General features: G+C 69.6%; 58 protein-coding genes (1 of these 58 only partly in view). 35 read left to right on the forward strand and 23 right to left on the reverse strand.

Annotation, left to right across the window (positions count from 1 at the left end; translation table 11 throughout):
• Positions 1-237 precede the first annotated feature (237 nt).
• Genes dapB through AC1RSK_RS13845 form a run of 3 tightly spaced genes read left to right on the forward strand, consistent with a single transcriptional unit; the run spans position 238 to position 3,671 of the window.
• Entirely contained in the window at positions 238-1,023 is a 786-nt protein-coding gene (dapB, locus tag AC1RSK_RS13835; RefSeq protein ID WP_492908144.1) for a 4-hydroxy-tetrahydrodipicolinate reductase, read from the forward strand.
• Positions 1,024-1,029: 6 nt separating this feature from the next.
• The gene (locus AC1RSK_RS13840; protein ID WP_492908145.1) at positions 1,030-3,075 is read left to right on the forward strand and encodes a prolyl oligopeptidase family serine peptidase; all 2,046 of its coding nucleotides are present in this window, start codon (positions 1,030-1,032) and stop codon (positions 3,073-3,075) included.
• Complete coding sequence (locus AC1RSK_RS13845; protein ID WP_492908146.1) at positions 3,075-3,671, forward strand: FMN-binding negative transcriptional regulator; 597 nt, start codon at positions 3,075-3,077, stop codon at positions 3,669-3,671. The genes AC1RSK_RS13840 and AC1RSK_RS13845 overlap by 1 nt, the downstream gene beginning before the upstream one ends.
• A gap of 95 nt (positions 3,672-3,766) precedes the next feature.
• Here the strand turns inward: AC1RSK_RS13845 and AC1RSK_RS13850 are convergent, their stop codons facing one another.
• The 3 genes from AC1RSK_RS13850 to AC1RSK_RS13860 are packed head-to-tail and all read right to left on the reverse strand — an operon-like array spanning position 3,767 to position 5,934.
• Positions 3,767-4,624 carry a metallophosphoesterase family protein gene (locus AC1RSK_RS13850; protein WP_492908147.1) on the reverse strand — a complete coding sequence of 286 codons (858 nt, stop codon included), beginning with the start codon at positions 4,622-4,624 and terminating at the stop codon, positions 3,767-3,769.
• Positions 4,621-5,565, reverse strand: coding sequence for a diacylglycerol/lipid kinase family protein (locus AC1RSK_RS13855; RefSeq protein ID WP_492908148.1), 945 nt, complete (start codon positions 5,563-5,565; stop codon positions 4,621-4,623). Before AC1RSK_RS13855 ends, AC1RSK_RS13850 begins: the two co-directional genes overlap by 4 nt.
• A 3-nt stretch (positions 5,566-5,568) precedes the next feature.
• Positions 5,569-5,934, reverse strand: coding sequence for a hypothetical protein (locus AC1RSK_RS13860; RefSeq protein ID WP_492908149.1), 366 nt, complete (start codon positions 5,932-5,934; stop codon positions 5,569-5,571).
• A 162-nt stretch (positions 5,935-6,096) separates the two neighbouring features.
• Between AC1RSK_RS13860 and AC1RSK_RS13865 the strand changes: the two genes are divergently transcribed.
• The 3 genes from AC1RSK_RS13865 (at position 6,097) to AC1RSK_RS13875 (ending at position 7,609) form a co-directional block, all read left to right on the forward strand.
• Positions 6,097-6,339, forward strand: a complete 243-nt coding sequence (locus tag AC1RSK_RS13865; RefSeq protein ID WP_492908150.1) for a hypothetical protein — start codon at positions 6,097-6,099, stop codon at positions 6,337-6,339.
• A gap of 49 nt (positions 6,340-6,388) precedes the next feature.
• Entirely contained in the window at positions 6,389-6,823 is a 435-nt protein-coding gene (locus tag AC1RSK_RS13870) for an OmpA family protein (RefSeq protein WP_492908151.1), read from the forward strand.
• 522 nt (positions 6,824-7,345) lie between these two features.
• Positions 7,346-7,609 (forward strand): hypothetical protein, encoded by a 264-nt coding sequence (locus tag AC1RSK_RS13875; RefSeq protein WP_492908152.1) that lies wholly within the window; start codon positions 7,346-7,348, stop codon positions 7,607-7,609.
• Between the two features lie 70 nt (positions 7,610-7,679).
• On the opposite strand, the gene phyR is transcribed toward AC1RSK_RS13875, so the two are convergent.
• Positions 7,680-8,477: an anti-anti sigma factor/receiver protein PhyR gene (gene phyR / locus AC1RSK_RS13880; protein WP_492908153.1), complete on the reverse strand. Its 798-nt coding sequence runs from the start codon at positions 8,475-8,477 to the stop codon at positions 7,680-7,682.
• Between the two features lie 331 nt (positions 8,478-8,808).
• Between phyR and nepR the strand changes: the two genes are divergently transcribed.
• From nepR to AC1RSK_RS13900, 4 genes are all read left to right on the forward strand, one after another.
• On the forward strand, positions 8,809-9,003 hold the full coding sequence (nepR, locus tag AC1RSK_RS13885; RefSeq protein ID WP_492908358.1) for an anti-sigma T factor NepR: 195 nt from the start codon (positions 8,809-8,811) through the stop codon (positions 9,001-9,003).
• A gap of 2 nt (positions 9,004-9,005) precedes the next feature.
• Positions 9,006-9,614: a sigma-70 family RNA polymerase sigma factor gene (locus AC1RSK_RS13890; protein ID WP_492908154.1), complete on the forward strand. Its 609-nt coding sequence runs from the start codon at positions 9,006-9,008 to the stop codon at positions 9,612-9,614.
• Positions 9,611-11,368, forward strand: coding sequence for a sensor histidine kinase (locus AC1RSK_RS13895; RefSeq protein WP_492908155.1), 1,758 nt, complete (start codon positions 9,611-9,613; stop codon positions 11,366-11,368). The genes AC1RSK_RS13890 and AC1RSK_RS13895 overlap by 4 nt, the downstream gene beginning before the upstream one ends.
• Positions 11,369-11,475: 107 nt before the next feature.
• Positions 11,476-11,631, forward strand: coding sequence for an entericidin A/B family lipoprotein (locus AC1RSK_RS13900; protein ID WP_492908156.1), 156 nt, complete (start codon positions 11,476-11,478; stop codon positions 11,629-11,631).
• 230 nt (positions 11,632-11,861) lie between these two features.
• Here AC1RSK_RS13900 and AC1RSK_RS13905 read toward each other — a convergent pair whose 3' ends face one another.
• Positions 11,862-13,145, reverse strand: coding sequence for a cytochrome P450 (locus AC1RSK_RS13905; protein ID WP_492908157.1), 1,284 nt, complete (start codon positions 13,143-13,145; stop codon positions 11,862-11,864).
• Positions 13,146-13,293: 148 nt separating this feature from the next.
• Between AC1RSK_RS13905 and AC1RSK_RS13910 the strand changes: the two genes are divergently transcribed.
• The 3 genes from AC1RSK_RS13910 to AC1RSK_RS13920 all read left to right on the forward strand — a co-directional run bounded on the left by AC1RSK_RS13910 (position 13,294) and on the right by AC1RSK_RS13920 (position 16,060).
• Positions 13,294-14,697, forward strand: coding sequence for an aminotransferase class V-fold PLP-dependent enzyme (locus AC1RSK_RS13910; protein ID WP_492908158.1), 1,404 nt, complete (start codon positions 13,294-13,296; stop codon positions 14,695-14,697).
• A 202-nt stretch (positions 14,698-14,899) separates the two neighbouring features.
• The gene (locus AC1RSK_RS13915; RefSeq protein WP_492908159.1) at positions 14,900-15,505 is read left to right on the forward strand and encodes a peptidylprolyl isomerase; all 606 of its coding nucleotides are present in this window, start codon (positions 14,900-14,902) and stop codon (positions 15,503-15,505) included.
• 108 nt (positions 15,506-15,613) lie between these two features.
• Positions 15,614-16,060, forward strand: coding sequence for a YciI family protein (locus AC1RSK_RS13920; RefSeq protein WP_492908160.1), 447 nt, complete (start codon positions 15,614-15,616; stop codon positions 16,058-16,060).
• Between the two features lie 182 nt (positions 16,061-16,242).
• Here the strand turns inward: AC1RSK_RS13920 and cysQ are convergent, their stop codons facing one another.
• Genes cysQ through AC1RSK_RS13935 form a run of 3 tightly spaced genes read right to left on the reverse strand, consistent with a single transcriptional unit; the run spans position 16,243 to position 18,132 of the window.
• Entirely contained in the window at positions 16,243-17,013 is a 771-nt protein-coding gene (gene cysQ, locus AC1RSK_RS13925; protein ID WP_492908161.1) for a 3'(2'),5'-bisphosphate nucleotidase CysQ, read from the reverse strand.
• Entirely contained in the window at positions 17,010-17,201 is a 192-nt protein-coding gene (locus tag AC1RSK_RS13930; protein WP_492908162.1) for a DUF3553 domain-containing protein, read from the reverse strand. The genes cysQ and AC1RSK_RS13930 overlap by 4 nt, the downstream gene beginning before the upstream one ends.
• Before the next feature lie 34 nt (positions 17,202-17,235).
• Positions 17,236-18,132, reverse strand: a complete 897-nt coding sequence (locus AC1RSK_RS13935; protein ID WP_492908164.1) for a LysR family transcriptional regulator — start codon at positions 18,130-18,132, stop codon at positions 17,236-17,238.
• An 85-nt stretch (positions 18,133-18,217) separates the two neighbouring features.
• On the opposite strand from AC1RSK_RS13935, the gene AC1RSK_RS13940 reads away from it, so the two are divergent.
• From AC1RSK_RS13940 to AC1RSK_RS13960, 5 genes are all read left to right on the forward strand, one after another.
• Positions 18,218-19,261 carry an NAD-dependent epimerase/dehydratase family protein gene (locus AC1RSK_RS13940; protein WP_492908165.1) on the forward strand — a complete coding sequence of 348 codons (1,044 nt, stop codon included), beginning with the start codon at positions 18,218-18,220 and terminating at the stop codon, positions 19,259-19,261.
• A 154-nt stretch (positions 19,262-19,415) separates the two neighbouring features.
• Positions 19,416-20,093, forward strand: coding sequence for a histidine phosphotransferase ChpT (gene chpT, locus AC1RSK_RS13945; RefSeq protein ID WP_492908166.1), 678 nt, complete (start codon positions 19,416-19,418; stop codon positions 20,091-20,093).
• A 123-nt stretch (positions 20,094-20,216) separates the two neighbouring features.
• Entirely contained in the window at positions 20,217-20,582 is a 366-nt protein-coding gene (locus AC1RSK_RS13950; RefSeq protein WP_492908167.1) for a response regulator, read from the forward strand.
• Entirely contained in the window at positions 20,579-21,409 is an 831-nt protein-coding gene (locus AC1RSK_RS13955) for a CheR family methyltransferase (protein WP_492908168.1), read from the forward strand. The genes AC1RSK_RS13950 and AC1RSK_RS13955 overlap by 4 nt, the downstream gene beginning before the upstream one ends.
• 48 nt (positions 21,410-21,457) lie before the next feature.
• On the forward strand, positions 21,458-22,159 hold the full coding sequence (locus AC1RSK_RS13960; RefSeq protein ID WP_492908169.1) for a hypothetical protein: 702 nt from the start codon (positions 21,458-21,460) through the stop codon (positions 22,157-22,159).
• A 5-nt stretch (positions 22,160-22,164) separates the two neighbouring features.
• Here AC1RSK_RS13960 and AC1RSK_RS13965 read toward each other — a convergent pair whose 3' ends face one another.
• Both AC1RSK_RS13965 and AC1RSK_RS13970 read right to left on the reverse strand, forming a co-directional pair.
• A complete protein-coding gene (locus tag AC1RSK_RS13965) occupies positions 22,165-24,114 on the reverse strand; it encodes a S9 family peptidase (protein WP_492908170.1) in 1,950 nt (649 codons plus the stop codon).
• A gap of 22 nt (positions 24,115-24,136) precedes the next feature.
• Entirely contained in the window at positions 24,137-25,963 is a 1,827-nt protein-coding gene (locus tag AC1RSK_RS13970) for an ABC transporter ATP-binding protein (RefSeq protein ID WP_492908171.1), read from the reverse strand.
• 230 nt (positions 25,964-26,193) lie between these two features.
• Between AC1RSK_RS13970 and AC1RSK_RS13975 the strand changes: the two genes are divergently transcribed.
• From AC1RSK_RS13975 to AC1RSK_RS13990, 4 genes are all read left to right on the forward strand, one after another.
• On the forward strand, positions 26,194-26,325 hold the full coding sequence (locus AC1RSK_RS13975; RefSeq protein WP_492908172.1) for a hypothetical protein: 132 nt from the start codon (positions 26,194-26,196) through the stop codon (positions 26,323-26,325).
• Positions 26,326-26,463: 138 nt separating this feature from the next.
• Positions 26,464-27,414, forward strand: coding sequence for a division plane positioning ATPase MipZ (locus AC1RSK_RS13980; RefSeq protein WP_492908173.1), 951 nt, complete (start codon positions 26,464-26,466; stop codon positions 27,412-27,414).
• A gap of 43 nt (positions 27,415-27,457) precedes the next feature.
• Positions 27,458-29,527: an NAD(+) synthase gene (locus AC1RSK_RS13985; RefSeq protein ID WP_492908174.1), complete on the forward strand. Its 2,070-nt coding sequence runs from the start codon at positions 27,458-27,460 to the stop codon at positions 29,525-29,527.
• A gap of 290 nt (positions 29,528-29,817) precedes the next feature.
• Positions 29,818-31,020, forward strand: coding sequence for an OmpA family protein (locus AC1RSK_RS13990; protein WP_492908175.1), 1,203 nt, complete (start codon positions 29,818-29,820; stop codon positions 31,018-31,020).
• Between the two features lie 287 nt (positions 31,021-31,307).
• Here the strand turns inward: AC1RSK_RS13990 and AC1RSK_RS13995 are convergent, their stop codons facing one another.
• The gene (locus AC1RSK_RS13995; protein ID WP_492908176.1) at positions 31,308-33,020 is read right to left on the reverse strand and encodes a hypothetical protein; all 1,713 of its coding nucleotides are present in this window, start codon (positions 33,018-33,020) and stop codon (positions 31,308-31,310) included.
• A 202-nt stretch (positions 33,021-33,222) separates the two neighbouring features.
• On the opposite strand from AC1RSK_RS13995, the gene chvI reads away from it, so the two are divergent.
• The 5 genes from chvI to AC1RSK_RS14020 all read left to right on the forward strand — a co-directional run bounded on the left by chvI (position 33,223) and on the right by AC1RSK_RS14020 (position 36,715).
• Positions 33,223-33,933 carry a two-component response regulator ChvI gene (chvI, locus tag AC1RSK_RS14000; protein ID WP_492908177.1) on the forward strand — a complete coding sequence of 237 codons (711 nt, stop codon included), beginning with the start codon at positions 33,223-33,225 and terminating at the stop codon, positions 33,931-33,933.
• Positions 33,902-35,539, forward strand: coding sequence for a two-component sensor histidine kinase ChvG (chvG, locus tag AC1RSK_RS14005; RefSeq protein WP_492908178.1), 1,638 nt, complete (start codon positions 33,902-33,904; stop codon positions 35,537-35,539). Before chvI ends, chvG begins: the two co-directional genes overlap by 32 nt.
• On the forward strand, positions 35,536-35,970 hold the full coding sequence (locus AC1RSK_RS14010; RefSeq protein WP_492908179.1) for an HPr kinase/phosphorylase: 435 nt from the start codon (positions 35,536-35,538) through the stop codon (positions 35,968-35,970). The genes chvG and AC1RSK_RS14010 overlap by 4 nt, the downstream gene beginning before the upstream one ends.
• A 71-nt stretch (positions 35,971-36,041) precedes the next feature.
• Complete coding sequence (locus AC1RSK_RS14015) at positions 36,042-36,446, forward strand: PTS sugar transporter subunit IIA (RefSeq protein ID WP_271067181.1); 405 nt, start codon at positions 36,042-36,044, stop codon at positions 36,444-36,446.
• Positions 36,443-36,715: an HPr family phosphocarrier protein gene (locus tag AC1RSK_RS14020; RefSeq protein ID WP_492908180.1), complete on the forward strand. Its 273-nt coding sequence runs from the start codon at positions 36,443-36,445 to the stop codon at positions 36,713-36,715. The genes AC1RSK_RS14015 and AC1RSK_RS14020 overlap by 4 nt, the downstream gene beginning before the upstream one ends.
• A 49-nt stretch (positions 36,716-36,764) precedes the next feature.
• Here AC1RSK_RS14020 and AC1RSK_RS14025 read toward each other — a convergent pair whose 3' ends face one another.
• The 7 genes from AC1RSK_RS14025 to ccmA form a co-directional block, all read right to left on the reverse strand.
• Complete coding sequence (locus AC1RSK_RS14025) at positions 36,765-37,010, reverse strand: hypothetical protein (RefSeq protein WP_492908181.1); 246 nt, start codon at positions 37,008-37,010, stop codon at positions 36,765-36,767.
• A 35-nt stretch (positions 37,011-37,045) separates the two neighbouring features.
• Positions 37,046-37,570, reverse strand: coding sequence for a DsbE family thiol:disulfide interchange protein (locus AC1RSK_RS14030; RefSeq protein ID WP_492908182.1), 525 nt, complete (start codon positions 37,568-37,570; stop codon positions 37,046-37,048).
• Entirely contained in the window at positions 37,567-37,725 is a 159-nt protein-coding gene (gene ccmD / locus AC1RSK_RS14035; protein ID WP_492908183.1) for a heme exporter protein CcmD, read from the reverse strand. Before ccmD ends, AC1RSK_RS14030 begins: the two co-directional genes overlap by 4 nt.
• 2 nt (positions 37,726-37,727) lie before the next feature.
• Complete coding sequence (ccmC, locus tag AC1RSK_RS14040) at positions 37,728-38,450, reverse strand: heme ABC transporter permease CcmC (RefSeq protein WP_492908184.1); 723 nt, start codon at positions 38,448-38,450, stop codon at positions 37,728-37,730.
• Between the two features lie 49 nt (positions 38,451-38,499).
• On the reverse strand, positions 38,500-39,270 hold the full coding sequence (locus AC1RSK_RS14045; RefSeq protein WP_492908185.1) for a Spy/CpxP family protein refolding chaperone: 771 nt from the start codon (positions 39,268-39,270) through the stop codon (positions 38,500-38,502).
• Between the two features lie 97 nt (positions 39,271-39,367).
• Positions 39,368-40,033: a heme exporter protein CcmB gene (ccmB, locus tag AC1RSK_RS14050; RefSeq protein WP_492908186.1), complete on the reverse strand. Its 666-nt coding sequence runs from the start codon at positions 40,031-40,033 to the stop codon at positions 39,368-39,370.
• Complete coding sequence (gene ccmA, locus AC1RSK_RS14055) at positions 40,030-40,635, reverse strand: heme ABC exporter ATP-binding protein CcmA (protein WP_492908187.1); 606 nt, start codon at positions 40,633-40,635, stop codon at positions 40,030-40,032. The genes ccmB and ccmA overlap by 4 nt, the downstream gene beginning before the upstream one ends.
• Before the next feature lie 199 nt (positions 40,636-40,834).
• On the opposite strand from ccmA, the gene acnA reads away from it, so the two are divergent.
• Positions 40,835-43,531 carry an aconitate hydratase AcnA gene (gene acnA / locus AC1RSK_RS14060; RefSeq protein ID WP_492908188.1) on the forward strand — a complete coding sequence of 899 codons (2,697 nt, stop codon included), beginning with the start codon at positions 40,835-40,837 and terminating at the stop codon, positions 43,529-43,531.
• A gap of 118 nt (positions 43,532-43,649) precedes the next feature.
• Entirely contained in the window at positions 43,650-44,360 is a 711-nt protein-coding gene (locus AC1RSK_RS14065; RefSeq protein ID WP_492908189.1) for a DUF1223 domain-containing protein, read from the forward strand.
• A gap of 108 nt (positions 44,361-44,468) precedes the next feature.
• Here the strand turns inward: AC1RSK_RS14065 and AC1RSK_RS14070 are convergent, their stop codons facing one another.
• Positions 44,469-45,218 (reverse strand): SDR family NAD(P)-dependent oxidoreductase, encoded by a 750-nt coding sequence (locus tag AC1RSK_RS14070; RefSeq protein WP_492908190.1) that lies wholly within the window; start codon positions 45,216-45,218, stop codon positions 44,469-44,471.
• Between the two features lie 339 nt (positions 45,219-45,557).
• Here AC1RSK_RS14070 and AC1RSK_RS14075 point away from each other — a divergent pair, with 339 nt between their 5' ends.
• The gene (locus tag AC1RSK_RS14075) at positions 45,558-45,893 is read left to right on the forward strand and encodes a DUF2794 domain-containing protein (RefSeq protein ID WP_492908191.1); all 336 of its coding nucleotides are present in this window, start codon (positions 45,558-45,560) and stop codon (positions 45,891-45,893) included.
• Positions 45,894-45,948: 55 nt separating this feature from the next.
• On the opposite strand, the gene AC1RSK_RS14080 is transcribed toward AC1RSK_RS14075, so the two are convergent.
• The 3 genes from AC1RSK_RS14080 to AC1RSK_RS14090 form a co-directional block, all read right to left on the reverse strand.
• On the reverse strand, positions 45,949-46,704 hold the full coding sequence (locus AC1RSK_RS14080; RefSeq protein WP_492908192.1) for a Bax inhibitor-1/YccA family protein: 756 nt from the start codon (positions 46,702-46,704) through the stop codon (positions 45,949-45,951).
• A gap of 122 nt (positions 46,705-46,826) precedes the next feature.
• Entirely contained in the window at positions 46,827-49,415 is a 2,589-nt protein-coding gene (locus AC1RSK_RS14085; RefSeq protein ID WP_492908193.1) for an ABC transporter permease, read from the reverse strand.
• A complete protein-coding gene (locus AC1RSK_RS14090; protein WP_492908194.1) occupies positions 49,412-50,098 on the reverse strand; it encodes an ABC transporter ATP-binding protein in 687 nt (228 codons plus the stop codon). The genes AC1RSK_RS14085 and AC1RSK_RS14090 overlap by 4 nt, the downstream gene beginning before the upstream one ends.
• A gap of 74 nt (positions 50,099-50,172) precedes the next feature.
• Here AC1RSK_RS14090 and AC1RSK_RS14095 point away from each other — a divergent pair, with 74 nt between their 5' ends.
• Genes AC1RSK_RS14095 through thpR form a run of 3 tightly spaced genes read left to right on the forward strand, consistent with a single transcriptional unit; the run spans position 50,173 to position 52,478 of the window.
• Positions 50,173-50,823, forward strand: a complete 651-nt coding sequence (locus AC1RSK_RS14095) for an arylesterase (protein ID WP_492908195.1) — start codon at positions 50,173-50,175, stop codon at positions 50,821-50,823.
• Positions 50,824-50,868: 45 nt separating this feature from the next.
• Positions 50,869-51,909 (forward strand): aldo/keto reductase, encoded by a 1,041-nt coding sequence (locus AC1RSK_RS14100; RefSeq protein ID WP_492908196.1) that lies wholly within the window; start codon positions 50,869-50,871, stop codon positions 51,907-51,909.
• Positions 51,910-51,941: 32 nt separating this feature from the next.
• Complete coding sequence (gene thpR / locus AC1RSK_RS14105) at positions 51,942-52,478, forward strand: RNA 2',3'-cyclic phosphodiesterase (protein ID WP_492908197.1); 537 nt, start codon at positions 51,942-51,944, stop codon at positions 52,476-52,478.
• A gap of 31 nt (positions 52,479-52,509) precedes the next feature.
• Here the strand turns inward: thpR and AC1RSK_RS14110 are convergent, their stop codons facing one another.
• Positions 52,510-52,890 (reverse strand): DUF2237 family protein, encoded by a 381-nt coding sequence (locus AC1RSK_RS14110; RefSeq protein WP_492908198.1) that lies wholly within the window; start codon positions 52,888-52,890, stop codon positions 52,510-52,512.
• Between the two features lie 134 nt (positions 52,891-53,024).
• Here AC1RSK_RS14110 and AC1RSK_RS14115 point away from each other — a divergent pair, with 134 nt between their 5' ends.
• Both AC1RSK_RS14115 and AC1RSK_RS14120 read left to right on the forward strand, forming a co-directional pair.
• Positions 53,025-53,903, forward strand: a complete 879-nt coding sequence (locus tag AC1RSK_RS14115; protein ID WP_492908199.1) for an HpcH/HpaI aldolase/citrate lyase family protein — start codon at positions 53,025-53,027, stop codon at positions 53,901-53,903.
• A protein-coding gene (locus AC1RSK_RS14120; RefSeq protein ID WP_492908200.1) for a hypothetical protein crosses the window boundary here: on the forward strand, positions 53,900-54,435 show its 5' portion. It continues 247 nt past the right edge of the window; only the first 536 of its 783 coding nucleotides appear in the window; its start codon is at positions 53,900-53,902; its stop codon lies beyond the right edge, outside the window. The genes AC1RSK_RS14115 and AC1RSK_RS14120 overlap by 4 nt, the downstream gene beginning before the upstream one ends.

A 54,435-nucleotide genomic window follows, 5' to 3' on the forward strand; every position in this document is an offset into this window, starting at 1 on the left:
CCCCCCCCCCCCCCCCCCCCCCCCCCCCCCCCCCGCGCCGGCGGTGGGGTTGATCATGAACGCAGCTGTCAAAGCCGCGCCAGAACCTGCCCTATCCTGACAATCCGGCGCTGCCCCCTCCACCACGCGCATCCGCGCGCGGTCCCCCTCCCCCGTCGCTTCGCGCCGGAGGAGGAACTGTGTGTTGATTTCCCGCCCGCCTGTGCTTTGTTCCCCTCCCATTCCAAGGAGCCGCCCGTGACCGCATCCCCCGTCCGTCTCGCCATCGCCGGGGCGCTGGGCCGCATGGGGCAGGCGCTGGAGCGCACGGCGCAGGGGCGCGAGGACGTCGTCGTCACCGCCCGCTTCGATCGCCCGGACGCCGAAGGGGCCGGGCTGGTCAGCCAGGCGCAGGCGCTGGGCGCCGCCGAGGTGGTCATCGACTTCACCGTGCCGGAGGCCTCGGTCGCCCTGGCCGAAGCCGCCGCCGGGCGCGGCGGGGTGGCGTTGGTCATCGGCTCGACGGGACTGTCGCCGGACCAGATCCGGCGGATCGATGCGGCGGCGACGCGGATTCCCATCGTGCGGTCGGGCAACTACAGCCTGGGGGTCAACATGCTGCTGGGGCTGGTGGCCCAGGCGGCCAGGGCGCTGCCGGACGATTTCGACATCGAGGTCTTCGAGGCTCACCACCGGCGCAAGGTCGATGCCCCGTCAGGCACGGCCCTGATGCTCGGCGAAGCGGCCGCGACGGGGCGGGGCGTTACCCTGGCCGAGGCCCGGCTGGCGCCACACGACGGCATCACCGGTGCGCGCAGGGCGGGCGGCATCGGCTTTTCGGTCGTGCGCGGCGGCGGCATCATCGGCGACCACAGCGTCATCTTCGCCGGCGAGGAGGAGGTGCTGACCCTCTCCCACAGCGCCAGCGACCGGGGTCTGTTCGCGCGGGGGGCCATCGCCGCGGCGGCCTGGGTGGCGGGCAAGCCGCCCGGGCTCTACGACATGCAGGATGTATTGGGGCTCAAGGGCCCCGCTGGAGAGTAACCGTCCATGAAGACGCTGACCTTGCTGCTGGCCGCCTCGGCCTGCCTGATCGCCGCGCCCGTCTCGGCTCAGATTCCAGGCTCGCCGACCCTGACGGCGCAGGACCTGTTCGGCCTGGAGCAGGCCACCGACCCGCAGGTGCGGCCGGGCGGCAAGCAGGTGGTCTATGTGCGGGCCAGCAACGACATCAATTCCGACCGTGCCCGCCGCGCGATCTGGATCGTCGATGTCGCTACCCGGGCCCAGCAGCCGCTGGTGACCGGAACCGGCAACGCCATGAGCCCGCGCTGGTCGCCGGACGGCAAACGCCTGGCCTACGTCTCGACGGCCGAGGGTTCGGCCCAGCTGTTCGTCCGCTGGATGGACACCGGGGCGACGGCGAGGATCGCGACCCTGCCGGAAGGACCCGACAGCATCGCCTGGTCGCCCGACGGCAAATCCATCGCCTTCCTGATGTTCACCGGGGCCAATGGCCTGACCCTGACCAGCGGTACGGCGCCCAAGAAGCCCGAGGGGGCGACCTGGGCCGAGCCGCTGAAGATCATCGAGGGCCTGCGCTACAAGACCGACTCAGAGGGTTTTCTGAAGCCCGGAGCCGGCCAGGTCTATGTCGTCTCGGCCGACGGCGGGGCGCCGCGCCAGCTGACCAGCGGCGCCTTCGACAACCAGGGGCCGCTGAGCTGGAGCAGGGATGGCTCGAAGATCCTGTTCTCCAGCGCCCGCGAGGCCGGCTGGGAGCACGATCCCTCGCTGGTCGATCTCTATGAGCTGACCGTGGCCACCGGCGCGGTGAAGCGGCTGACAACCCGCGTCGGCCCCGACTTCGCCCCCGCCCTGTCGCCGGACGGCAGGCTGATCGCCTACCTGGGCTTCGACGACAAGCGCTGGGCCTACCACGACACCCATCTCTATGTGGCCAATGCCGACGGCAGCAATCCGCGCCGGCTGGCCAGCGATCTGGATCGGTCGATCGACGACTTCCGCTGGGCGGCCGACGGCAAGAGCATCACCTTCCAGTACGTCGACCAGGCCGTCACCCGGCTGGGCCGGGTCGACCTGGCCGGCAAGGTCTCGCCGATGGCCCTCACCCTTGGCGGCGGCGGGCTGGACCGGCCCTACAGCGGCGGCGCCTTCGACATGAACGGCGGGGTTATCGCCTACACCCGCGCCACGACCTCGCGACCGGCCGACCTCTATATCCAGAGCGGCGGCGGCGCCTCGGTGCAGGCCACGCGGCTGAACGAGGACCTGCTGGGGGCCAAGACGCTGGGCAAGGTCGAGGCGCTGGAGGTCAAATCCAGCCTCGACGGGCGGCCCGTGGGGGCCTGGCTGGTCTATCCGCCGAACTACGACCCGGCCAGGAAGTACCCGCTGATCCTGGAGATCCACGGCGGGCCGAACACCTCCTACGGCCCCTACTTCGCCACCGACATGCAGCTCTACGCGGCGGCCGGCTACATCGTGCTCTACACCAACCCGCGCGGCTCGACCTCGTATGGCGAGGAGTTCGCCAACCTGATCGACAAGAAGTACCCGGGTCCCGACTACGACGACCTGATCAGCGCCGTCGACGCCGCCATCGCCGGCGGCCATGTCGACGACCGCAATCTGTTCGTCACCGGCGGCTCGGGCGGCGGGGTGTTGACCGCCTGGATCATCGGCAAGACCGACCGCTTCCGCGCCGCCGCCACCCAGAAGCCGGTGATCAACTGGACGACCGAGGCGCTGACCAGCGACATCCCGCTGGTCACGGCCGGCTACTGGTTCTCCAAGATGCCGTGGGAGGACCAGAAGGCCTATTGGGACCGCTCGCCCCTCAGCCTGGTGGGCAATGTGAAAACCCCGACCCTGGTGGTGGTCGGCGAGAACGACTACCGCACGCCGGTGTCGGAAGCGGCCCAGTATTACCAGGCCCTGCAGCTGAGGAAGGTGCCGAGCGCCTTCGTCATCGTGCCGGGCGCCAGCCACGGCGGCATCGCCGCGCGGCCCTCACAGTCAGGAGCCAAGGCCGGGGCGATCATCGCCTGGTTCGAGAAGTACCGGGTCAAATAGTGCACCCCTCGCCGCTGTTCCTGGAAACCGAAGAGGCGGCGCTGGCGGCCCGGGTGGCGGCCGCGCCGTTCGCCCTGATCTGCGCCAGCGACGGCGGCCGGCCGCTGGCCGCCCATGCGCCGGTCCTGCTGGAGGATCGGCGGCTGCGCTTCCACCTGTCGCGGGCCAATCCGGTGGCCAGAGCGCTCGTGGACGGGTCGCCGGTGCTGGCGGTGATCACCGGTCCGCACGCCTACATCAGCCCCGACTGGTATGGCCAGGATGACCAGGTGCCGACCTGGAACTACCTGTCGGTAGAGCTGGAAGGCCCGGCGCGGATTCTGTCGTCTGAGGACGCCGCCGTCCTGCTGGACGACCTGTCCGACCGTTTCGAGGGCGATCTCGCGCCCAAGCCGGTCTGGAAACGGGGCAAGATGAGCGAGGGTCGGTTCGACACCCTGCTGAAGATGATCGTCGCCTACGAGGTGACGGTCGAGCGGTTCGAGGGCATCACCAAGCTGGGCCAGAACAAGCCGCCGGAGGCGCGGGCCGCGGTGGCGGAGGCGTTGGAGGCGTTGGGTGAGACTGAGATTTCGGCGTTGATGCGTCAGCTTTAGCCCTTCTCCCGCTTGTCGGGAGAAGGTGGCCGCGAAGCGGTCGGATGAGGGCAGCACCGGCTCATTGAGATTTGAGAGGGTTCTGGCGCACAGCCCTAGCGTTCCGCTCTGCCCTCATCCGACCCCCTTCGGGGGCCACCTTCTCCCGACAAGCGGGAGAAGGATTCGGAGGTGCGCCGGTCCACGCGCCAGGTGCGGTAGGGCTCGTACCTGACTCCCTGCCAGGTCATGGCGGTGACGGTGATGCACTCCGCCTCGATTTCCAGGCAGTTGAAGCTGGGCGCCACGCCGCGTTCGCGGATCGACAGGGTGCCGGCGCCGACGGCGTAGGTGCGCTGGTCGCCGAACGGGTAGGCGTGGACGAAGGGGGTGTGGATGTGGCCGGTGAGGACCAGGTCCGCCCCGGCGGCGGTGAAGGCCTCGGCCGCCGTCGGCCCGCCCCAGACGTTGCCGGTCATCGGGCCGCCGACCACCTCGACCAGCGGATGGTGGCAGGCGACCAGCTTGAGCGCGCCGGCCGCGCCGGTGCGAAGCCGGCCGATGGCCTTGCGGACCTGGGCCATGCTGATCTGGCCCTTCGACCAGTTGGCGCGGGGCTGCACGCCGCGAGCGGTGTTGACCCCGGCGTAGCTGAGGCCTGGGGTCGGCGGCGGGGCCTTAATGTCGCCCAGCCAGCGGTCGAAGCGGGTCCAGGGCATCAGCATCCGGTAGGGGATGTTGAAATAGGGGACGTCATGGTTGCCGGCGGTGACCACCGCCCGCACCGGCAGGGCGTCGATCCAGGCGCGGGCGGCCTCGAACTCACGGGGCTGGCCTTCACGTGTCAGGTCGCCGGTGAGGATGGCCAGGTCGACCGGATGGTCGGCCAGCCAGCGGGCGGCGCCGGCCACCGCCGCCTGGTTCTCGCCGCCGAAATGGATGTCGGAGGCGTGGAAGAGCCGCAATGCGCTCATGCGGCCGCCTTTGGAACCAGGGTCCGGGGCACGAGGGCGCGGAAGGCGTTGGGCTTGAAGCGGACCAGGGCGGTGCGGCCCAGGCGCACGGACTCGCCGTCGAGGATGGCCGGGATCGGACCGCCGGCCCAGCTGTAGGCCTGGCGGACCAGGGTGACGTTGACCGAGGGATCGGCCCGCCACTGGCCGGCGGCGGCGGCCAGGGCCAGGCGGAAGACGTCGACCGCGCCGGTCGGGTCGAGGGCGGCGGCCTCCAGGCCGCTGGCGTCGCTGTCGACGGCCTTGGAGACCAGCGGGCACATGAAGGTCAGGGCCTCGGCCTTCTCGCGCGGGGCGCCGTCGAGGGAGAACCGCAGGCGGCCGCTGAAGGCCTGCTGGGCGGCGCGGCGGGCGCGCTGGATCGCCAGCCAGAGCTTGCCGTGGCGGGCCGCCTCCCGGGCCCGGGCCCAGAGGGCGGGCGAGCCGAGGATGGCGGCGACGTAGAAGCTGTGCCGCTCCACCGTGCCGCCGGAGATGCGCCGCTCCTCGCCGTCGGTCAGGATGGCTTCCAGCGCCTCGGGCCAGGTCGTCTGGCCATAGATGGCGAAGGGCAGCATGTTCATGGTGCCGCCCGGCAGCGGCGCGACCAGGGGCCCGCCGGGGCCGGCGGCCTCGGCCACGGCCCGGGCGGTGCCGTCGCCGGCGATGACGATGATCAGGTCCGGCTTGGCGGCCAGGGCGGCGGCGATGATCTCATGCAGCCTGCCGGCCTCGCAGCGATGGACATTCACCTCCAGATCATAGGCGGCGAGCAGGGCCGAGGCCTCCTCGCAGACGCCCGGACCGACGCTGCCCGACAGGGGGTTGGCGATCACCTCGACCTTGCGGATGCCTGCAACCTTGCGAAGGGCCGGCTTCTCGGGCGCCGGCTTGCGCCGGGCCGGCGTCTTGCCCCCCGCCACCCGTCAGCTCGCCGGCTGTTTGGCGGGTTCGCTGGACATGCGGCCCTGGACTTCACGCAGGCCCTCGCCGGCGGCGTCGGCGCTCTTCTTCAGGGTCGGCCCGGCCTCGCGGGCGGCGGTGGAGACGCCGGCGTCCATCAGGGCCCCGCCGTCGCGGAACGAGCCCTCCTTGGCGGCCAGCACCAGCGAGGTCCCGCCGATCAGGGCGACGGCGACCAGGCCCATGACCAGGAAGGGCGAGCGGCGATGACGGGCGCGCTCTTCCTTGCGGCCGCGCTCATAGGCGGCGCGCAGCTCGGCGTCGCTATGGCCATGCGTCGCCGCGTGGTGGGGGGCATGGGCGGGGGCTTTGCGTTGGAACAGGTTCATGGCGCTCTCCGGTACGATGGGGCTTTCAGGAGCAGAACGGAAGCGAAAGCCGGGAAGTTCCGGCCGGTTCCATCACGGGAACCCCAGGCGGTGTAACGGCGTTGGGTAACAAACGGGGCGCGCCATGGGGCGAACCCCGGCGCTTGCCTTAAAGAGAGTCCCTTGCGTCCATCGTCAGTCCTGGTCGTCAGCGCGAGCCTTCTGGCCCTGACCGCCTGCGCCAGCGTGCCGGCGCCCCCGCCACCGCCGGCCGGGGAGCGGATGGCCGCGCAGCCCCGTCCCCAAAGCGGCGCCAAGGACGGCGTGAACCGGCGCCAATACTTCGACGAGAAGCGCGGCCGGTACTATTATTTCGACGTCAAGCGCGGGGCCTATTTCTGGGAAAACGGCCAGCCGCGCAGCTGACAGGGTTTCAAGGGCCCCCAGCCTGATGCTTGGGGGCATGGAGGGGTAGATGATGTTTCGCAACCTGATGATCCTGGGCGTCGCGGCCTTGGCGCTGACCGCCTGCAAGACCACGCCGAAGACGGAGGTCGCCCGCTTCACGCCCTGTGAGGACGTCAACGTCGCCATCTATTTCGAGCCGGCCTCGGCCGCCATCAGCAGCGAGGGCAAGGCGGTGCTGCGCGGCGCCGCCGCCCAGGCCAAGGGCTGCACCATCGACCGGGTCGACGTCACCGGCCTGGCCGACTCGGTCGGCTCGCCCGAGGCCAACATGAAGCTGTCCGAGAAACGGGCGGCGATGGTCACCAAGACGCTGAACGGCTTTGGCCTGAAGGACGTCCGCGTCACCGCCGAAGGCGCCAGCGGCGCCCTGACGCCGACCGGGGCGGCCGCGCCGCTGCGGCGCCGGGCGGAGGTGATCCTGCGGCTGTCGCCAAGCACCTAAGCGAAGCGCCCTTCTCCCGCTTGTCGGGAGAAGGTGGGCCCGTAGGGCTCGGATGAGGGCAGCACCGGCCTTGGATGGGCTGCCCTTCTTCGCATGTAACGACGGCGCCGAACGACGCCAGAACGCGCTCGACTCCCCTAGGCCGGCGCTGCCCTCATCCGGCCGCTACGCGGCCACCTTCTCCCGACAAGCGGGAGAAGGGCGCGCCGATGGCGCGCACGAAAAAAGAGCGGACCCTTTTTGGATCCGCCCTTTTCTTAGTCTTGCATCATCGAGAATTGGGGTGCGGAGACGGCTGGCTGACTGTGGTCAGCCTCAAGTCGGGGGGGGCGTCGCCGCCTCCGCAAAGGGAAAACGGCAATCGCGGAAAACCGTTCCCGCCTCAGGTGATTTTTTTCGAAGTTTTTTTGTCGGCCCGCCGACGGTCGTTTCTGGCCAGCGGAACGCCGTTGTTTCACAAGCGTTTTCCCCCGCGAGGGCGTCGATGCGTCGGCGCATTTTTCCGACCGGAAGGAGCCGAGCATGGCCGAAGTGATCCACGACGCCGATGGCGATCACACCCATATCGAAGTGACCGAGGTCCGGCAGGGCCGGTGGGGCCGGCATGCGTTCTGGGTGCTGGTGGCCTCGACGCTGCTGGCGGTCATCGTGCTGTTCTCCGCCTGGGCGATGCGCTCGGGCGACCTGACCGCCGCCCAGAAGACCCAGGTTCCGCCGACCCGCGAGAACGTCCAGGGCCAGGCCTCGCCGCCGGCCGATCCGGGGCCGACCGCGCCGCCGTCCTAGATCCGGGGCTCAAGCCACGAAAAAGGGGCCGCCCGCGAGGACGGCCCCTTCTTCATGTCTGCGATCCGTCTCAGGCGGCGATCTTCTGCCTGCCCGGATGGAAGAACAGCGCCTGGCCGATCGCCGCCTTCACCGTTTCCGGCTGGAAGGGCTTGGTGATCAGGAAGGTCGGTTCCGGGCGCTCGCCGGTCAGCAGGCGCTCGGGGAAGGCGGTGATGAAGATCACCGGCACATTCATCTTGCCGAGGATATCCTTGACCGCGTCGATGCCGGAGCTGCCGTCGGCCAGCTGGATGTCGGCCAGCACCAGGCCCGGCTGCTTCTTGGCGATGGCTTCCAGCGCCTCGCTGCGGGTGGCGGCGATATCGATGACATTGTGACCAAGCTCGCGGACCAGGGCCTCGATGTCGGCGGCGATGACCGGCTCGTCCTCGATGATGAGGACGTCGGTGGCCAGCTCGGCGTCGATGTCAGCCTGGGCCTGGGCGATCAGCCGCTCGACCTCCGGATAGCCGGTGTCGAGGATCTGGGCCGCCTCGGAGGGCGTGAAGCCCTCCAGCGCCGTCAGCAGGAAGGCCTGTCGCGAGCGGGGGGCGATGCGCATCAGCCGGTCGGCGGGGGCGTGGCCGGCGTCGCCTTCGGGATTGCGGTCTTCCAGCTGGGCCCCGGAGGTGCCCCAGATGGCGTGGAAGACATGATAGAGGGCGACGCGCGGCGACAGCTGCTCGGGCAGCGTCAGCTCCCCGGCGGCCAAGGCCTCGAGCGCCACCCGCACATACTGGTCACCGGTCTGCTGGCTGCCGGTGAGGGCGCGCGCATAGCGGCGAACATAGGGCAGATGCGGCGCCAGTCGGGCGAGAAGACTCATGACCCCTCCGTCTCATATTGGTCTTCGAAAAACATCGGGCGCACAGACAGGCGCGCCAAGACGCGTCCGCAATGAACCTGAGCTTCAAACGGCCGGAACGCAACGATGGTTCCACGCGTTGGAACTTTGGTTCATCATATCGGCCGGGAACTTCTCCGAGCCCCGGACCCCATGTGGGGTCCGCGTCATATACATTAGAGCATGTCCGGGCGGCCGAACCGCATACACTTCGGCCTGACATGCTCTGTGGTGGAACCTGAGGGGGTGGACTGCGTTGAAGCGGGACAGAACCAGCAAGTACGGGGAAGAGGCGTCTTCGGACGCCGACGGCATGATTGATCAGCAGCAAACACCGCCCGGCCGCCGAGCCGCCTCCGAGGGCCTCGACGAAGCCCGCCTGCGCCAGCGCGCCATCGGCGTGAAGCTGCGTCAGATGTTCGATGAGGTGGTCAACGAGCCGGTCCCCGACGAATTCCTCGATATCCTGCGCCGCGCCGATAGCGGCGCCAAGCCCGGGGAGCGCTAGAATTGAGCGCCATCGAGGAACTGGCGAGCCTGACCGGGGCCGCCCGCGACAATGTCTTCCAGAAAGAACTGGTGACCTTGATCCCCCACCTGCGCGCCTTCGCCCGCACCCTGACCGGGGATGCCACCCAGGCCGACGACCTGGCCCAGGACGCCCTGATCAAGGCCTGGGACGCCCGCGCCTCCTTCCAGCTGGGCACCAACATGAAGGCCTGGACCTTCATGATCCTGCGCAACCAGTTCTACAGCGACAAGCGCCGCTCCTGGCGCTCGACGCAGCTGGACCAGGAGGCCGCCGAGCGCACCCTGATGGCGGTGGACGATCCCGAATCGCCCGTCGCCCTGGACGAGCTGCGGCAAGCGATGAACATCCTGCCGGCCGAACAGCGGGAAGCGCTGATCCTGGTCGGGGCCGGCGGCTTCGCCTACGAGGAAGCGGCCGAGATCTGCGGCTGCGCGGTCGGCACGGTGAAGAGCCGGGTCAGCCGGGCGCGCAAGGCGGTGCAGGGCATCCTCGAATCCGGGGCCTACGGGCGCGACGGCCGCGCCGCCGGCGAGGCCATGGGCTCCATCCTGGGTGAGGCCGAACGCCTGAGCGCCGCCGGACGGTGAGGCAGTTCTTTCGTGGACGGCTCGGGCCGATAGAGCCCGGGGAAGCGGTCGTCCCACCGCCCGTCCACCCGTCGCCCCCCTACGGGTCTTCGGGCAGCGCCCGCACCATCCGCGCGCGCCTGGCCGGGGCCCTGGCCCTGGCCCTGATCCCCGTGCTGCTGCTGGGGGCGGTGCAGTCGGCCCTGTCGTTCCGCCGCGAGGCCGCCCAGCAGCGCAGGGATCTGCAGAGCGCCGCGGAGCGCAGCGTGGCCAACGCCAAGATTCGCATGGACGCTTCGGCGATTCTTCTGGAGACCCTGGCGCCCGACGTCGTCGGCCTCGACTGCGCCCGGCGGCTGAGCGGCTTGACCCACCGCCTGGACGGCTACGCCAACCTGATCCGCTTCGACGCCACCGGCCGGGTCGCCTGTTCGGCCGGCGCCACGCCGCCCGACCCGGAGCGCCGCGACCGGCCCTGGTTCCGCCAGCTGTTCACCGGCAAGACCAGCACCATGACCCTCGACCCGGGCGTGCCCTACGCCGGCGAACCGGTGCTGCTGGCCTCGGTGCGCGCAGGTCCCCAGGCCGACGGGGTGCTGACCGCCGTCATCCCGTTGAGCAGTCTGCAGCCGGAGACAAAGGAACGGGCCCTGCCCAAAGGCTCCGCCGTGGCCCTGGTCGACGATACGGGCAGCATCATCTCGGCCTCGGACCCCAAGGCCTTCCCGAAGATTCCCAAGGCCTGGATCGACCAGGCGCGCGGGCCGGACGGCGCCCTGATCACCGCCCAGGGCGCGTCCGACGGCGAGCGCGTCTACGCCATCGCCCCGCTGGTCGGCGACGGCCTCTATGTGGTGCTGTCGGCGCCGTCGCGCGGCATCTTCTCCAGCGCCTGGCTGGACCCGCTGTCGGGGCTGGTGTTCCCGCTGCTGGCCTTCAGCGTGGCGCTGCTGGCGGTGTTCTGGGCCGCCGACCAGTCGGTGGTGCGCTGGATCGTCTATCTGCAGCGGATCGCCGACATCTACGCCCGCGGCCGCTTCACCGTCCGGCCGCTGCAGGCCGAGGCGGCGCCGCCGGAGATCCGCCAGCTGGCCGAGACCCTGGACGAGATGGCCGCCGCCATCGTCGCCCGCGACACCACCCTGCAGGACAACCTGACCCAGAAGGACGACCTGCTGCGGGAGATCCACCACCGGGTGAAGAACAATCTGCAGGTCATCTCCTCCCTGCTGTCGATGCAGGAGCGGGCCCTCACCGACCCCGGGGCCCGGCAGGCGATCAGCGACACCCGCCAGCGGATCACCGCCCTGGCCCTGATCTACCGCGCCCTCTACCAGGGCAACGACCTGCGCCACGCCGACCTGCGGCCGTTCCTGGAGGAGCTGACCGCCCAGTTGATGATGACCGAGACGGCGCAGGGGACGGTCAAGGTCGAGGTGCGGGCCGATCCGCTGATCATCGATCCTGACAAGCTGGCGCCGGTGGCGCTGTTCGCCGTCGAGGCCATCACCAACGCCCAGAAGCACGGCCTGGCCGACCATGGCGGGGCGCTGACGGTGGTGTTCAAGGTCGAGGGGCCGGACGCCACCCTGAGCATCGCCGACGACGGCGGCGGCCTGCGGCCCCCGCTGGAGACGCTGGAGGCCAAGGGGGTGGGACGCACCCTGATGACGGCCTTCTCGCGCCAGCTGCGCGGGCGGACGGAGATGTCGATCAACCCGGCCGGCGGACTGACCGTGACCCTGGTGTTCCCGACGCCGGAGTCGGTGGATTAGTTCAAACGGATGATGGCCCGGGCGGAACCCCGCCCTGTCCCTGACGTTTCTTCTCCGCAAGTTCACCAGCCCTGCGTTCCGGGGCGACCCCACAGGAGAAGTCCGTAATGCGTAAGCTGATCGTTCTGGCCGCCATGACCGCCACGCTGGCCGCCGCCGCGGTGACCACCACCGCCTGCAACACCGTCAAGGGCGCCGGCGAAGACGTCTCGGCCGCCGGCGACGCCGTGTCCGACACCGCCGAGAAGGCGAAGCCCAACTGAGCAGGCGAGTAGCCTGAATGAAGACGGCCCCGGAGCGATCCGGGGCCGTTTTTCGTTCTCCCTCCCCTTTATGGGGAGGGACAGGCGGCGAAGCCGCCAGGGTGGGGTACTGGGAGGCGTCTCCGGACGGCAGGGATTGGCGGCATCCGACTTCCCCACCCTGCGAGGCTACGCCTCGCTGTCCCTCCCCATAAAGGGGAGGGAGGGTGCGAACCCTTCTCCGCCGGCGGTCAGCTCATCTCGTACTTGATCGGCAACGTCTTCGGCCCACCCACGAAGTTGGCCTGCGCCAGTTTCGGTTCGCCGTTCAGCTCCAGGCTCTTCAGCCGCGGCAGCAGTTCCTCGAACAGGATGCGCATTTCCATCTTCGCCAGGTGCTGGCCCAGGCACAGGTGCGCGCCATAGCCGAACGCCAGGTGCTTGCCTTCCTTGCGGTCGACCTTGAAGGCGTCGGGATCGCTGAACACCTCTTCGTCGCGGTTGCCGGACGGATAGGCGAGCCACAGCCAGTCGCCCTTGGCGATCTTCTGGCCGCCGATCTCGGCGTCGTCGGTGGCCGAGCGCATGAAGTGCTTCACCGGGGTCATCCAGCGGATGGCCTCGTCGACCAGGCCGGGGATCAGCGAGGGGTCGGCCTTGACCTTGGCGAACTCGTCGGGGTTCGCCGCCAGCCCCCAGACCGCCGCCGCCGTCGAGGACGAGGTGGTGTCATGGCCGGCGGTGGCGACGATGACGTAGTAGCTCATCGCCTCGAAGTCGTTGATCGGGGCGCCGTCGATCTGGGCGTTGGCGATGACGCTGGCCAGGTCTTCGCGCGGCGTCTCCTTGCGGTCGTCGGTGATGCCTTTGAAGAACATGAAGAAATCGGCGATCACCGCCTGCATGGCGGCCATGGCGTCGGGGACCTCCATCATCTCCTGGCGCTGGCGGTTGAGCTCGGGGTCCTGGGCCCCGAACAGCTCCTGGGTCAGGCGCAGCATGCGTGGCTCGTCCTCGGGACGCACGCCCATGATCTCCATGATCACCCGCAGCGGATAGAACAGCGCCACCTCGTTGACGAAGTCGCATTGCCCGCCCATCGCCGCCATGGCGTCGACGTGGTCGCGGGCGATCTGGCGGATGCGTTCCTCCAGCTTGCGGATGTTCTGCGGCAGGAACCAGGACTGGGTCATCACCCGGTATTTCGGATGATCGGGGGCGTCCATCTGCACCAGGGTGCGGACCAGGTGCGGGCTGCCGCCGGTCATCTTGCGCACCGCCGCGTCGGCCTCCTTGGTGGTGAAGGTGGTCGGCCGGTCGCCGGAGTGGAAGAGGTCGTTCTGGCGGCTGACCTCGAGGATGTCGGCGTGTCTGGTCACCAGCCAGAAGGGCTCGACCCCCTCCAGCTCGGCCCGGCCGAGCGGCTGGTTGGCCCGCAGCCAGCGGAAGGCCTCGTGCACGGTTCCGTCGGCATAGGCCTTGGGATCGATGGCCTTGAAGGCGATGTCGTCCGGAATTCGAAGGGTGTCGGTCATCTGTTCTTATCTCCCGCAGCCTGAGGATGCGCCTTTGACGGAAGGGAAGGAAAGGGGTCGAAACGGGCCTGTGGAACTCCCGCCGCGCAAGAACCTTGATGCCTTTGGGCCCGGGGACTGAGAGGTTGCGCAGGGGGACGGAGGGGTGATGTCCGACAAGACGCGATCTGGCGCGGTCAGCCGCCGCGGCCTGCTGGGCGGGGCCGGGCTGGCGCTGGCCGCCGGCGCGGTGGCGGCACAGGAGCCGGCGCCGATGCCGATGCCCGGCGAGGGTCCGCCCCCGGACAGCGATCCCGACTTCGGCGGGCCCCAGCATCACGACACGCCGCCGCCGATGGAGGCGGCGCCCAAGATCGTCGACTGGAACTGGGTGCGCGGCCAGTGGGCGCTGGACTGGAGCTGGGTGAACCTGTCGGCGATGCTGTTCGCCTCCAACCCGAGGATCGTGCGGAACGCCATCGCAAGGCACCGCGACGGGCTGGACGCCAACCCGGTGGCCTATCTGGAAGCCAACAACCGGCCCCTGCAGAACGCCGCGCGGCGGGCGGCCGGCCTCTATTTCGGGGCCGACCCGGAAGCCATCGCCCTGACCGAGAGCACCACCAGCGGGATCGGCCTCGCCTACAACGGCCTGCTGATCGGCTATGGCGAGGAGATCCTGACCACCACCCACGACTACTATGTCACCCATGAGAGCCTGCGGCTGACGGCGCTGCGCAGCGGGGCGGTGGTGCGCAAGATCAGCCTGTTCGACCAGGCGGCGACGGCGAGCAAGGCGCAGATCGTCGGGCGGCTGATGGGGGCGATCACCGAGCGGACGCGGGTCTTGGCCCTGACCTGGGTGCACAGCTCGACGGGGCTGAAGATGCCGATTCCGGAGATCGCGGCGGCGCTGCGCAGCGTCAACGCCGGGCGCGAGCCCATGAAGAAGGTGCTGCTCTGCGTCGACGGGGTGCATGGTTTCGGCGTGGAGGATATCTCGTTCGATCAATTGGGGGCCGACGTGCTGGCGGCCGGCTGTCACAAATGGCTGTTCGGGCCGCGTGGCACGGGGGTGGTGTTCTTCCGGCCCGAGAGCCTGGCGCGGTTCTCGCCGACCATCCCCAGTTTCCTGGCCCCGAACGCCTACGGCGCCTGGCTGGGCGGCTATGATCCGGGGGCGACGACCGGGGCGCGGATGACGCCGGGCGGCTTCAAGGCCTTCGAGCATGTCTGGGCGCTGAGCGAGGCCTTCGCCTTCCACGGCATGGTCGGCAAGGCGGCGATCGCGGCGCGGACCCGGGACCTGGCCAGCCGGCTGAAGCTGGCGCTCAGCCAGATGCCGCATGTGGTGCTGCGGACGCCGATGGATCCGGGTTTGAGCGCCGGCATCGTCAGCTTCGACCTGCCGGGGCTGTCGGCCGACGGAGTGGTGCGGCGGCTGCGGTCGGCAAAGGTGATCGGCTCGGCGGCGCCCTATTCCACGCGGCACGTGCGGCTGACGCCGAGTTTTCGCAACACCGAGGCGGACGTGGATTTCGCGGCGCAGATTCTCAGCAATATCAGGCGCTAGCGCCCTCCCTCCCCTTTATGGGGAGGGTGTCACGCCTAGCGTGACGGGTGGGGTAGTGGGCGGCTTCACCGGCGCCGGGGATTGGCGGCATCCGACTTCCCCACCCCGCGAGGCTTCGCCTCGCTGTCCCTCCCCATGAAGGGGAGGGAGGTTGGCGCGAGCGCGTTCGACCCTGTAGGATTTCGTAATCCTGGAGCCCACCATGATCCGCCGCACCGTCCTGACCGGCCTTGCCGCCGCCTCCGCCGCGCCTGCCCTGGCGCAGGTCACGCCGACCGCGACCCCCGGCGTCGTGCGCCTGACCATGACCACCGCCGAGGGCCCGCTTATCCTGGAGCTGGCCGGCGACAAGGCGCCGCTGACGGTGGCCAACTTCCTGAAATACGTCGACGCCGGGCGTTACAACGGCGGGGTCATCTATCGCGGCATGGCGGTGTCGACCAATCCGCTGATGGGGCTGATCCAGGGCGGGGCCAAACCCGGCAAGCCGATCCCGCCGGTGGCCCACGAGCCGACCAGCCAGACCGGCCTGAAACATGTCGACGGCACGCTCAGCCTGGCCCGCAATGCGCCGGGCACCGGCACCAGCGACTTCTTCATCTGCGTCGGCGACGCCGGCTACCTGGACGCCAACCCGGCCGCCACCGGCGATAACTTGGGCTATGCCGCCTTCGGCCGGGTGGTCGAGGGCATGGATCTGGTCAAACGCATCCTGGTCATGCCCAAGTCACAGAAGGCCGATAACCCGGCCATGGTCGGCCAGATGCTGGAGACCTTCGTGCCGATCCAGTCGGTCAAACGGGCCTGAAAAAAGTTCGAAAGAAAAATGTCGGCCCTGGCGAGGGCCGCCCGTCCTAGGGGGCGAACCGGCCGCGCAGCCTGATCGAGGGAGCGGCCTCCAACGGGAGATGAGACCATGCGTGTTCTGATGATCGTCAAGGCCAACGCCGAAACCGAAGCCGGCGTCATGCCGACCACCGAGCAGGTCGAGGAAATGGGCGCCTACAACAACGAACTGATCGCCGCCGGGGTGCTGGTCGACGGGGCGGGGCTGCATCCGTCCAGCAAGGGCGCGCGGCTGAGCTTCAAGGGCGGCAAGCGGGTGATCACCGACGGGCCGTTCGCCGAGACCAAGGAGCTGATCGCCGGCTACTGGGTGCTCAACGTCAAGGACTGGGACGAGGCCCTGATGTGGCTCTCCAAGGTGCCGCGCCCCGACTTCAAGGACGGTGACGTCGAGGACGTCATCGAACTGCGCCGCTTCTTCGAACCCGAGGACTTCGCCGGCATCGCCTCGGAGGAGATCATCGAGCAGGAGAAGGGCTGGCGCGAGGACCAGCTGGCCAAGGCCCCGAAGGCGTAGGGCGCCCTCCGCAGCCCCTCCCTCCCCTTTATGGGGAGGGACAGCGCGCGCAGCGCGCAGGGTGGGGTACGAAGATCATAGGGCGCCAACCTTCAGGGATTAGCGGGCTCCATCCGATTACCCCACCCGTCACGCTACGCGTGACACCCTCCCCATAAAGGGGAGGGAGCGCGTGCGCCGGATCAACCGCCCCGCGCCACGAACCAACCGTTGCGGAACTGCTCGTCGGCCTTGCCATAGAGGAAGGGGGCGCCGTCCGGGGTCAGCACCGTGCCGCCGGCGGCTTCCAGCACCGCCTGGGCGGCGGCGATGTCCCATTCGCTGGTCGGGCCATGGCGGGGGTAGATGTCGGCGCTGCCCTCGGCGATGCGACAGAGCTTCACCGAGCTGTCCATCGCCAGCGTGGTGTCGAAACGATAGGTCTCGGCCAGCTTTCGGGTGGTCTCTTCCTTCATGGTGTGGCTGATCAGGGCGATCGCCTGGCCCTGGGGCCAGGGGCGGACGCGGCAGGCCTGGGCAGGGGCGCCGTTCACGCGCTTCAGGGCGCCGGAGGCCGAGGTGAACCAGGTCTCGCCGCTGGCCGGCGAACAGACGGCGCCGGCGACGGGGTGGCGGTCCTGGATCAGGCCGATGTTGACCGTCCAGCTGGGGTCGCCGCGCACGAAGGCCTTGGTGCCGTCGACCGGGTCGACGAGGAAGAAGCGCGGGCCGATCTCGTCCGGCGTGCCGTATTCGGACGCATGCTCCTCGCCGATGACCGGGATGTCCGGGAAGTGCTGCGCCAGCAGGCGGGTGATGAGGATCTCGCCCTGGCGATCGGCCTCGGTGACCGGGCTGTCGTCGGCCTTGGCGTCGACGGTCAGGGCCGTGCGCCACAGCGGCAGGATCAGCCGGCCGGCTTCCTCGACGATGTCGGCCAGGACGGCGCCGATGTTGTCCGGATCACTGCTCACTCAAACTCTCCATCGTCCACCACGTCCAGCCGCACGGCCCGCATGTCGAGGGCCTGCTTGCCGGCATTCTCGAAGTCCACGGTCACCCGATGGCCGATGCAGGACTGCACCTGGCCCAGTCCCCAGTCCGGCCGATCCGGATGCCGCACCAGGGCGCCGGGCTCGAGGAAGGGATCGCTGAGCGCCATGGGCCACAGGCTCTAGCGGTTCGTCGGCGGTTTGTCAGGCCTCGCGCAGATAGGCGGTCAGGCCCTCGGCCAGGGTGTCGAACACCAGCCGCATGCGGCGCAGGCCCTTGAGGTCCTCGTGCATGACCACCCAGGTGTCGAGCGGATAGCGGAAGGCGTTGTCGAGCAGGTGGACCAGTTCGCCATGGCGGCGGCCCAGCGCGATCTGGCAGACGCCAAAGCCAAGGCCGGCCCGGATCGCCGCCAGCTGGGCCAGGTCGTTGTCACTGCGAAAGGTGAAGTCGGCCCTGTCGACCGCAAGGCCGCTTTCGCGCAGGCGCTCGGCGAAGGGCGGGGCGTGCTCGAAGCCGATCAGGGGCAGGCCGCGCAGGGCCTCGACCGTGGCCGGCATGCCGTGGCGCGCGATCAGCCGGCGGTGGGCGAACAGGCCGAGCGGGATGGCGCCGATCGGCCGGGCCAGCAGGGCCTCCTGGCGGGGCGGGGCCATGCGCACGGCGATGTCGGCCTCCCGGCGCAGCAGGTCCTCGCTGCGGTTGCCGACGCCCAGCTCCAGGACGATGCCCGGATAGCGTTCCTGGAAGTCGGCCAGGATGGCCGGCAGCACCTCGACGGCGACGATCTCGCTGGCGGTGATGCGCACCGTGCCGGACTCGGCCTGGGCTTCGGCGCTGGCGGCGCGGGTGAAGGCGGCGGCGGCCGAGGCCATGGCCCGGGCGTGGTCGCCGAGCAGGACGGCGGCGGGCGTCGGGGTCAGGCCGGTCGGCGAGCGGGTGAACAGGGCGGCGCCGACGCCCTGCTCCAGCGCCTCGATGCGGCGGCGGACGGTGGGCTGGGCGACCGACAGGGCGCGGGCGGCGCCAGACAGGCTGCCGGTCTCCAGCACGGCCAGGAAGGCGCGCTGGCCTTCCCAGTCGGTTTCGGGCGAGCTCATATATTTTAGACTAGCGGCTCATACGGCTTGGGCAATTCTTTTCCATGCGGCTCCGGCACATCTTCGGCGGCGAAGGAGACCCGACATGACCCAGACCCCCACCGCCCTGATCCTCGGCGCCACCGGCGGCATCGGCGGCGAGACCGCCGACGCGCTGGCCCGCCACGGCTGGACCATCCGCGCCCTGGCCCGCGACCCGGCCGCCGGGGCCCGCGGCCGGCCGGCCTTCGATTGGCGAAAGGGCGACGCGCTCGACGCCAAGGCCGTCGGGGCGGCGGCGAAGGGCGTCCAGCTGATCGTCCATGCGGTCAACCCGCCCGGCTACAGGGGCTGGAAGCGGCTGGTGTTGCCAATGCTGGAGAGCAGCCTGGCCGCCGCCAGGTTGAGCGGCGCGCGGCTGCTGCTGCCGGGGACGATCTACAACTACGGGCCGGACGCCCTGCCGCTGCTCGGCGAGGAATCGCCGCAGCATCCGACCACCCGCAAGGGCGCCATCCGCGTGGCCATGGAAGCGCGGCTGGAAGCGGCGGCGAAGGAGGGCGTACGCTCGCTGATCCTGCGGGCCGGCGACTATTTCGGGCCTCGCCCCGGCAACGGCTGGTTCAGCCAGGCCCTGGTGACGCCCGGCAAGCCGGTGACCGCCATCACCTCGCCGGGCCGGACCGGCGTCGGCCATGCCTGGGCCTATCTGCCGGACGTGGCCGAGACCTTCGCCCGGCTGGCCGGCCGCGAACAGGAGCTGGGCCCGTTCGCCCGCTTCCACTTCGCCGGCCACTGGGACGCGACCGGCGCGGAGGTCACCGACGCCATCCGCCGGGTGGTTGGCAACCCGCGCATTCCGGTCAGGGCCCTGCCCTGGCCCCTGCTGCCGCTGGTCGCGCCGTTCAGCGAGACGGTGCGCGAGCTGGTCGAGATGCAGGGCTTCTGGCGGGCCCCGGCGCGGCTGGACAACGCCCGGCTGACCCACTTCCTCGGTACGGAACCGCACACCCCGCTCGACGCGGCGGTGCGCGAGACGCTGGTCGGGCTGGACTGCCTGCCTCGCGATTCCTTCTCCCGCTCGTCGGGAGAAGGTGGCCCCCGAAGGGGGTCGGATGAGGGCAGCGCCGCCCTTCAAAGGGTGGCTTGAAGATAGCTTCCGAGCCCGAGCCAGAACGCGCGAGCCCACAACCGCCGGTGCTGCCCTCATCCGGCCGCTGCGCGGCCACCTTCTCCCGACGAGCGGGAGAAGGCCCGGTTCTGGCCGTTGGCGGCAACGCCAAATCACCGCTAGACTCGCGGGCATGACCAACGCCGCCGAAGCCCTCCCTCAAGACGACGCCGCCGACCTGATCGCCGATCCGGTCGACCTGGCCGCCCAGCTGGCGGCGCGGCTGTGTCACGACTTCATCAGCCCGGCCAGCGCCATCGTCTCGGGGCTGGACCTGCTGGACGACCCGACCGCGCAGGACATGCGCGAGGACGCCATGGCGCTGATCGCCCAGAGCGCCCGCAAACTGGCCGACCTCCTGGCCTTCTGCCGGGCGGCGTTCGGCTCGGCCTCGACGGTGGAGGTGTTCGATTCCCGCGACCTGGAAACCCTGGCCCAGAGCGTGTTCGGCCATATGAAGGCCAGCCTGGTCTGGGAAGTCGCCCCGGCCAGCCTCAACAAGCCGGCGGCGCGGACCCTGCTCAACCTCTGCCAGATCGCCGGCACGGCCCTGCCGACCGGCGGCTCTGTGACGGCCCGGGTGGTCGAGGCCGGCGGCCGCATCGCCCTCAGCCTCGAAGGGACCGGCCCGCGCATCCGGTTGAAGCCCGAGGTGGCCGGCGGCCTGCTCGGCAGGCCCAAGGGCGAGGCCATGGGCGGCGCCTGGATCCAGGCCTTCTACGTCCACAGCCTGGTGGCCCAGGCCGGCGGGCAGGTGGCGGTGGAAGCCGGCGACGAGAAGCTGACGCTGGCGGCGTGGGTGCCTGCCTGAGTTTTCCTTCTCCCGGCGAGCGGGAGAAGGGCGCCCTTCGGGCTTAAAATCTTAACGGCCCTCACCCTCTCTTAACCGACGCGGCGCACAACGGACGGCTCAAGTTGGGAGTTCTCCTACGCCGTGAAGACCTGCCTAGTCGTCGATGACAGCCGGGTGATCCGCAAGGTGGCCCGCCGCATCCTGGAGGACATCGGCTTCGAGATCGCCGAAGCCGCCGACGGGATGGAGGCGCTCGCCTGGTGCCGCGCCGCCATGCCCGACGCCATCCTGCTGGATTGGAACATGCCGGTGATGAACGGCATCGACTTCCTGCGGCTGTTGCGCGCCGAGCCCGGCGGCGAAACCCCTAAAGTCGTCTTCTGCAGCGTCGAGACCGAGCCGGAGCGCATCCGCGAGGCGCTGGACGCCGGGGCCTGCGAATACATCATGAAACCGTTCGACGGCGACATCATCGAGGCGAAGTTCGCCGAGGCGGGCCTGGTATGAGCCCGCAGGACATCGAGCTGTTCGTCGCCCTGGCCCGCGCCCGCGCCGGCCTGAAGATCGACCCGGCCAAGACCTATCTGCTGGAAAGCCGCCTGGGTCCGCTGGCCCGGCGCGAGAACTTCCCCGGCATTCCGGAGATGGCCGCCGCCCTGCGCTCCCTGCGCGAGGAAAAGTTGATCTGGGCGGTGGTTGAGGCCCTGGCCCAGGGCGAGACCGGCTTCTTCCGCGACCGCGCCCCCTATGCCGCCTTCCAGAAGGAGCTGCTGCCGACCTTGGCGCGGCTGCGCGGCGGCGAACCGATCCGGGTGTGGAGCTGCGCCTGCGGCACCGGCCAGGAGGCCTACAGCCTGGCGATGATCGCTGAGCAGGCCGAGGGCCTGCCGGCCGGGACCCAGGTCGAGATCTATGGCTCGGACATCTCGGAACGGGCGCTGGAGAAGGCCCAGGCCGGGCTCTACACCCAGTTCGAAGTCCAGCGCGGCCTGCCGATCCGCCAGCTGCTGCAGCATTTCGAGAAGGTCGAGGACAATTGGCGGCTGACCCCGCGCATCCGCCAGCGGGTGCGCTGGCGCCGGGTCAACCTGATCGCCGACCTGACCGTCATGGGCCGGTTCGACGTCATCTTCTGCCGCAACGTGCTGAGTATCATGGACGCCCCCTACCGCCGCCGGGTGCTGGAGAGCATCGCCGCCCTGCTGCCGGCCGACGGTCTGCTGATCCTGGGCGAGGGCGAGACCGCCGAAGGCAGCACCGAGGCCTTCCGGCCGGTGACCGGCCGGCCGGGGCTGTACGTGCGCAACCCGGCCTACCGGGCGGCGGCGGCTTGACGCGCCGCGCCGATTGATGCGCCCTCCCGGATGGGAGGACTTCATCACATGCGCAACCTCATCATCGGCCTGGCGCTCGCCGGCCTGCTCGTCGGACCGGCCCTGGCCCAGGAGGGCGGCGTCGAGGAGGTGGTGGTCACCGGCTCGCGGATCTCCGAGTACGACGCCAACCAGACGCCGCACGTGGTGCTGCGCAAGCGGGCCGACAACCTGCTGGTCGAGGTCAATGTCGTCTGCGACACGCGCGACGCCAGCCAGCGGCGGGCCGAGCTGAAGGCCACACTGAAGAACCTGATCGCCGCGGCGGCCAAGGATCCCAGCATCGAACTGGGCCTCGGCGAGGAGGTGGTCGGCGGCATCGACGAGACGATGATCGACACCCTGATCGGCCCCGCCGGCCGCCCGGACACCAGCCAGGTCACCCTGTTGGTGAAGACCCGCATCGTGCCGACCGACACCCTCGACGGGGCCAGCGGACGGGTCGACGCCTTCATCGCAAAGGTCGCCAAGGCCGGCCGCACCGAGGTGCTGGCCACCAACGACGTCAACCTCAGCCTGATCCGGCCAGAGCAGTACCGCGGGGAGGTCATCGCCCTGGTCGCCCAGGACTCACTGAAGACGGCGGGCGCCTTCGGCGACAGCTACGGGGTCATGGTCAGCGGCCTGCAGCTGCCGATCAGCTGGTACCAGTCGGCCCCGCTCGAGCTGGCGCTCTACATCCCCTACCGCATGGAGGTCCGGCCCAAGTAGCGGGACTACTTCGCGAAAACCTTTTCCAGGAACAGGGTCTCGGCCTCGCGCTGGGCGTCGACGTTCTGCTTCTTGCGGAACCCATGTCCCTCGTCTCCGGCCAGCATGTACCAGACATCGCCGCCCTGGCCGCGCAGGGCCGAGACCATCTGCTCGGCCTCGGTCCAGGGGACGCGGGGATCGTTGCGGCCCTGGATGACGAACAGGGGCTTGCGCATCTTCGAGGTCAGGTTCAGCGGCGAGATCTGGTCGAAGACCTTGGCCATCTTCGGATCGCGCTCGTCGCCGTACTCGGCCCGCCGCAGGTCGCGGCGGTAGCCTTCGGTGTTCTTCAGGAAGGTGCTGAAGTTGGAGATGCCGACGATGTCGATGGCCCCGGCCAGCCGGTCGCTGTAGGCGGCCAGCGAGGCCAGCACCATGAAGCCGCCGTAGCTGCCGCCGTAGACGACGACCCGGTCCTTATCGAGGTCCGGCTGCATCGCGATCCAGTCGAGCAGGGCGCCGATGTCCTTGACGCTGTCCTGGCGCAGGGGGCCGTTGTCGAGCTGGATGTAGCGCTTGCCGTAGCCGTCCGAGCCGCGAACGTTCGGGGCGATGGTCACCGCGCCAAGCTCGGCCGCCCAGTATTGCCGCCGGGTGCTGAAGCCTGGCCGGTCCTGGCCCTCGGGGCCGCCGTGGATGTCGATGATCACCGGCGCGCGGCCGTTGATCCTGGCCGGCTTGTAGACCCAGGCCGGCACGCTCAATCCATCGAAGGACTTGAAGCTGACCAGCTCCGGCTCGCGCAGGGCCGAGAGGTCGAGGCCGCCGGCCTCGCTATAGGTCCAGCGGGCCAGCGTGCCGTTGCCGGGATCGAAGACATAGACGTCGGCCGGCGAGGTGGCGGCGTTGAGGCCGATGGCCAGCCCCTGGCTGTCGGGCGAGAACTTCAGGGCCCCCAGCACCCCGACTGGCAGGTTGGGCTGCGGCACGGCCTGTTTGGTGCGGAAGCCCTGGACGACGACGCGGCTGCGGCCGCCCTCGTTGACGCTGTAGGCCAGCAGCCGGCCGTCGGGCGAGAGGTCGAAGTCCTCGACGTCCCATTTAAGGTCCGGCGGCGAGATCGGCGTCGACTTGCCGGTGGCCAGGTCCAGGCTGACCAGCCGCTTGAAGTCGCTGCCCTCGTCGCTGAGCACCAGCACGGACTTGCCGTCGGGGGCGAACTGGCCGCCGCCATAGGCGATGTCGGTCTTCGACGGGTTGAGTTCGCTGACCTGGCCGCTGGCCAGGTCGAGCCGGTAGAGCTTGCTCGACACCGCCGAGATGAAGCGGCCGAGCAGCAGGGTCTGGCCGTCGGGCGAGAAGGCGATCGGGGCCGTGGCGCCCGTGGCGTCCAGCACCTTCCTGCGGCTGGCCGGATCGCCGACGGTCATGGTGACGATGTCGTAGTCGGGATCGCCCTTGCCGACCCGGGCCCAGGCCAGGGTCTTGCCGTCCTTCGAGAAGGTCATCGACTGGTTGCGCGTGCCGGGCTCGGTGAAGACGGTTTCGGGACCATCCAGGCCCATCAGATAGCCCTGGAAATACTCGTCGCCGCCGGTGTCCTTGGCGAAGATGAACCGGTCGCGCGAACCGGGGACGCCCTCGGCGGCGCCGACCGGTTCGTCGAAGAAGGTCAGCTGGGTGCGGTCGCCGCCGGGGCGGGCGACGCGGTGCAGCTGGGAGGTCTGGCCGAAACGGGTGGCGATCAGCATCGAGCCGTCGTCCAGCCAGCTGGCGAAGCTGGCCGAGCGGGCGTTCTGGTAGCGGCGCAGGGCCTCGCGGACGGCCGGCGGCGTCTGCGGCACATTCTCCAGGGTCAGGGTCCCGACCTGGCGCTTCTCGACCGGCGGCGCGTCCGCGGCGAGGGCGCCGGCGAAGGGCGTCAGCAGGGCGGCGACCGCCCCCGAGAGCAGGAAACCACGGCGGATCATCATCTTACGCCCCCAAAAAGAAAACTCAGGCCGGATCGTATTCGCTGACCAGATGCCCCGGCTCCACCTCATTCAACCTCGGAATGTAGACGGGAGCCAGCGGGTCGAGGTCGAGTTTCGACGGCAGGAAGCGCAGGGCCGAGCGCGGATCGAGCGGCGACGGCGGCTCGCCGGTCAGCCGGACGCGCTTGCGGCTGCGCTCGATGGCGGGGTCCGGGATCGGCGCCGCCGACAGCAGGGCCTTGGTGTAGGGGTGCTGCGGGGCGGCGTAGAGGCGCTCACGCGTCGCCAGCTCCATGACCCGGCCGAGATAGAGCACCATCACCCGGTGGCTGATCTCGCGGACCACGGCCAGGTCGTGGCTGATGAACATCATGGCCATGCCCATCTCCTTCTGGAGATTGATCAACAGGTCGATGATCTGGGCGCGGATGGAGACGTCCAGGGCGCTGACCGCCTCGTCGCAGATGACCAGCTTTGGCTTGAGGATCATGGCCCGGGCGATGCCGACCCGCTGGTTCTGGCCGCCTGAAAGCTCGTGCGGATAGCGGTTGATCAGGGTCGGCGACAGGCCGGCCCGGCCCATCATGGCGGCGGCCTCGGCCTCGCGCTCGCGGCGGTTCAGCTCGGGCCGGAAGACGCGCAGCGGCTCGGCGATGGACTCGCCGACGGTCGAGCGCGGATCGAGGCTGGCCAGCGGGTCCTGGAAGACGATCTGCAGGTCGCGGCGGGCCTTGCGCATGGCCTCCTCGTCAACCTTGGTGATGTCACGGCCCATGACGGTGATGGCCCCGCCCAGCTCGCCGCTGCCCTTGGGCAAGAGGCGCAGGACGGCCCGGCTCAAGGTCGACTTCCCGCAGCCGCTTTCGCCGACCACGCCGAGCGTCTCGCCCTGGCGGATGGCGAAGTCGACGCCGTCAACGGCGCGCAGCATGATCTTCCTGCCCAGCAGCCCCTGGCGGACCGGGAACCAGACCTTCACATCCTCGCCCTGGACGACGATCGGCGCCTCGGGTGGGACCGCATCGAGGGTCGGGCGGCCGCCGCGATCCAGCCGGTCGAGGCGCGGAATGGCCTCCAGCAGGCTGCGGGTATAGTCGGTCCGCGGATTGGCGAAGAGGTCGGCGGCCGTGCCCTCCTCGACATAGGCGCCGTCCTTCATCACGCAGACGCGGTCGGCCAGGCGGGCGATGACTCCCATGTCGTGGGTGATCAGCACCAGGGCGGTGCGGGTTTCGCGCTGCAGCTCGGCCATCAGGTCGAGGATCTCGGCCTGCACGGTGACGTCCAGGGCGGTGGTCGGCTCGTCGGCGATCAGCAGGGCCGGGTCGCAGGCCATGGCCCCGGCGATCATCACCCGCTGGCGCATGCCGCCGGAGAGCTCGTGCGGATACTGGTTCATCCGCCGGCCGGCCTCGGGGATGCGGACATGGTCCAGCCACTGGCGGGCCCGAGCCTTGGCCTCCTTGTCGGAGAGGCCCAGGTGCAGCCGCAGGGGCTCGGCGATCTGCTCGCCGATCTTGACGTGCGGCGTCAGGGCGGTGAGCGGGTCCTGGAAGATCATGGTCATCTTCGAGCCGCGGATGCGGTTCAGGGCGCTGGGTTTGAGGCCGAGCAGCTCCGCGCCCTCGAAGGTCGCCGATCCGGTGGCCGTGCCATTCTGGGCCAAGAGTCCCATGACGGTCATGAAGGTCTGGCTTTTCCCCGAGCCGCTTTCGCCGACCACACCCAGGCATTCGCCCTGTCCGACATCGAGGGAGACGCCGCGCACCGCCTCGACGACGCCGTCGGGGGTGTCGAAATGCACCTTGAGGTCACGCAGGGAGAGGACGGGCTGGCGCGGGCTGGACAAGCGGCGGAACTCCAGGGGCCCTCGAGAAACACAGGCCTTCAGGCGACACGATAGCGATCGGCGCCTGACGCGCAAATGAACGGCCTGTAACCCGCCTGCCCGCGATTTGACCTGCGCCCGCCTTGGGCATGCGACAACTTCTCGCAGCGCGATCTTGTCACCTATCGGGATCGCAAGGACGGCGTAAGGTTTGCGGGGTAGGTTTGGCGTCGTTCGGGGATGTTGCGGCCATGCGGCTGTTCAATCTGTTCAGACTTTCACCGCTGTCGGCCGGCGAGCCCTCTTCGCCCGCCCAGCTGGCGATCGCCGCGGCGCCCTGGGCGCTGGTGGCGGTGTTCGCGGTCGCCCTGCTGATCCGCTGAATTCCGGTCGCCGGCGCCGGTTCAACGACCGCGATTCGCTCAATTTGAGCTGTTTATGGTAAAAACCCCTGGCCTGCCGGTTGCAGGCTCCAGGCTCGGCGCGCGTTGTGGCGTGTCGAACGGGGACAGGGACGGGGCATGGACAGGGTAAACGGGAACGGGGCGACCGGGGAAAAACCGATCTGGTGGCGCAACGGCGCGCGAACCGAACAGGATCGTGACGCCCCGCCACGGGTGATCGTCGTCGGCAACGAAAAGGGCGGGGCCGGCAAGTCGACCCTGGCGGCGCTGATCGCCACCTCCATGCTCTATCGCGGCGCCCGGGTGGCGGTGATCGACGCCGACCTGCGCCAGCAGAGCCTGAGCCGTTTCCTCGCCAACCGCCGCAGCTGGCTGCCGGCCGCTCATGTCGAGGCCCCGGTGCCATTGGAATACAAGCTGGCCGAGGATCCGACCCGGCTGGCTATGGCCGACCCGGAAGAGGCGGTCCGCCGCTTCGAGAGCGCCGTCGGCATGGCCATGGCCGACTCCGACCTGCTGGTCATCGACACCCCCGGGGCCGACACCCCGGTGTCGCGCTGCGCCCACCTGCAGGCCGACCTGGTGATCACCCCGATGAACGACAGCTTCGTCGACTTCGACGTGCTGGGCCAGGTCGACCCCACGACCCTTCAACTGGTGCGGCCCAGCCTCTATACCCAGGTGGTGCTGGAGGCGCGGGACACGCGCGAGCGCCACGGCCGGCGCCTCGACTGGGTGGTGATGCGCAACCGCATGGCCGCCGCCGATGGCCGCAACCGCGAGCGCCTGACCCACGGCCTGGAGGCCCTGGCCGATGACGTCGGCTTCCGCATGGGGCCGTCGCTGCGCGAGCGGGTGACCTATCGCGAGATGTTCCCCTTCGGCCTGACCATCGCCGACCTCGCTCCCGGGGTGCGGCCGGGGGGCGTCAGCTCGCCGCGCCATGCGGCGCGGGATGAACTGCGGGCGCTGCTGGTCGCCCTGCGGCTGATCCACGAGGCCGAGCCGGGCGAGCTGGAACGGGCGACACACGAGGAACGCGGGGCGGTGCTGCACCACGTGGGATGAGAGAGCCCTCCCCCATCCGGCGGCCTGCCTCTATATAGCGTTCATGGCCAAGCGCGCGCTGAACGACCTGCCCTTTCGCTCGCCCTACCGGCACGGCTTTGTCCGGGTGGCCGGCTGCGTGCCGCTGACCGCCGTCGCCGACCCGGTCCGCAACGCCGCCGAGACCCTGGCGCTGGTCGAACGGGGCCATGCCGAGGGCGTCGCCCTCATGACCTTCCCGGAACTGGGGTTGTCGGCCTATTCGATCGACGACCTGTTCCACCAGGAGGCGCTGCTCGATGCCGTCGAGGCGGCGCTGGGCGATCTGGTCGAGGCCAGCAAGACGCTGCGGCCGGCCTTCGTGGTCGGGGCGCCGCTGCGGGGCGAGAGCCGGCTCTACAACTGCGCCGTGGTCATCCAGGGCGGAACCATCCTGGGCGTGGTGCCCAAGACCTACCTGCCCAACTACCGTGAGTATTACGAGCGCCGCTGGTTCGCCTCGGGCCTGGGCGTCGTCGGGCGGACCCTGAAGGTCGCCGGTCACAGCGTTCCATTCGGCACCGACCTGCTGTTCGACATCGAGATGCTGGGCAAGGCGGCGGCGACCTTCGCCGTCGAGATCTGCGAAGACGTCTGGACGCCCGAGCCGCCCTCGACCTCGGCGGCAGTGGCCGGGGCGGAGATCCTGCTCAACCTGTCGGCCAGCAACATCGTCATCGGCAAGGCCCGCGAGCGCCAGATGCTGTGCGCCAGCCAGTCGCTGCGCTGCCAGGCGGCCTATGTCTATTCGGCGGCCGGCCCGGGCGAATCGACCACCGACAACGCCTGGGACGGCCAGGCGGCGGTGTTCGAGCTGGGCGCCCAGCTCACCGAGAGCCAGCGCTTCCCGACCGCCTCGACCCTGGCCATGGCGGATGTCGACATCCTGCGCCTGCGCCAGGAGCGGCGGCGCACGGTGACCTTCGGCGACGCGGCCGTCAGCCGGCCCCGCACCCCCTTCCGACGCATCGCCCTGGACATCGCCCCGCCCGAGGGGGTGCTGGAGCTGGCCAGGCCGCTGGAGCGCTATCCCTTCGTGCCCAGCGACAGCGCCCGCCTGGCCGAGGAATGCCACGAGGCCTACAACATCCAGGTCCAGGGCCTGGCCCAGAGACTGAAGTCGACGGGCCTGAAAAAGCTGGTCATCGGCGTGTCGGGCGGCCTCGATTCCACCCAGGCCCTGCTGGTCGCCGCCAAGGTGATGGACTCGCTCGGCCTGCCGCGCACCAACGTCCTGGCCTGGACCCTGCCGGGGTTCGCCACGTCAGAGGGGACCAAGTCGAACGCCTGGCGGCTGATGACGGCGCTGGGGGTGACCGCCGCCGAGCTCGATATCCGCCCCACCGCCATGACCATGCTGGAGGCCCTGGACCACCCGTTTGCCAAGGGCGAGCCGGTGCACGACGTCACCTTCGAGAACGTCCAGGCGGGCCTGCGCACCGACTACCTGTTCCGGCTGGCCAACCAGCATGGCGGGCTGGTGGTCGGCACCGGCGACCTGTCGGAACTGGCGTTGGGCTGGTGCACCTACGGCGTCGGCGACCACATGAGCCACTACAACCCCAACGGCTCGGTCTCCAAAACCCTCATCCAGCACCTGATCCGCTTCGTGGCTGGCTCGGGCGAGGTCGATGAAAACACCGGCGACGTGCTGCGCGATGTGCTGGCCTCCGAAATTTCTCCCGAACTGATACCGGCAAGCCACAGCGGCGAAACCCAGTCCACGGAGGCCTCCGTGGGCCCCTACGCGCTGCAGGATTTCAACCTGCATTACCTGGCCCGTTTTGGTTTCCCGCCGTCGCGGATCGCCTATCTTTCCTTCGAGGCCTGGGGTCCGCACAGCACCCGGCCCTGGCCGGCGGAAATCCCTGAAAAAGATCGAAAAACCCATGATCTACGAGCCATCAAGGCCTGGCTGCGGCTGTTCCTGAGCCGCTTTTTCGCCAACCAGTTCAAACGCTCGGCCATTCCCAACGGCCCGAAGATCTCGTCCGGCGGGGCGCTGTCGCCGCGGGGCGACTGGCGGATGCCGTCCGACGCCCGGGTCGACGCCTGGCTGGCGGAGCTGGACGCCAACACTCCGGACGAGGCCTGAGCGCGCAAGACGTTTGCAGCGCAACGGAAGGCTGGAAATTCTCAAACCCGTGGCGTAAGGTCGCGGCCATCGCGCATGGTGTGCGCAGCAGGCCGTCGGCCCGACATTTTTTTGGGAACCTTGTGGACCCAAGGGTGTTGAGCAGTCGACCGCGGTCCGGAGGGGTTCTTTTCGCATGTCCGGTTCCTTCTCAAGGAACGGGCGAGCGGAAGGGGGTCCGACAATGCCGTGCGGTACAGACCATGCCGAGCGATGGCGCGTTGGCAAAACGATAGAGTGAGGGGCTCACCTTGAAGAAGAAAGCACTGTTGCTGAGCGGTGTGGGTGCGATCGCCGCCTTGGCGCTGGCTCCCGCAGCCATGGCTCAGGAGAGCGGTTGGTACGGGGCGTTCGACCTCGGCTACCACTCGCCCGAAGCGATCGAGACCTCGTCGTCCGGCGCCGCCGCCGACGGCGATCGCTACCATTTCGAAATCCAGCAGGAAGACAATATCGCGGGCTTCGCCCGTCTGGGCTACCAGGTCTCGCCTCACTGGCGCGTCGAACTGGAACTCGGCGGCCGGACCGGCGACATTGATTCGCCGCTCGCCAACAACCGGTCGAGCGCGACCGTGCCGGGGTTCGTCTGTAACCTCGACCTGACCTTCCCGGGCGACTGTGAGACGCCCGAAGGTTCGATCAAATCCGTCACCCTGATGGCGAACGTCCTGTACGACTTCTTCCCGAATTCGTCGTTCCGACCGTTCATCGGGGCCGGCCTCGGGGTCAACTACGCCAAAGTCGACATCGGCGGCCGTTACAGCGGCAACCCGGTGTTCGGCGCTGTGCGTATCGACGATGACGACACGGCCTTCGCCTGGCAGTTCATCGGCGGCCTGGCCTTCGACATCACCGAGCGCCTGACCGGCGACGTCACCTACCGTTACCTCGACGGCAACGACATGACGTTCCACTCGGTCAGCACGTCGAACCCGGCCGTCCTTCCGCATCCTGGCGATCTGGAAGGCCAGTACGAAGACCAGTCGCTGACCTTCGGTCTGCGTTACAGCTTCGCCCAGGCTGCTCCGCCGCCGCCGCCGCCGCCGGAACCCCCGGCGCCGCCGCCCCCGCCGCCGCCTGAACCCCCGCCGCCCCCGCCGCCGGCTCCGCCGGCCTACGCGGCCAAGGAGTTCATCGTCTACTTCCCGTTCGATCAGTCGATCCTGACGCCGGAAGCCCAGGCGGTGGTGTCGGAAGCGGCTCAGTACGCTCAAGCCGGCAACGCCACCCAGATCGTCGTCGTCGGTCACGCCGACACGTCCGGTTCGGCGAAGTACAACGTCGGCCTGTCGCAGCGCCGTTCGAAGGCCGTCGCTGACGCCCTCGTCGGTCTCGGCGTCGATGCTGGCAAGCTGTCGGTCGACTGGAAGGGTGAATCCGAGCCGGCCGTCGCCACTGGCGACGGGGTGAAGGAACCCCTGAACCGCCGCTCGACGATCTCGATCAACTTCTGATCTGATCCAAGGCGACAACGCTTAAGCGAAGGGCCCGGAGAAAACTCCGGGCCCTTTTGCTATGGGGAATGCGCCGGCGTCGCGCTCCCTCCCCTTCATGGGGAGGGTGTCACGCGCAGCGTGACGGGTGGGGAAGTCGGATGCAGCGCACCCAGAGCCTGAGGTCATGGAACTCCAAGACCTTCCGACGTCCGAGCTTGAACGTGGGTCCCCCACCCTGACGGCTTCGCCGTCTGTCCCTCCCCAAAAAGGGGAGGGAGGCGGGTCCGCGCGTCGCCTCTTGGAAACTAAGCCGCCAGCCCCGCCGTCCGCAGCAGGTCGCGCACCTTGTCGGCCGCCTCCGGGCTTCGGGCGATCTCCTCGCGCAGTTCCGGGACCCGCGTCAGCTTCAAGGCCTCGGCCCTCGCCCGATCGGCGGCCGGTCCCAGCGGGCAGGTCTCGCCGACGGCCAGGCGCAGCAGCAGGTTCAGCTTGTGGACGGCCGGCGCCTGGGCGCGGACCAGCAGGGCGACCAGCTTGGTGTCAGCCTCGACATGGCCGCCGATCTCGCCGAGGCGACCCTTCAGCGCATCGCGGTCCTCGTCGGGCAGGCCCAGGCGGTCGATGCCGCGCTGCAGGGCGGCCAGCGCCGTCAGCTTGCAGGGGGGCGTATCGGGCCCGTAACGCATTTCCTTCTCGAACTTCAGGGCCGAGATGTTGGCCCCCAGCCAGCGGGCCGCCTGGCGCTTGTTGGCCGCGCCGGTGACGTTCTCGGCCAGACGGGCCAGGATCTCGACCTCCTCGCGGGCGCTGCGATCCTTGCCGACCAGGGCCTCGACGAAATCGCTGGCCACCAGGGTCGCCGAGCGGGTGGAGAAGGCGGCGTGAACGTCCTCGAGCTGCAGGATGCGGCCGTCGGCGGCGGTCAGGGCCATGGCCAGGGCCCGCAGGCAGGTGATCTCGGCATCGGGGTCGCCGGGCTTGAGCCGCCGGGGACCGACCAGCTCGCGCAACACCCGCTGGGCCAGCGCCGCGCGGACGCTGTCGAACTGTCCGCCGTCCAGCCAGGTGGCCAGGCGGGCGGCGCCGGGCGGCAGCTGCGGCATCACCTTGGCGACGGTGGGCTCCATCTGGATCAGGGCCTCGACGGCGCGGGCCCCGGCCAGGCGGGTGATGGCGGCCAGCATGTCGCCCAGGTCGAGGTCGGGACCCAGCAGGTCGCCGAGGCCGGCCCGACCGCCGACGATCTCCGACAGCGGCTGTTCGATCGCGGCCAGGGCGACGGTGCGGCCGCCGGCCTCCATCGGGGCCTTGTCGGCCAAGTCCAGCAGGCGGCTGATCTTGTCGTCCCAGGAGGTCGAACCGGCCAGGTAGGCAGCGACGCCGGCCCCCAGCAGGTAGCCACGCTCCGGCTCGCCCCACAGCCGCTCGACGGCGGCCGCGAAGGTCTCTTTGCGGAAATCGGGGAAGGCGCCGCGCCGGTGGTCCTTGATCAGCCGGGCGATGGTCCGCTCGATCAGGGTCTGGAAGGTGCGGATGATCTCATGCACGCCGACGCCGCGGGCCTGGGCCTCAGGCACAGCGACCTTCTGCACCGCATGCTGCAGCTCCACCCCCGAGGCGTCGAGCTTCTCGACCAGATCGGCGCGGTGCAGCAGCTCGAACGGCGTGGCCCGCTGGCGCAGCAGCCAGTTGTCGAGCAGCCGGCCGATCCGTTCGCGGGCGTGGAGGGTGTAGAGGTCCTGCGGACTGACGCAGAGGGGTTCGCGCTGTTCGGCGGCCTTCTTCTGCTTGCCGCGCTCGGGCAGGCCCTTGTTGAGGATGGTGACCGAGCGGAATTCGCGGGTGTCCGGGTCGAGGACCTCCTTGGTCACCCGCACGGCGGCGGCGTGGCCCATCTCCAGCAGGGCTTCGGCGGTCTCGACGGCGCGGGCCCGATCCTCGGTCGCGAGGTCGAGCACCCAGCCCGAACCCGGGTTTCGGCGCACGAAAAGCTCGTAGTGAATCTGGCCGCGGTCCATCCGGGTCCCCACTTTCCCGGATTCATTGTTAAACCCAACGCCTTAAGGCGGCGTTTAGCGTATCATCGCCGATACCGTGCGCCGACTTCTCGCCCTATTACGGCGCCTATTGCGGCCATGGACGCCCGCCATGCGTTGCACTGGGCGTAGCGGGCGTTAGTTTCCATCCATCTTTTCGACGCCCCCGAAGGCAAAGGACACCATGGCGAACATCACCCTCGTGGACGACGACGAGAACATCGTCGCTTCCGTCTCCCTGGCGCTGGAAAGCCACGGCCATAGCGTGAAGGCCTATTACGACGGCGCCACGGGCCTGGAGGCCCTGCAGAACGATCCGCCGGACCTGGCCATCCTCGATGTGAAGATGCCGCGCATGGACGGCATGGAACTGCTGCGCCGCCTGCGCCAGACCAGCGAGCTGCCGGTCATCATGCTGACCAGCAAGGACGACGAGATCGACGAAATCCTCGGCTTCAACCTCGGGGCCGACGACTACATGCACAAGCCGTTCAGCCAGCGGCTGCTGCTGGAACGGGTCAAGGCCGTGCTGCGACGAGCGGCGCCCGAGGACAGCGGCGCCAGCGCCGAGGCCCAGGCGGCGGCCAGCGCCAAGATGATGCGGCGCGGCAAGCTGACCCTCGATCCCGAACGCCACGAGAGCCTGTGGGAGGGCAAGCCGGTGCGGCTGACCGTCACCGAATTCCTGCTGCTGCAATCGCTGGCCCAGCGCCCCGGCTTCGTGAAGAGCCGCGACAACCTGATGGACGCCGCCTACGACGATCAGGTCTACGTCGACGACCGCACCATCGACAGCCACATCAAGCGGATGCGCAAGAAGTTCCGCCAGGTGGACAACGAGTTCGACGCGATCGAGACCCTGTATGGCGTCGGCTACCGCTACCGCGAGTCCTGACGACTCCAGGCCCGATGTAAGGCCCCAGTCCCGCCAGCCGGACGCGCCCAGGCACGTCTCGCGGTGGCGGTTCTGGTCGCGCGGATCGCGGCTGGGGCGGCTGATCGTCGGCCTCAATCTGATCGGTCTGGCGGTGCTGATCTCCGGCGCCCTGGTGCTCAACGAGATTCGCCGCGGCCTGGTCGAGGCGCGGCTCGACAGCCTCAGCCTGGAGGGCGAGTTGATCGGCCAGATCATGGCCGAGGCCGCCACCCAGGGCGAGCCGGCCCCCTACCTGCAAGCCGACCGCGCCGCCCAGCTTCTGCAGTTCCTGCAGGTGCCGCGCTCGCAGCGCGTGCGGCTCTACGACAACCAGGGCCGGCTGCTGGCCGATTCCTATGTCGTCGACGACCGGGTCGAATGGAAGGCGCTGCCGCCCGCCCGCAAACGCGGCGAGACCGGTCCGAGCTTTCGGCTGCAGGACGCCGACGCCGATCCCAAGGTCATCGACAAGGCCCGCCGGGCCCTGGCCGACGAGTGGCGCGAGGCCATGCTCGGCGAGCCCGTCCGCAACACCCGCATCGCCGAGAACGGCGACACCGTGGTCAGCGTCTCCATCCCCGTGCAGCGGGTGAAGGCGGTGCTCGGCGTCCTGACCCTGGAGGCCGGCGACGTCGACGAGATCATCGCCGCCGAGCGCCGGGCCCTGATCCCCTTCGCCCTGATCGCCATCGCCGTGACCCTGCTCAGCTCGGTGCTGCTCTACGCCCTGGTGGCCCGGCCTATGCTGCGGCTGGCCGAGGCTGCCGACCGGGTGCGGCTGAACCGCTCGCGGGCCATCCGCCTGCCCGACCTGGCCCGCCGGCAGGATGAGATCGGCGATCTGTCGCGCTCGCTGGAGGAGATGACCGACACCCTGAGCACCCGGATGGACGCCATCGAACGTTTCGCCGCCGACGTGGCGCACGAGATCCGCAATCCACTGACCTCCATCCGCTCGGCCGTCGAGACCCTGGAGATCGTGCCGGACGGGCCGGGGCGCGAGAAGCTGCTGGACATCCTCAAGCAGGATGTCGGCCGCCTCGACCGGCTGATCGGCGACATCTCCAACGCCTCGCGGCTGGACGCCGAGCTGTCGCGGGAGTCGTTTCGGCGCTTCGACCTGACCCGCCTCTTGACCGACATCCTGTCGATCTACGACGCCGCCCGCAAACCCGGCGAGGCGCGGGTGACCCTGGCCGCCCCCGAGGGCGAGACTGTCATCGCCGGCCAGGAGGGGCCGCTGGGCCAGGTGTTCCGCAACCTGATCGACAACGCCCGCTCCTTCAGTCCCAAGGACGGCGAGGTCAGGGTCACCGTGATCCATGAGAAGGGCCGGGTGCTGGTCGAGGTCGAGGACGACGGCCCCGGCATCCCGCCGGACAACCTCGAGACCGTCTTCGAGCGGTTCTACACCGCCAGGCCCAAGGGGGCGGCGTTCGGCGGCAACTCGGGCCTGGGCCTCTCCATCGCCCGCCAGATCACCCTGGCCCACGGCGGCGTCCTGGTAGCCCACAACCGCACGGACGAGGCCGGCAAGGTGGTCGGCGCCCGCTTCGAGGTCACCCTACCGGACAGCCGGTCGTGATTCTGCATGCCGGCCTGGTCGCCCTGCGGATGGGCGGACGCTGGCGTGGGGTGCTGATCGAAGGCCCGTCGGGGGCCGGCAAGAGCGACCTGGCCTTGCGGACCTTAAGCCTCGGCGGGCGACTGGTCGCCGACGACCGGGTGCTGGCCTGGACCAGCGAGGGCCGGCTGTTCGGCCGGGCGCCAGAGACTCTGGCGGGGTTGCTGGAGATGCGGGGCCTGGGGATCGCGCCGGTCGAGGCCCTGCCCTACGCCTCTATCGAGTTGATCGTCGCCTGCGAGCCCGATCCCGACGCCATCGAGCGGATGCCCGAGCCCGAAACGGCCGAGCGACTCGGCGTCACCCTTCCCCTGCGTCGCCTGTGGCCGTTCGAACCCGCCGCCCCCCTGAAACTGATCGCCGCACTTGAACGGGTTGGAGTCCGCGATTGACGGGCGTATCAAGGCCTCCCGCGCGGCTCCCAAGGCCCCGGGCAAGGGGATGATTTTGTGAGAATGCAGGCATGATCGGCCTGGTGATCGTCACGCACGGACGGCTGGCCGAGGAGTTCGTCTTCGCCATGGAGCATGTGGTGGGCCCGCAGGAGCAGGTCGTGCCCATCTGCATCGGCCCCGAAGACGACATGGAGAAGCGCCGCAAGGACATCCTGGCGGCCTGTGGGCGCGTGGATACCGGCGAAGGCGTCATCCTGCTGACCGACATGTTCGGCGGCACGCCGTCGAACCTGGCCATCAGCGTCATGGAACAGACCCGGGCCGAGGTGATCGCCGGCCTGAACCTGCCGATGCTGATCAAGCTGGCGTCCCTGCGCACCCGCGAGACCCTGGAAGCCTGCGTGCACCACGCCCAGGACGCCGGCCGCAAGTATATCGCCGTGGCCTCCTACATGCTGGCGGCCGATAAGTGACGGCAAGGCGCACGGTCGAAATCGTCAATGAGCGGGGGCTGCACGCCCGCGCCTCGGCCAAGTTCGTCAAGCTGGCCGGCAGTTTCGACGCCGAAATCCAGGTCGCCCGCGACGGCCAGTCGGTCGACGCCCGCTCGATCATGGGGCTGATGATGCTGGCGGCCGGCATCGGCTCGACCGTCGAGATCAGCGCCGAGGGACCGGAGGCGGCGGCGGCGCTGGAGGCGCTGTGCGAGCTGGTGGCCAACCGGTTCGACGAAGAGCGGTAGAGGGGACACATTGAATTTCGCGAGCGAAATTCAATGTGTCCCCGCTTCCTTAGACCCGAATGTCGACCAGAGACCCAGGCCGAAGAATCTTCTTCGGAGCCTCTTCAGTCAGCGTCGACGCCTGCAACGGCCGCTGCGCCGGCGCGGCGACCGGAGCCGCCGCCGGAACCGGGGCGGCCGGCGCGGAGGCGCGGCCCATGGCGGCGTCGAAGAAGGCCTTCTGCGCCGCCGTGCGGGCGGGCGAAGTGGTCGGCGCGGGCGCGGGCTGCCAGCTGGTGGGACGAATGTCGGCCATGCGAAGAGGCTTCGGCTGTTATGGTTAGCGAAACCTTAACGCGCCTTGGCAAGCAGGGTTCGCGCCGCCTTCTCATCCAGTTCGCCGATGTGTTTGGCGAGGATGATCCCGTCGGAGGAGATCAGATAGGTTTCCGGCGGGCCGGTGACCCCGAACTCCATGCCGGCCCGGCCGTCGCGGTCGATCAGGACGGTGGCGAAGGGGTCGCCGTGCTCGGCGATGAAGGCGCGCGACTTGCTCGGATCGTCCTTGTAGGCGACGCCGACGATGGTGATCCCCTCGGCCTTCAGGGCCATCAGCTGCGGGTGCTCGACGATGCAGGGCGGGCACCAGCTGGCGAAGAAGTTGACCAGGTAGGGGCCGCCTCCAGCCCTCACCGGGCCGGGCGCGGCGCCGTCGAGGCCCGGCAGCATCACAGCCGGCAGCGGCTTGCCGACCATGGCGTGGGTCTCGACCTGGGTGTCGCGCCACAGGGATTTGCCGGCGAACACGCCCGCCAGCAGGACCAGGGCGATCAGCGGCAGCAGGGCCGCCAGTTGCTTCAGGGTCAGGCGTTTCACGCCCAGTCGTCCTCCAGGCCCTTGGCCTTGGCCTGGGACGCGGCGCGGCGGGCGGCCAGGAGGGTGTCGACGATCATCCAGCCGAGCACGGCGCCGGTCAGGGCGAAGGCGCTCCAGATGTAGGGTGCGTATTGACCGAACTCGAAGTCGAACATGGTCAGTCCTCCGCCGCGCGCAGGGCGGCGGCGCGCAGCCGGCGCAGGCGCACCTCGGTGCGGATGCGGGTCAGCCACAGGGCTCCGAACAGCCCCAGATAGGCCAGGCCCATGATGCCGAGCGTCGCGCCATAGACTGGCGGCAGGGCGTCGCCCTTGTCGGCCCCAAGGGTGGAGGAGCCCTGGTGCAGGCTGTTCCACCAGTAGACCGAGTAGTGGATGATCGGCAGGTTGACGACGCCGACTAGGGCGAGGATGGCCCCGGCCCTGGCGGCGCGGGCCTCGTCGTCGATGGCGGCGCGCAGGGCGATGTAGGCCAGCCACAGCAGGAACAGCACCAGCACCGAGGTCATCCGCCCATCCCACTCCCACCAGGTGCCCCAGGTCGGCCGGCCCCAGAGCGAGCCGGTGGCCAGGGCCAGGGCGGTGAAGCCGGCTCCGAGCGGGGCGCTGGCGCGGGCCGCCAGGTCGGCCAGGGCCTGGCGGAAGACCAGGTTCAGCAGGCTGGCGACGCCAAGGCAGGCATAGGCGAACATGGCCAGCCAGGCGGCAGGCACATGGATGAACATCATCCGCACGGTGTCGCCGTGCAGGGCGTCCTCGGGGACGGTGAAGGTGCGGTAGAGGCCGAGCGCGAAGGCGCAGACAGTCGCCACGCCGAGCACCGGCGCGGCGATCCGCGAGAAGGCCATGAAAGACCTGGGATTGGTCAGGAAAGAGACCATGCCCGCCGTCTAAAGGGGCCAGAGACGGCGGGCAAGGTTCGGTATTCCCTTAGTCGTCGTCGCCGACGACCTCTTCGCCGTCGATGATGACCTGAACATCCATGTCCTCACCGTCCAGCATGGCGAAATCCTCGCCATCCTCATCGTTCCAGCTCAGGCCGCCGGGCGCCGGCGGGCCGCCGTCAGGGCCGCCGTGACGCATGAACATGTGGTCGCCATGACCGCCGCCCCCAAAACCTCCTGGGTGACCACCGGGACCGCCGCGGCGGATGATCTTCATGTGCCGGCCGCCACCGTGATGGGCGTGCAGGGTGTCGAACACCTTCTGCTGGCTGGGGCTGAGCTGGCCGTAGAAGGCGCGGGTGGCGGCGGCGCGCTTCTGAAAGGCGGCCTGGTGCTCCGCCATCATCTTGGCCTCATGATCGAGACGTTCCGGCGTGGTCAGCATTTTCGGCGGCCCAGGCGGCAATTCTGGCGGCTTGCCGTCCTCGCCGTGCTTCATCTCGAACTTGTGGATCTGCGGCTTGGTCGCCTCGAGAAAGGCCTTGAAGGCCGGTTCCTGCTCGGGACGGAGCTGCAGCATGGTGCGCATGTGGTCGGCGCGGGCGGCCGGGTCCATGTGCTTGCGCATCGGCATCGGCCGGCCGGCGTCGTTGCCGGAGACGACGACCTGTTCGCCGTCCTTCATGATGATGACCTTGCGCTCGACCTTGGCTTCGCCGGCCTTCTTGGCGGGTTCGCCCGCCAATGCCGAACCGCCGGCGGTGAGGACGAAGGCGGCGCTGGCCAGCAGGCCGGCATGTCGAAGAATTTTGTTCATGTGGTGAGGTCTCCCCGATGTCTATGGCCGCAGGTTGAAGGGGCGATGTGGCAGGCGGATGTCTGATTTCGCCACATTTGTTGCCGTCCTGTAGCGTTCACTGAACGGCGTTGCGGCATGCCGCCGCCATGGCCAGGGGCGACAACGCCACCGCCCCGGCCGTCCAGCCGAGCAGCAGCAGCAGGCCGCCGCCGGCCCCCGAGCCCAGCTGGTCGGCGTAGAGGGCGGCGCCGCCGAAGATCACCGGCGGGCTGAACAGCGGCAGGACGATCGCCGCCACCAGCAGGCCGCCGCGCCGGGCGCCCAGCGCCAGGGCGGCGCCGATGCCGCCGACGAAGACGAAGGCCAGGCCCCCGGCCAGGGCGCAGGCCAGGATCATCGGGGCGGCGCTCAGCGGGGCCCCGAGCATCACCGCCGCCACCGGCGCGGCCAGGGCCAGGGGCGCGCCGGTGGCGATCCACTGGGCCAGGCATTTGACGGCGCAGACCAGCTCCAGCGGGGCCGGCCCAGTCATCAACAGGTCGAGGCCGCCGTCCTCGAAGTCGCGCTCGAACAGTCTTTCGAGGGAGAGCAGGCTGGCCAGGGCCAGGGCCATCCAGGCCACGCCGGTGGCGACGGGGGCCAGGCGGCTGGTGTCGGGCCCGGCCGCCAGCGGCAACAGGACGGTGATGGCGGCGTAGAAGGCCAGGGCCGGCAGCGGTCCGCCGCCCCGGCCCCAGCCGAGGGCCAGCTCGCGGCCGAGCAGGATGAAGAGCGGCCTCATGCGCCGATCTCCAGCACCGTGACCGGGATCGGCAGGGGATCGTGCACCGCCGCCAGGATCAGGCCGCCGCCGGCCAGGTGGGTCTGCATCATCCTGGCCAGCAGGGCGCGGCGGGCGGCGTCGAGCGGGGCCATCGGCTCGTCGAGCAGCCACAGGGGCCGGGGCGCGGCGATCAGCCGGGCCAGGGCCAGCCGGCGGCGCTGGCCGGCCGACAGGCGGCGGACCTCCAGGTCGAGCAATGGCGTCAATGAAAGTTGCTCGATGGCCCGGGCCACGCCCTCGTCGTCGCCGCCCAGCCAGGCGGCCTGGAAACTCAGTTCCTCCAGGGCCGTGCGACCGCCCTTCAGACCGTCGGCGTGGCCGAGCAGGTGGACGGCCTCATGCCGGGCCGCGTCGGCCTCGGCGGCCCCTTCGAAGACGATCTCGCCGGCCGCCGGGCGCAGCAGACCGGCGATGGCGCGCAAGAGGCTGGTCTTGCCCGAGCCGTTGGCGCCGGTCAGGGCGATGGCCTCGCCGACGGCTAATCTGAAGGCCAGATCGCGGAACAGAATCCGCTCGCCGCGCTGCACCGACAGGCCTTTGACCACGAGGGCGGAGATCATGCCGCCAGCCGACATAAGAAGACCCTGGCGCCGGCATGGACGTTTGCCGAAACCGGGAGTAGACAGCCCCCGACCGACCCCCCGCGCGCACGCGGGGGTGTACGCGGCGCCGCCTGGGACCCTGTGCGTCCCTCGCGAGGTGCGCGCGATCCCGGAAGCGGTTTTCGGGCGGTCCTGAACAGGAAAGGCACTCCCACCAATGGCGTCCATCGACAGCCTGCAAGTCCGCCGTACGCTCAGCGTCGGCGGCAAGACCTACGTCTACTACAGCCTGCCCGTCGCGGAAGAGGCTGGTCTGTCCGGTATTTCGCGTCTGCCCGTCTCCCTCAAGGTCCTCCTGGAGAATCTGCTGCGCAACGAAGACGGCGCCGAGACCGACGGAACCGACTTCCAGGCCATGGCCGCCTGGGTGCAGAACCGCGGCGCGGTGCAGCATGAAATCTCCTTCCGCCCGGCCCGGGTGCTGATGCAGGACTTCACCGGCGTGCCGGCCGTCGTCGACCTGGCCGCCATGCGCGACGCCATGACCGCCCTCGGCGGCGACCCGACCAAGATCAACCCGCTGATCCCCGTCGACCTGGTCATCGACCACTCGGTGATGGTCGACCACTTCGGCAACGCCAAGGCCTTCGCCGACAACGTCGCCATCGAGTATGAGCGCAACCTCGAGCGCTACAACTTCCTGCGCTGGGGCAGCTCGGCCTTCAACAACTTCCGCGTCGTGCCCCCCGGCACCGGCATCTGCCACCAGGTGAACCTGGAATACCTGGCCCAGACCGTCTGGACCGCCAAGGACGCCGGCCACGACGATGAAGTGGCCTACCCCGACACCGTCGTCGGCACCGACAGCCACACCACCATGGTCAACGGCCTGGCCGTCCTGGGCTGGGGCGTTGGCGGCATCGAGGCCGAGGCAGCCATGCTCGGCCAGGCCATCCCGATGCTGATCCCGGAAGTCATCGGCTTCCGCCTGACCGGCGCCCTGCCGGAAGGCGCGACCGCCACCGACCTGGTGCTGACCGTCACCCAGATGCTGCGCAAGAAGGGCGTGGTCGGCAAGTTCGTCGAGTTCTTCGGAAATGGCCTGGCGAACCTGACCATCGAGGACCAGGCGACCATCGCCAACATGGCCCCCGAGTACGGCGCCACCTGCGGCTTCTTCCCGGTCAGCCAGGCGACCGTCGACTACCTGAAGGCCACCGGCCGCGATCCGGCCCGCGTCAACCTCGTGGAAGCCTACGCCAAGGCGCAGGGCATGTGGTTCGACCCGTCGGCCCCCGAGCCCGAGTTCACCGACGTGCTCGAACTGGCCCTGGACGACGTGCTGCCCTCGCTGGCCGGCCCCAAGCGCCCGCAGGACAAGGTGCTGCTGTCCAGCGCCGCCGCCGCCTTCGAAGAGTCCCTGGCCGGTGAGTTCGGCAAGAAGGAAGGCGCCGACGTGCGCGTTCCGGTCGCCGGCGAGAAGTTCGACGTCGGCCACGGCGACGTGGTCATCGCCGCCATCACCAGCTGCACCAACACCTCCAACCCCTCGGTGCTGATCGCCGCCGGCCTGCTGGCCAAGAACGCCCTTGCCAAGGGCCTAACTGTGAAGCCCTGGGTGAAGACCTCCCTGGCCCCCGGCTCGCAGGTGGTCACCGACTATCTGGCCAAGGCCGGGCTGCAGAAGCACCTCGACGCGCTCGGCTTCAACCTGGTTGGCTACGGCTGCACCACCTGCATCGGCAACTCGGGCCCGCTGCCGGAAGCGGTCTCGGCCGCCATCTCGGACGGCGACCTGGTCGCCGCTTCGGTGCTGTCGGGCAACCGCAACTTCGAAGGCCGGGTGAACCCCGACGTGCGGGCCAACTACCTGGCCAGCCCGCCACTGGTCGTCGCCTACGCGCTTGCCGGCTCGATGCGCATCGACCTGCTGACCCAGCCGCTGGGCCAGGACAAGAAGGGCAAGGATGTCTTCCTGAAGGACATCTGGCCGACCAACGCCGACATCGCCGCCCTGCAGAAGAAGTCGGTGACCAGCAAGATGTTCGCCGAACGCTATGGCGACGTCTTCACCGGCGACAAGAACTGGCAGGCGATCAAGGTCACCGGCGGCCAGACCTACGCCTGGGACATGGGCAGCACCTATGTGCAGAACCCGCCCTACTTCACCGGCATGGACATGCACCCCGCGCCGGTCACCGACATCGTCGAGGCCCGGATCCTGGGCGTGTTCGGCGACAGCATCACCACCGACCACATCAGCCCGGCCGGCTCGATCAAGAAGGCCAGCCCGGCCGGTGAGTACCTGCTGAACCACCAGGTCCGCTTCGAGGACTTCAACGGCTACGGCAGCCGTCGGGGCAACCACGAGGTGATGATGCGCGGCACGTTCGCCAACATCCGCATCCGCAACAAGATCACCCCGGACATCGAAGGCGGCGTCACCAAGCACTTCCCGTCGGGCCAGACCATGCCGATCTACGACGCGGCCATGCGCTACCAGGAGGAGGGCCGTCCGGCGGTCGTCTTCGCCGGCAAGGAATACGGCACCGGCTCCAGCCGCGACTGGGCGGCCAAGGGCGCCAAGCTGCTCGGCGTCCGCGCCGTGGTGGCCGAGACCTTCGAGCGTATCCACCGCTCCAACCTGGTCGGCATGGGCGTTCTGCCGCTGCAGTTCCTCAACGACGGCTGGCAGCGCCTGGGCCTCACCGGTGAAGAGATCGTCTCGATCCGCGGCCTGCAGGACCTCAGCCCCCGCAAGCAGCTGATCGTCGAGCTGTACCGCCCCTCGGACGGCCGCATCGCCCGCTTCCCGGTCCGCTGCCGCATCGATACCCCGACCGAGCTCGACTACTTCAAGAACGGCGGCGTCCTGAACTACGTCCTGCGCAACCTGGCCAAGCCGGCGGCGTAGGGTTTTCAGCCCTGATCTGCTCAAACCCTCCCCGGAAACGGGGAGGGTTTTTGTTTGCGAGAGACTCTCACGGCCTCGTGAAGCCAACTTGGCTTCGGGTTCCGGTTAAGTGCGATCCATGAGGCGTTTCCTCCCCCTCCTCGCATTGCTGGTGCTCGTCCCGGTCTCGGCTCCCGCCGCCCCGGCGCCGAAGCCGCCGGTGGTTGTCGAGCTGTTCACGGCCCAGGGCTGCTCGTCCTGCCGCGCCGCCAACACCCACCTGGCCCAGCTTGCTGATGAGCCCGGCGTGCTGGCCCTGACCTTCGCGGTCGACTACTGGGACTACCTGGGCTGGCGCGACACCTTCGCCCAGCCGGCCTTCGCCGAGCGCCAGAAGGCCTATGCCCGCAAGCTGGCGGTGCGCGAGGTCTATACCCCGCAGGTGGTGGTCGACGGCCGCTTCCAGACCGGCGGCGTGCGGGCCGACAAGGTCGACGCCCTAGTCGCCCAGGCCGCCCGCGGGCCGCACAATCCGCCGGACATGCTGTTCATGCAGAACGGCCGCGTCGCCGTCGGCTCCGGGCCCGCGCCGCGCGGCGGGGCCGACGTCTGGCTGATCCGCTACGACCCCCGCGCCGTCGAGATCACGCCGAAGAAGGGCGACAATCGCGGCGAGGCCATGGTCCATAAGAACGTCGTGCGGCAGGTGGCCCGGCTGGGCCCCTGGTACGGCCGGCCCAACGCCTACAAGCCGCCCAAGGCGACCGAGGAGGGACTGAAGACGGTGGTCATCGTTCAGGCGGCCAAGGGCGGGCGGATTCTTGGCGTGCTGGCGGAGAAGGCGTCCTGACGGGGCGGGCGCTGGCGCCGGTGACTGTCTCGCGCAGCGTGACTGTCACCGTCCAGCGGTGACGGTGACAGTCATCCGGCTACGCCGGAGGACAGTCACCCCGCCGGCCTAAACCCGCAGCATCAGGCCGCCGTCCACGCCCAGCGCCTGCCCCGTCACGAAACCGCCGTCGTCGCTGGCCAGGAACAGGGCGGCGCGGGCGATGTCGATGGGCTGGCCCAGGCGCTTGAGCGCCGCCTTCTTAGCCCAGACGGCCGTCACCTCCTCGCGCTGGAAGCTGGCGGCGGTCATGCCGGTGGCGATGGCGCCGGGCAGGATGGCGTTGGCGGTCACCGCATGGCGGCCGAGTTCCAGGGCGAAGGTGCGCATCATCCCGACCACGCCCGCCTTGGAGGCCGAATAGGCGACCAGGCCGTTGTCGGTGTGGCGGGCCATGATCGAGGCGGTGAAGATCAGCCGGCCCTTGCCACTCTCCACCAGATGCGGCGTGGCGGCGCGCGACAGGCGAAAACCCGCCCGCAGGTTGATGGCCACCAGCCGGTCGAAGGCCTCATCGGTGGTGTCGGCCACCGGGGCGCCGTGGCTGATCCCCGCGTTGTTGTAGAGGATGTCGAGACCGCCGAACTCGGCGACGGCCTTGCCGACGATCTGGTCCGGGGCGGCGTCCTCGCCGATGTCCTGGCCGAAGGCGACGATGGCCGAATGGTCGAAGCTGAGGTTGGCGTCCGGCCGGTCGACGGCCAGCACCCGGGCTCCTTCGGCGGCGAACAGTTCGGCGGTGGCGCGGCCGATGCCGCTGGCGGCGCCGGTGACGATGGCGCGGCGGCCTGCAAGTCTGGCCCCTTCAGGACTGGCCATGGCGATCTCCCTTTTCCGGAATGGAAACAGGTGACCGTTGCGTCAGGCAAAGAAAAAGCCCGCGTCGCCAGGGGGGGAGGGGTGCGACGCGGGCTTCTCTTATAGTTGGTCGTCGGCTGACCGCTTGGTGCGATCCACGGCCCCGGTGGGGGCTGGGGGGGCTGTTCAGGTACCGAAGCCGTAGCCGCTTCGATCAGCCGACACTCACCTTATCGAGCCCGAAGCAGGCGGGGGTTGGTCGCAAATGGGGTCATTGCGCGGCGCCATATGTCAGTGTTCACACAAACCAACCCGGCCCCTCGCCAAACCCGCTGATTTGGGTCTAGGCTGAGGATGTCGATGAGCCTTGATCCGACATACCAGTCCCCGCCCGGCGTATCGGTCTTCTTCGAGCGCCGGGAACTGGACCTCATCATGCGCCTGTACGGGCGGATGGTGGCGGCCGGCGAGTGGCGCGACTACGCCATCGCGGGCTTAAGCGAACGCGCCGTCTTCTGTATTTTCCGGCGGGCCTCCGAGCAGCCGCTGTACCGCATCGAAAAGCAGCCGGACCTGGCGCGAAAGCAAGGCGCCTGGTCGGTGATCGGCCAGGGCGGCATGATCCTGCGGCGCGGGCACGAGCTGGCCCAGGTGCTGCGACTGTTCGAATCCCGGAAGTTTCAGGTGGTGGAATAAAAAGAGGCCCCGGCGTTTCCGCCAGGGCCTCGATCGTTTTCCGGTCCGCGCTGAATTAGTCGCGGCGGCCGCCCAGCAGCATGAGCAGGAACTGGAACATGTTCACGAAGTCCAGGTAGAGGTGCAGCGCCCCGATGTTGGTCGCGACCGCCGTGGACTGCGCGTCACCGCCCACTTCGTAGTAGGTCATCTTCAGGCGCTGGGTGTCGTAGGCGGTGAGGCCCGCGAAGATCAGCACGCCGGCCGCCGAGACGATCATCGTCAGCATGGGCGAACGGAAGAACCAGGTGGCGATGACGGCGACCAGCAGGCCCCAGGTGGCCATGATCAGGAAGGTGCCGATCCCGCTCAGATCCTTCTTGGTCGTGTAGCCGAACAGGCTGAGGGCGCCGAAGGCCGTCGCCGTGATCAGGAAGGTCGAGGCCAGTGAGGCGCCGGTGTAGCGCAGCACCCAGACCGCGCCCGAAGCGCCGATAACCGAGACCACCGTCCAGTAGAGGGCCCCGGAACTGGCCGGGGTGACGTTCTTCATCATAAAGCCGGCGGCCAGCAGCAGGACCAGCGGCGCGAAGGCCAGGACCACGCCGAGGATCTGGTAGCCAGCGAAGGCGCCGGTCACCGGATTGACGACGTAGAGCAGGTCGCGCAACGGCGCGAAGTTGGCCACGGCGTAGGCCAGGCCGGCCGAGACCACGAGGCCGAGGGCCATCTTGTTATAGACGCCCAGCATGAAGGCGCGAAGACCGGCGTCCACCGACATGTCGGCGGTGTGCGGGATCGAGCGCGCAGTACCGCGTTCGAAGTCGCTCATTGAAAAACACCCTTTACACTCGACCCCGGAATGAGGTCGTTGCAGCAAATATCGGGGCTGTGGCGGTTTGACGCAAGGGGCATACTGAACCGCCACAGGTTTCGGGCATTGGATATCGGCCCTTATTCTGTCCTCAAAACGGGGGCAGGCCGGCGCGACAGCGCCTGGGCCGCCGCCAACAGGCCACCGACGGCCGCCAGGGCCGCCGCGCCGCCGACCAGGGTGACCACGCCGCTCCAGTCGACACTCCAGGTCGCCTCGAAGATCACCACCACCACCGGCCAGGCGGCGGCATAGCCCAGCGCCACCCCGAACACCCCGGCGATCAGGCCGACGGCGCCGTACTCGACCCCATAGGCCAGCAGGATCTGGCCGCGCGAGCCGCCCAGCACCTTCAAGGTCGCCGCCTCACGGGCCCGGGCCCTGGCTCCGGCGGCGATGGCCCCGGCCAGCACCAGCAGCCCGGCCAGGGCGGCGACGCCGGCCGCGCCGCGCACCGCCAGGCTGAGGCGGTCGAACATCTCGACGGCCTGGGCCAGCCCCTCGCGGACGCTGATGACGTTGACCTCGGCGAACTCGCCGCCGAGCGCCCGGGTGGCGGCCTGTTCCTGGGCGGCGCTGGCCTTGGCGATGGCGATCCAGCGCATGCCGGCGCCCTCCAACGCCTGGGGGTTCATGATGATGGTGAAGGCCGGGCTGAAGCCGCCCCACTCGACCTTGCGCAGCACCGCGACGCGGGCCTCGATGTCGCGACCCAGCACATTGACGGTGATGGCGTCGCCGACGGCGAGGCCGGCGCCTTTGGCGGCGTCAATCTCCATGGCCACCTGGGGCGTCGCCTCGCTCGCCTTCCACCAGCTTCCCTCTTTCACCCCGGCGTCGTCGGGCTCGGTGGCGAAGACGCTCATCTGCAGGTCGTTGTCGTAGGCCCAGCGCTCGCTGTCCTTGACCTTGGAGAGGTCGACCGGCTGGCCCTTCACCCCGACGATGCGGCCGGTGACGAAGGGAAAGCGCAGGAAGTTCTGTTTGGTCAGGGGAACGCCGAACGCCTTTTGGACCGTGGTGTCGAAGGCGTCGATGCGCTCGCCGGGCACGTCGAGGAAGACCACCGAGGGGGCGGTCTTGGGGGCCACCTCGCTGACCTGGGCCAGGAGGCTCGACTGGATCAGCACCACCGAGGCCAGCAGGGCGACGCCCAGCCCGATGGCCGGAGAGGCGGTGCGGGCGGCCGAGCGCGGGCCGGAGAGGTTGGCCAGGCCGATGCGCCAGGGGCCGCTGGCGAAGCGGCGCAGTTTGCCGGCAAGCCAGGCGGCGGCGCGGCCGAGCAGGGCCAGCAGGCCAAAGGCGAAGGCGACCCCGACGATCATGACGATGGCCGACAACGGGGTCGGGGCGGTGATCACGGCCAGGCCGGCGAGGCCCAGGCCCGCCAGGACCGTGGCCCAGGTCTCCAGGCCCCAGCCGACCCGGCCGGCCAGGTCACGGCGGAACAGGGCCGAGGGCGGCGTGGAACGGGCCCGGGCCAGGGGCACGAGGCTGAAGGCGGCGGCGGCCAGCAGGCCGAAGGCGGCGGCCTTCAACAGGGGCATGGGATAGACGGCGAACAGGGCCGGGATCGGCAGCTTGTCCTTGGCCAGCTCGCCGAGGATCAGCGGGGCGCTGGCCCCGATGGCCAGGCCGATGCCGACCCCGAGCAGGGCCAGGACGGCGACCTGGATCAGGTACATGTTGCGGATCAGCACCCCCTGCGCGCCGAGCGCCTTGAGCGTGGCGATGGAGGGCTTGCGGGCCTCCAGATAGGCGCCGACGGCGCCGGCGACGCCGAGGCCGCCGGCCACCAGGGAGGCCAGTCCGATGAAGCCGAGGAAGTATTCCAGCTGGTCGATCAGCCGTTTGACGCCGTTGGCGGCCTCGTCGCGTGTGCGGACCTCCAGGCCGCCCACGGCCGGGCCGCGACGCGGCGGGCCCGCCTGGCGCCCGCCCGGGCGGCGCTGGCCGAGACCGTCCTTGGGGCGCTGGGGATCGAGGACGCGGGCGGCGGCGTTGGCGTCGGCCCCTTTCGGCAGGGCGATGCGGGCGGTCTCGCCGCGGTCGGGCAGGCCCTCGGCCAGGAAGCCGCCGTCCTCGACGGCCTTCAGGCTGGTCAGGACCCGGGGGGCCATGCTGAAGCCGCGGCCCAGGCGGTCGGGTTCGGAGACGAGGACGGCGCGGGCGACGAATTTGGCCTCGCCGATCAGGAAATGGTCGCCGAGCTTGAGGCCCAGGCGGTCGAACAGGGCCTGTTCGATGGCGGCGCCGGTAGCGTCGCCTTCGGGGGCGAAGGCGGCGTCCAAGGTCGGCGCGCCGGTCAGCTGGACCTTGCCGACCAGAGGGTAGCCGGGGCTGACCCCGCGCAGTTCGACCAGGCGCCGCTCGCCGTTCGGGGCCTCGGCCATGGCGGCCTGGCCGGCGGAGAAGACGGTGGTCCCCATGGCCTGGAACGTCGCCCGCTCCCGCGGCGTGAAGCGGCGGTCCTCGACGCTGACCCGCAGGTCGCCGCCGAGGATTTCACGGCCCTGGGTGGCCAGGCCCTGACGGAAGGCCTCGGCCGTCGAGCCGGCGGCGGCGATGGCGGCGACGCCGAGCGCCAGGCAGGCCAGGAAGATGCGGAATCCGGCGACGCCGGAGCGCAGTTCACGGGCGGCGAAGCGGAAGGAGAGCGGCAGGCTCACGCCACGATCCGCCCGTCGCCCATGGTCACCGTGCGATCGGCCCGCGCCGCCAGATGGGCGTCGTGGGTGACCAGGACCAGGGCGGCGCCGGTCTGGGCGACGAGGTCGAACATCAGGTCGGCGACGGCGTGGGCGTTGACGCCGTCGAGGTTGCCGGTCGGCTCATCGGCGAACAGGAGCTTGGGCTCAACGGCCAGGGCGCGGGCCAGGGCGACGCGCTGCTGCTCGCCGCCCGACAGCTGGTGCGGGTAGTGGGTCAAGCGTTCCGCCAGGCCGACCTTGGCCAGCCACTGGCGGGCCGTCTCGTCGGCGCCTTTGCGGCCGGCGATCTCCAGCGGGGTGGAGACGTTTTCCAGGGCGGTCATGTTGGGCAGCAGGTGGAAGCTCTGGAACACCAAGCTGACCTGGGCCCGCCGCAGTTTCGCCCGGCCGTCCTCCGACAGTTTGCCCATGTCCTGTCCGAACAAGGCCACCGACCCGCTGGTCGGCCGCTCCAGTCCCGCCGCCACGGCGATCAGCGACGACTTGCCCGAGCCCGAAGGGCCGACCACGGCCACCCGTTCTCCAGGGGCGACGTCGAGGTCGACGCCCTTGAGGATCTCCACCGGCCCGGCCGCCGAGGGCAGGGTCAGGGTGACCGCTTCAAGCCGAAGCGGCGGGGTCGTCGTCTGGGCGTCGAACATATTTGGAGTCGGCCTGTTGAAACGGGGAGGAAGCGTTTGGGAAAGCGATGACCTCACCTACATAGGGCGCTGAGATGGCGAACACACCTGAACGATCTTTCACGCGTCCGCTGACGAGACGCGCCGCGCTGGCCGGCCTGGCGCTGCTGCCGGCCGGGCCGGCGCTGGCCCAGGGCAAGCCCCGCATCGTCACCGTGCTAGGCGACAGCATCACGGCGGGCCTGGGCCTGCCGCGCAACCTCGCCCTGCCGGCCATGCTGGAGGCCGAGCTGAAGCGGCTGGGCAGAAACGTGAAGGTGCGCGGGGCGGGGGTGTCGGGCGACACCTCGGCGGCCGGGCTGGCGCGGGTCGACTTCAGCGTCCAGGCCGACACCTCGGTCTGCGTGGTGGCGTTCGGCGGCAATGACCTGCTGCAAGGGCTGGACCCGAAGCGGACCAGCAGCAACCTCGACCGTATCATCGGCAAGCTGCAGGCGCGGCGCATCAAGGTGGTGCTGGCCGGCATGGCGCCGCCGCCGGCTCTGGGCCGCAGCTACGCGCGGGACTTCTCGGCGATCTTTCCGACCCTGGCCAAAAAGCACGGGGTGGCCATCTACCCCAACCTGCTGGCCGGAGTGGGCGGCATTCCGCGGCTGAACCAGCGGGACGGCATCCACCCGAACGCCGAAGGGGTGCGGATCATCGTCCGCGGCCTGGCGCCGGTGGTGGCGCGGGCTTTGGGTTAGGTCCACCGGACCGAACCGTTTGAATTTCAGGGGATAGAGGGGCGCATGCAGTATTCACAACTCGGACGCACGGGCATTTCGGTGTCGCGGTGCTGCCTGGGCACCATGACCTGGGGCTCGCAGAACAGCGAGGCCGAGGCGCACGAACAGATGGATCACGCGCTCGAACGCGGGGTGAACTTCTGGGACACGGCCGAGATGTACGCCTCGCCGCCGACGCCGGAGACGCAAGGCTCGACCGAGCGGCACATCGGCAGCTGGTTCGCGAGGACGGGAAAGCGGGACCAGGTGGTGCTGGCCTCGAAGGTGGCCGGGCGCTCGCCGATGACCTGGCTGCGGGCCGACGGCTCGCCGACGACGCAGACCAAGGCGCAAATCGACGAGGCGGTCGAGGCCTCCCTCAAGCGACTGCAGACAGACTACATCGACCTCTACCAGCTGCACTGGCCTGACCGGCCGGTACAGATTTTCGGCGGCATGACCTTTCGCGACTACGCGCCGGGTTACGAGGGGTTCGAGGCCATCCTCTCGGCGCTCGACGCCCATGTGAAGGCCGGCCGCATCCGCGCCGTGGGCCTGAGCAACGAGACGTCCTGGGGGGTGATGAAGTTCATCGAGGTCGCCGATCGGCTGGGACTGCCGCGCGTCGCCTCGATCCAGAACGCCTACAGCCTGGTCAACCGGGTCTATGAGTACGGCCTGGCCGAGGTCGGCATGCGCGAGGAGGTAGGCCTGCTGCCCTATTCGCCGCTGGCCCAGGGGGCGCTGACCGGCAAGTACCTGGACGGCGCCCTGCCGCCGGGGGCCCGCAAGACCCTGTACAACCGCATGCAGCGCTACGATGGGCCGGGGTCGCAGGAAGCGATCCGAAGCTATGTGGCGCTGGCGGCCGAGTATGGCATCGACCCGGCCACCCTGGCCCTGAAGTTCTGCGACAGCCGGCCGTTCGTCACCTCGACCATCATCGGGGCCACCTCAATGGCCCAGCTGACCACCGACATCGACGCCTTCGACTACGAATGGACACCGGCGCTGGACAAGGCGGTCGATGCGCTGCACGTGGAGCGTCCCAACCCTTGCCCATAGGGGCTCGACAGCCGGACAGACCGGCAGATTCCATGCTTCGACTTTTCACCGCTATCGCCATTCCCTGGGACATCGCCCAGGGTCTGGCCGAGCATCAGACGGGCCTCAACGGCGCCGGCTGGCGCACGGCCGAGCAGCTGCACATCACGCTCAGGTTCGTTGGCGACCTGGCGGAGAACAAGGCCGCCGACCTCGACGCCGAGCTGTCGGCCATCGTCTGTGAGCCGTTCGAGCTGGAGCTGACCGGGGTCGGCCATTTCGGCGAGGCGGCGGACATCCACGCCATCTGGGCCGGGGTGTCGGAAAACGCCGCCCTGATCCGGCTGCAGAAGCGTTGCGAGAGCGCCGCGCGGCGGGCGGGACTGGCGGCGGATACGCGGCTCTACCGGCCGCATGTGACCCTGGCCTACCTCAAGCGGCCGGACGCCGGGGCGGTGATGGACTGGGAGGCGGCCAACAACCTGCTGCACAGCCCGGTCTTCACCGTGAAACGGTTCGGACTGTATTCCAGCCATCGGACGCGCGACGGGTCGGCGTATCGGCTGGAGGGGGACTATCGGCTGCGGTGAACATCCTAAGCTGGTGAGCGTGGATCTGGGGTCACACCTTCACCGCGTGGTCCTTCAGCACCCCCAGCGGGACAATCGCCAAGGTCTCCTCATGCGTCGATTCCAGCACCAGCTGGGGGGCGCAGCCGTCGTCCAACGCCTCTTTCCAGCGCGGGGCGCAGAGGCACCAGCGGTCGCCGGGCTTGAGGCCCGCGAAGCCGTACTCCGGGCGCGGGGTGGAGAGGTCGTTGCCCTGCCGGGCGCTGTAGGCGAGGAAATCGGCGGTCATCACCGCGCAGACGGTGTGCAGTCCGGTGTCCTGCGGCCCGGTCTCGCAACAGCCGTTGCGGTAGAAACCGGTCACCGGGTCCAGCGAACAGGGGATCAGTTCGCCGCCCAGCACATTGAGGGCATCGGGGTCGTAGCGGGTCATGGGCCCATCCTGCGCTCATCGAGGCAGAGCCGCCAGAGGGGGCGCGAGCCGGCTTTGCGGTCTGGCGGCACGGGGCCTGCACGGCTAAGGAGGTTGCGACCCCGACCGCGCCAGAATGAGCCCGCCCCGACCCGATGACCGACACCCCCCGTCCCCGCCGCAGCGCCCTCTACATGCCGGCCTCGAACGCGAAAGCCATCGAGAAGGCGCGGACCCTGCCGTGCGACGTGGTCATCCTGGACCTGGAGGACGCCGTCGCGCCCGAGGCCAAGGAAACCGCCCGGATGCAGGCGGTCGAGGCGGTCAAGGCCGGCGGCTTCGGCCGGCGCGAGATTGTCATTCGGGTGAACGGCCTGGACACCCCCTGGGGGGCCGCCGACCTGGCGGTGGCGGCGGGCGCGGGAGCCGACGCCATCCTGGTTCCCAAGGTCAGCAGCGCCGCCGACGTGAAAGCCTATGACGCCGCCATCGAAAAGGCGCCAGCGGCCACAAAGCTGTGGGCGATGATCGAGACCTGCGCCGCCCTGTTCGCCCTCAACGAGATCGCCGCCACGGCGAAGGACAGCCGGCTGACGACCTGGGTGATGGGCACCAACGACCTGGCCAAGGAGATGCGCTGTCATCAGACGGCCGATCGCGCGCCCTTCTGGGGGCCGCTGAGCCTGTCGGTGGCGGCGGCGCGGGCCCATGGCCTGACCATCCTCGACGGGGTGCACAACGACATCGACAACGTCGAGAGTCTGGTCGCCGTCTGTGAGCAGGGCGTTCAGTTCGGCTTCGACGGCAAGACGCTGATCCATCCCAAACAGATCGAACCCTGCAACCTGGTGTTCTCGCCGGCTCCCGGCGAGGTCCATTGGGCGCGCAGCGTCATCGCCGCCTTCGCCCTGCCGGAAAACGCCGGCAAGGGGGCGATCCGTGTCGAGGGCCGGATGGCCGAGCTGTTGCATCTGGACCAGGCGCGGCGGCTGGTGGCGGTGTCGGAAGCCATCGCGGAAGCGGACGCGGCATGAGGGGCGGGCTGGCTCTTGCCGCTATGATGGCGCTGCTGGCCGGGCCGGTCCTGGCCCAGGAGCAGTCGGCCGACCCGATCGGCGATGTGCTGTCGGGCCTGGCCGCCCAGCAGGGCATGGACGACGACGCGGCGGAGTCGCCGACGGCGACGTCTCCCGAGGCGGAGCCGGACGCCGCAGCCCAGTCCCAGGCCAAGGACGAAAGCGCCGATGGCGACGCCGAGGATCCGGGCGAGGCCGGTTCGCTGCCGGAGCCGGCGGCGCCATCGACCTACACGCCCGCGCCGGCCTATGCGGCCCCGACCCCCTTCAGTCCGCCGCCGCCGGTTTCGCGCCTGCCGCAGCTGGACCGGCCGGTGATGATCGACGAGCTGTACCGCACCCCCGAGGCCCCGCCGACGCCGGTCGAGCAGGCCTATGAGAGCCGCATCCGGGGCGGGCTGAACGCCGCCCAGGGGCTGCAGGGGCCGCTGGACGGCGGTTGGGTGCTGCGCGGGCCGGACGGGCGGACGCTGTACGGGCTGCAGCTGGT

It is taken from the genome of Caulobacter sp. GW821-FHT11A05, assembly GCF_058809015.1.

Excerpts from the sequence above, each read along its gene's own strand:
- AC1RSK_RS14115 (WP_492908199.1), top strand. The coding sequence starts at position 53,025 with ATGACCGACACCCCCCGTCCCCGCCGCAGCGCCCTCTACATGCCGGCC.
- AC1RSK_RS13910 (WP_492908158.1), top strand. The coding sequence starts at position 13,294 with ATGTCCGACAAGACGCGATCTGGCGCGGTCAGCCGCCGCGGCCTGCTG.
- AC1RSK_RS13935 (WP_492908164.1), bottom strand. The coding sequence starts at position 18,132 with ATGAGCTCGCCCGAAACCGACTGGGAAGGCCAGCGCGCCTTCCTGGCC.
- AC1RSK_RS14100 (WP_492908196.1), top strand. The coding sequence starts at position 50,869 with ATGCAGTATTCACAACTCGGACGCACGGGCATTTCGGTGTCGCGGTGC.
- chvI (WP_492908177.1), top strand. The coding sequence starts at position 33,223 with ATGGCGAACATCACCCTCGTGGACGACGACGAGAACATCGTCGCTTCC.
- AC1RSK_RS13955 (WP_492908168.1), top strand. The coding sequence starts at position 20,579 with ATGAGCCCGCAGGACATCGAGCTGTTCGTCGCCCTGGCCCGCGCCCGC.
- AC1RSK_RS13985 (WP_492908174.1), top strand. The coding sequence starts at position 27,458 with ATGGCCAAGCGCGCGCTGAACGACCTGCCCTTTCGCTCGCCCTACCGG.
- AC1RSK_RS13870 (WP_492908151.1), top strand. The coding sequence starts at position 6,389 with ATGATGTTTCGCAACCTGATGATCCTGGGCGTCGCGGCCTTGGCGCTG.
- thpR (WP_492908197.1), top strand. The coding sequence starts at position 51,942 with ATGCTTCGACTTTTCACCGCTATCGCCATTCCCTGGGACATCGCCCAG.
- AC1RSK_RS13930 (WP_492908162.1), bottom strand. The coding sequence starts at position 17,201 with ATGGCGCTCAGCGATCCCTTCCTCGAGCCCGGCGCCCTGGTGCGGCAT.
- AC1RSK_RS13875 (WP_492908152.1), top strand. The coding sequence starts at position 7,346 with ATGGCCGAAGTGATCCACGACGCCGATGGCGATCACACCCATATCGAA.
- AC1RSK_RS13940 (WP_492908165.1), top strand. The coding sequence starts at position 18,218 with ATGACCCAGACCCCCACCGCCCTGATCCTCGGCGCCACCGGCGGCATC.
- AC1RSK_RS14025 (WP_492908181.1), bottom strand. The coding sequence starts at position 37,010 with ATGGCCGACATTCGTCCCACCAGCTGGCAGCCCGCGCCCGCGCCGACC.
- AC1RSK_RS14045 (WP_492908185.1), bottom strand. The coding sequence starts at position 39,270 with ATGAACAAAATTCTTCGACATGCCGGCCTGCTGGCCAGCGCCGCCTTC.
- AC1RSK_RS13850 (WP_492908147.1), bottom strand. The coding sequence starts at position 4,624 with ATGAGCGCATTGCGGCTCTTCCACGCCTCCGACATCCATTTCGGCGGC.
- AC1RSK_RS14015 (WP_271067181.1), top strand. The coding sequence starts at position 36,042 with ATGATCGGCCTGGTGATCGTCACGCACGGACGGCTGGCCGAGGAGTTC.
- AC1RSK_RS14070 (WP_492908190.1), bottom strand. The coding sequence starts at position 45,218 with ATGGCCAGTCCTGAAGGGGCCAGACTTGCAGGCCGCCGCGCCATCGTC.
- AC1RSK_RS13905 (WP_492908157.1), bottom strand. The coding sequence starts at position 13,145 with ATGACCGACACCCTTCGAATTCCGGACGACATCGCCTTCAAGGCCATC.
- chpT (WP_492908166.1), top strand. The coding sequence starts at position 19,416 with ATGACCAACGCCGCCGAAGCCCTCCCTCAAGACGACGCCGCCGACCTG.
- ccmB (WP_492908186.1), bottom strand. The coding sequence starts at position 40,033 with ATGAGGCCGCTCTTCATCCTGCTCGGCCGCGAGCTGGCCCTCGGCTGG.
- chvG (WP_492908178.1), top strand. The coding sequence starts at position 33,902 with ATGGCGTCGGCTACCGCTACCGCGAGTCCTGACGACTCCAGGCCCGAT.
- AC1RSK_RS13980 (WP_492908173.1), top strand. The coding sequence starts at position 26,464 with ATGGACAGGGTAAACGGGAACGGGGCGACCGGGGAAAAACCGATCTGG.
- AC1RSK_RS13965 (WP_492908170.1), bottom strand. The coding sequence starts at position 24,114 with ATGATGATCCGCCGTGGTTTCCTGCTCTCGGGGGCGGTCGCCGCCCTG.
- ccmA (WP_492908187.1), bottom strand. The coding sequence starts at position 40,635 with ATGATCTCCGCCCTCGTGGTCAAAGGCCTGTCGGTGCAGCGCGGCGAG.
- AC1RSK_RS13920 (WP_492908160.1), top strand. The coding sequence starts at position 15,614 with ATGCGTGTTCTGATGATCGTCAAGGCCAACGCCGAAACCGAAGCCGGC.
- AC1RSK_RS14110 (WP_492908198.1), bottom strand. The coding sequence starts at position 52,890 with ATGACCCGCTACGACCCCGATGCCCTCAATGTGCTGGGCGGCGAACTG.
- AC1RSK_RS13995 (WP_492908176.1), bottom strand. The coding sequence starts at position 33,020 with ATGGACCGCGGCCAGATTCACTACGAGCTTTTCGTGCGCCGAAACCCG.
- AC1RSK_RS14065 (WP_492908189.1), top strand. The coding sequence starts at position 43,650 with ATGAGGCGTTTCCTCCCCCTCCTCGCATTGCTGGTGCTCGTCCCGGTC.
- AC1RSK_RS14080 (WP_492908192.1), bottom strand. The coding sequence starts at position 46,704 with ATGAGCGACTTCGAACGCGGTACTGCGCGCTCGATCCCGCACACCGCC.
- AC1RSK_RS13975 (WP_492908172.1), top strand. The coding sequence starts at position 26,194 with ATGCGGCTGTTCAATCTGTTCAGACTTTCACCGCTGTCGGCCGGCGAG.
- ccmC (WP_492908184.1), bottom strand. The coding sequence starts at position 38,450 with ATGGTCTCTTTCCTGACCAATCCCAGGTCTTTCATGGCCTTCTCGCGG.
- phyR (WP_492908153.1), bottom strand. The coding sequence starts at position 8,477 with ATGAGTCTTCTCGCCCGACTGGCGCCGCATCTGCCCTATGTTCGCCGC.
- AC1RSK_RS13840 (WP_492908145.1), top strand. The coding sequence starts at position 1,030 with ATGAAGACGCTGACCTTGCTGCTGGCCGCCTCGGCCTGCCTGATCGCC.
- nepR (WP_492908358.1), top strand. The coding sequence starts at position 8,809 with ATGATTGATCAGCAGCAAACACCGCCCGGCCGCCGAGCCGCCTCCGAG.
- AC1RSK_RS13900 (WP_492908156.1), top strand. The coding sequence starts at position 11,476 with ATGCGTAAGCTGATCGTTCTGGCCGCCATGACCGCCACGCTGGCCGCC.
- AC1RSK_RS14095 (WP_492908195.1), top strand. The coding sequence starts at position 50,173 with ATGGCGAACACACCTGAACGATCTTTCACGCGTCCGCTGACGAGACGC.
- acnA (WP_492908188.1), top strand. The coding sequence starts at position 40,835 with ATGGCGTCCATCGACAGCCTGCAAGTCCGCCGTACGCTCAGCGTCGGC.
- AC1RSK_RS14090 (WP_492908194.1), bottom strand. The coding sequence starts at position 50,098 with ATGTTCGACGCCCAGACGACGACCCCGCCGCTTCGGCTTGAAGCGGTC.
- AC1RSK_RS13860 (WP_492908149.1), bottom strand. The coding sequence starts at position 5,934 with ATGAACCTGTTCCAACGCAAAGCCCCCGCCCATGCCCCCCACCACGCG.
- AC1RSK_RS13960 (WP_492908169.1), top strand. The coding sequence starts at position 21,458 with ATGCGCAACCTCATCATCGGCCTGGCGCTCGCCGGCCTGCTCGTCGGA.
- AC1RSK_RS14075 (WP_492908191.1), top strand. The coding sequence starts at position 45,558 with ATGAGCCTTGATCCGACATACCAGTCCCCGCCCGGCGTATCGGTCTTC.
- AC1RSK_RS13915 (WP_492908159.1), top strand. The coding sequence starts at position 14,900 with ATGATCCGCCGCACCGTCCTGACCGGCCTTGCCGCCGCCTCCGCCGCG.
- ccmD (WP_492908183.1), bottom strand. The coding sequence starts at position 37,725 with ATGTTCGACTTCGAGTTCGGTCAATACGCACCCTACATCTGGAGCGCC.